We start from the raw sequence: 49,860 nt of genomic DNA, 5'->3' as shown, positions 1-49,860 counted from the left end.
AACGGAGATCACCTTCATTTGACTTAGGAGTGTTCACAAAGAGTCCCTTGACCATTTAGTTTTTCAACACTATGAAGGAGCTATTCTCATTTGAGAGTAGCTCCTTTTTAAATTTAGAATTTAAATTATTTTGACATAAAAATCCTTACCATTAATTAGTTCGCTAAGTTCAAAGGCATAATTGGTTTTATAGTAATCGTATATATTGCGTGCTAACCCGGAGTGACCATTTAAATATGTTCCCTTGATAATTTCCTTACGTGGATTATGGAAATCAAAATATAAGCGTGAATCGTGGCACATTGTATCCAAAATAGCTTTAAACTCTTGTTCTTCAATATGAATCCCGCGCGTATATTTGCATTCTCTGCGATACGTATCATGGGAAACATTGACCGGAGAAGGCTCAAGAATCATTTCGATTTTTTTATTCAAATGTCAACAGCTCCTTTTAGGATATTAGCAACATGACTAGTTGAAATTCAAAGATGGTTTTTAATGAGTTAACCTTATAATTAAGTATATAATTGTCAGAAAATTATATCAATATTTTTCTACCAATTTTGCTGCTGTATATCCTCAGCTATTACTTGTAAATCGTAGGCATCAATCATTAAAAGTGTGTAATCGTGAGTGACCATATACTTTTCAGCTAGACGCTTCATATATTTTGGAGAGCCCTCGTTTTCTTCGTCGTAAACTAGTAGCAGACCATCTGTGTTTTGGATGATAAATTTATCCTTCTCGATAAATTGCCATGGAGCCTCATATGGCTTTTTCGTAACACTCGTCACAAAATCTGCTTGAGCTACTAAGGATTGATATGCTTCCTTTTTATGGTCCTGCCAATTTTTCTCCTGCTCAAAGAAGGGTGTAATGATAGCGTATTTTAAATGAGGAAATTCCTTTTTCAATATCAAGACAATTTCTGCTCCCCAAGTTTCTACACCTGGCTGTCCACTTATGATAATCCATTCTAAACCTTCATCGATTAGTATACGTAGACGGTTTTCGAGCGCTTTTTTGATAATGGCTATACCTGGATGCTTGTCATTGAAAATTCCGAGTTCATGAGGCTTATAACCAGTGATAATGAGTCGTTGTAACAATATAATGCCCCCTAATCTGTATAGTAGTAATAGTATACAGTAGGGGGCAACCGAAAACGAATTCCTTTGTTCTTTACAGTTGTTTAAAATGCAAATAGTGTTAGGACTGCAGCTACAGCGGCACAGATGCCTAAAAACCACCATGTGTCTGTGAAGTCCTCTTTGGTGTCACTATTCATGTGTTATCTGTCCTTTCTTCTTAATCTGTCCATTCCATGACCAATTTGTCCATGCTCGCAGTATTGCTTCGAATGGTCCGCGTTTAAATTTCTTTAAATAGGCAATGCTAAACGCACATTGCAAGCTATAAACTACAATTCCGAATACAATGCCGCCAAAAACGCCCAGTTTGCTATATAAGCCTAGTCCATATCCGTAAAAGATTGTTGTACAAATAATGGTTTGCATTAGATAATTGGTAAGTGATAATTTACCAACACTTTCAAAGGCAGGAGAGAGCAATTGAACAGGACGAGATTTAAATAATAGTGCTGCTAGGCAGACATAGCCAATTGCTAAAAGCTGTGAGCCTCCCATTAACAAGAGATTCGAAAAATTATTCTCTATAAAACTAAAGCTTTTACAAGCGATCCCTATCGGAACGAGTAATGAACCTAGCTTATACCATTTCTTCTCATCCTCCATATTCACAAATGCTTGCTTTTTAGCAAGTCCCATACCAAGTAGGAACAATGGGGCATAGAAGATAGGTGCAAATATAAGGATGATAAAAATAAATGCAGGATCATCCATTCCAGGAGGTAAAGCATTTGCTCGAAAATCAAAAATTTCTAAATAGCTTCCATGTGCATACACATCATTGGCTTGCTCGATGTAAGTTGCTAACTCTTTTTGTTCTTTTTTATTTGGATCCATATAACCGAATGTTAAAGCAGTTGTCAGTACAAAAAGAATTCCTGCCCAAATAAAAAGTGTTTTCGGCTTACGGTTAATAAAAGGGAGTAAAAATAGAGTCATGCAGCCATAGGATAGAAGAATATCTCCCTCCCATAGTAGTGTTGAATGAAGCCAGCCAAGTACAATAAGCCCAGTGGCACGACGTAAAATGGACCAGCGACTTTTATTTTTTCTTTTTCGAATGGATTCAATCATTTTAATAAGAGAGAAGCCAAATAAAATTGTAAAAATAGGCATGAATGATCCTTCGATAAAGATTTTAACAAAATATAAAGCACCATTATCGATGGTTGAAAGATGCTGAAGCTCATCTTTACCATACATACCAAATTGGAAAATCAGTAAATTCGCCATTAAGATGCCAAATAAACTAAATCCACGCATTGTATCAATGAAGGTTACACGGTTTGTTGTCATTGCGTTTTATCTCCTTAATTGGTTATCTTATACATAGTGTACTTGGTGAAGCTTATGGTGAAATAATGACAGCCTTAAAGTAATCTTAAAAGTAGGTGATAGAATGCAAGATGCGTCAATTTTAGTGTTAGAGGATGAACGTGCTATTGCGGAGATGATTGAAATTATCTTAAGAAAAGATGGATTTTTAAACATCACATTATGTAGCACAGTGCAAGAAGCGAGAAAGAACTTAGAGATGAAAAGCTTTGATTTTTACTTATTAGATATAATGCTGCCAGATGGAAATGGGATAGATATGGCGAATCTTATTCGTGAACGTAGTGATGCACCTGTATTCTTTTTAACTGCCAAGGGTAGTGATGCAGATAAGCTTAGGGGGTTTATGAACGGTGCAGATGATTATATTACGAAGCCATTTAATCCACTTGAGCTGGTAGCAAGGGTGAAGGTACAGCTTGGACGCTATCTAAAAAAGAAGGATGTACGACAAAGCAATCTTTTTGCATGTGGTCGATTTACATTTGATATTGATGCGGCAGAGATAACAGTGGATGGGATAAAGGAAATTATAAGTGGGCGATTGTTTCATCTATTAAAATATTTATGCGAAAATGCTGGACAGGTATTATCAAAGGAGCAAATTTATGAGCGTGTATGGGGAGATTGCTTATTCGATGATAATACTGTTATGGTGCATATTCGAAAACTACGAGAAAAAATAGAAAAAAATCCAGGTAAGCCAACGTGCATTATAACTGTAAGAGGTATTGGTTATAAACTTGTTGGAGATGCCCTTTCATGAAGCCTGCCAGAAAATTAACACTTCGCTTTGTGTCTTATTTCATTGTATTTTATTTGCTAATTATCTCGGGTTTTGTCATTAGTTTGGTGTCCTTCGGAATCTTTATCAATAAACGAGTGGGCGACAATATTCATGTAATGAGCTCCTATGAAATTAAAGATGATGCTATCGTAGAAAAGGGAGCATCCATTCAAATTGCTGATTATTTAGTAAAGAGAGCGAAGGAGAATGCAGGGCAATTATATTTATTCGATCAGTCCATGAACATTGTTGATTATACAGGAGACTTGTGTGAGCTATGCGGAATGTCCGATAGTGAGATCATGAATCTTAAGAAACCAGGTATGCATACGTGGGAGATTCCTAATTATTATTTATTATTTCTGCCAGTATCACCTGTTCAGCCACTTTTTGAGAGCGCACTTCTAAGCTGGAAAGAAGAAGGTGAGATATCCACAGAACTACTCCAACGTATTCAGAATAAAAAGGCAGCTATTGAAATCTATAATGAGCAATGGGACCGTGTAGAAGTTATTGGAGAGCATTATAAAAAGCTCCATAAGCCGCAGTTACTAGAAGAAAAATATGATATTTTTGAGCATGCAGAGTTAACACAGAGTGCAGCTTTAGAGAACAGCTCAACGCTGATTGTACGGATGCCCAATCCATCGTATAAGCCATTTGAGGAGCCCTTTAATAAAGCAATGCTGTTATTTATCTCCATCTTTTTTGGTGGACATATTATTTTGTTAATTGGTGTTATTTTTTTATCTATAAGCATTTCTCGTCAATTTATACGACCACTTGTTTATGTATTATCTCGAATCGATCGACTTACTCAGTTTGATTATAGTGAGGTAAGTGACAAGAATATTCATCATCGGAAGACAGGGAAGCTAAAGAGGAAATTTAAATTATTTCAACCTGTGGATGAATCTCTCAACCATTTATCAGAACGACTTACTTTTAACGAAAGGCAAATTAAACAGGCAGAGCAATTACGTGAAGAGTGGATTACGGGGCTATCACATGATTTAAAAACACCTCTTAGCTCAATTTATGGTTACTCCACTATGCTTGCTTCAGAAGACTATCATTGGTCAATGGAGGAAATGCGTATTTTTGCAAGTACAATGCAGGAAAAGGCAACGTATATGGACGCACTTATTCAGGATTTGACCTATACGTATCAATTGAAAAATAAAGCGATTCAACTTGAAAAAGTGCTGTTACCGCTTGCCTCGTGGCTGCCGAAGTTCGTAGATGAGCAAGTATCTGTAAATGTCTATGGAGATGTTATGCTAGAAGCAGATGAGCTTTTATTAAAACGTATTTTAGATAATTTGATTACCAATGCTAAGAAATATACACCTAAAGGCACCAAAGTAATGGTGGAGGCACAGCAAATCAATAAATCTATAGTAATGACAATCACGGACCAAGGACCTGGTATACCGCAGGAAGAGCTAGATAATTTATTTGAACGATATTATCGAGGTACAAATACGACAGATGATACTACTGGTACAGGGTTAGGATTAGCTATTACTAAGCAATTAATTGATCTGCATAACGGATCAATCAATGTTCGATCAGACTCAGATGGCACAGTTTTTGTTTTAACATTTCAATGTAAATCGCAATAAAAAATAGGGGTAGTACAAGTGATGATTCACTATGTACTACCCTTTGTTGTCATTCTAGCTGAAATTTTAGCATGAAAGTGTAATTTTTTAGGGGATTCCCCCTATATGAAGTCTATTTTCTAACAATTAGTATAAAGATACAAAAGGCATATTCGAAAAAATGGCAATAATCAGGGGGGATACATATGAAAACTTCTTTCAAAGTAGTCATTGTTGGAGGAGGAGCGGCTGGTATTTCTGTGGCAGCACGTTTACTCCGGAAATCTCATGCTCTTCAAGGGGAGATTGCTATTATTGACCCAGCCGAAAATCATTATTATCAACCGCTCTGGACCTTGGTTGGTGGTGGTGCAGCGAACAAAAGTGACTCTGAACGTAAAATGGCTTCGGTTATTCCTCAAGGAGCAATTTGGTTAAAGGAGGCTGTTAATGGCTTTAAACCAGCAGAAAATCGGGTGTTTACGCATAGTGGTACAACCTATACATACGATTTTTTAGTGGTTGCAGGAGGTATTGAAATTAACTGGAATGCTATCAAAGGGCTGAAGGAGTCGCTTGGCAGCAATAGTGTATGTAGTAATTATTCATTTGAACATGTGGATTATACATGGGAAACGATTCGTAATTTTAAATCTGGTACTGCTGTCTTTACACATCCTAACTCTCCAGTTAAATGTGGTGGTGCACCTCAAAAAATTATGCATATCGCAGAGGATTATTTTAATAGGGTAGATGTTCGAGACAATATTAGCATTATTTTTGGTTCAGCAAATCCAGCGATTTTTGACGTACTGAAATATCGTGAGGCACTTGAAAAAGTTATAGAACGGAAAAAAATAGATGCACGATTCCGACTAAATTTAATTGAATTAAAGGCTGATGCAAAAGTTGCTGTTTTTGAAAATTTAGATACAGGTATATTAGAGGAAATTAAATACGATATGATCCATGTTACGCCATATATGTGTTCCCCTGAATTTATCAGGACAAGTCCTTTAGCGGATGAAAATGGCTGGGTAGATGTTAACCCATTTACATTACAACACACAAGATTCCAAAATGTTTTTGGTTTGGGGGATAACGCAAATCTACCGACATCAAAAACAGGAGCTGCTATCCGTAAGCAAGCACCAGTTGTAACAGATAATTTAATGGCTTTAATGCGACAACAGCCGATGACACAAAAGTATAATGGCTATTCCTCCTGTCCAATCGTAACAGGTTATAACAAATTGATTTTAGCTGAATTTGATTATAGTAAGGAACCTGTTGAATCCATGCCTTTTAATCAAGCTGTGGAAAGGGCAAGTATGTATTTTATGAAGAAAGAGTTACTCCCTGTTTTGTATTGGGATGGCATGCTAAAAGGCACTATGTAAGTACGAATGAAGGGAGGCGATATGAATGGCTAATGCAACAACAAGCATGAACGAGGAAATACATCAATTAATGGAAGTGCTTGAGAAACCAGAAATTCGACACTCTTTACAACAATTATTAGAGAAATTACCAGAAATACAAGAAACGATAGAATCTGTTGGCGAAGTAATGGAATTTGGGAAATCTGTATTAAAAGATGATAAAACGATAAGTCGATATGAGGATTTAGTTTCTACCTATAATATAAGCCTTGATACACTTTCTGCCATTGTACAGATCATTGAGAAAATGCCAAAGCTAGTTCATATTTTACAGCAGTTAGAGGATGTAATGGATTTTATTACAGCGGTTCTTCAAGATAAGCAGACAACAACATATGCCATTAATAATGCTAAGGAATATATAGATCCATTGATTGAGAATGGGAAAAAAGGTATGGGCTTTATAAAGATAGTGCAGCAAAGGGCAGAGGAAAAACCTCAAAACCTTACCGTTTTTTCAATTATTAAATGGATGAAGGATCCTTCTGTTCAAAGGCTTCTAAATTATGTGCAGGCTACATTAGACATTTTAAAAGAAAAAAATAGAACGTAAAGGGGAGTAGAACAAATGTTATTACGCTATTTTTATGATGAAAAATTAGCTCACGCTTCATATGTAGTAGGTTGTCAGGCAAAAGGGGAAATGGTCATTATTGACCCGATGCGTAATATTGAGCCTTATCTTGCGCTAGCAGAGAAAGAGAAAATGGAAATTATAGGATCTTTAGAAACACATATACATGCTGATTTTGTTGCAGGTTCTCGTGAGCTAGCAGATCGTACAGGAGCGATAATGTATATTTCTGATGAAGGTGATGAGGATTGGAAATATAAGAATCTTGAAGGAATTCCACATCAGCTATTAAAAGATGGAGACGAGTTTGTTATTGGTAATCTGATTTTTAAAGTTATGCATACACCAGGACATACGCCTGAAAGTATCTCCTTTTTACTCACTGATCGAGGTGGTGCAGCTGATAAACCAATGGGGATTTTTACAGGTGACTTTGTATTTGTAGGAGATATTGGACGTCCTGATTTATTAGAAAAGGCTGCTGGAATGAAGGGAACCTCATTAGTAGGAGCAAAGGCAATGTTTAAATCATTAGATCGCTTTAAGGATTTACCTGATTATATGCAGATTTGGCCAGCACATGGTGCAGGTAGTGCATGTGGTAAAGCGTTAGGTGCTGTTCCATCATCGACAGTTGGATACGAAAAGCAATTTAATTGGGCTTTGCAATTTGATGATGAACAGAAATTTATAAATGCATTGCTAGATGGACAGCCAGAGCCCCCGTACTATTTCGCTATAATGAAGCAGGTCAATAAAGTGGGAATTGAGCTTGTTAAAAATTTACCTATAGTACAAGTAGTATCTAGTTATGCAGAGCTTTCTCAACTTATATCTGAAGGAAAGCAAGTCATTGATACGCGATCAGCAGCTGATTTTTCAAAAGGGCATATCGCAGGTACATTGAATATTCCTTATAATAATTCTTTTACAAATTGGGCTGGTTGGCTGGTTGATTATTCAAAGCCATTATATATGCTTATAGCACCTGACCAACTAGATGATATATTAATAGCATTACGCTCAATTGGTATTGATAATGTTGAGGGCTATGCAGATATAGAGAAAATTATACAAGAGGCAACATCCAAGGAAACCTATGAGAATATAACACCCTTGGAAGCGAAGCCACTGATAGAGGATGGAAGCGTCTATATACTAGATGTTCGTAATCAAACAGAATATATGGCTGGACACATTGAAAATGCCCAACATATTATGGTAGGCACACTAAAAAACCGTTTAAATGAGGTACAAACAGATAAAAAAATTATTGTACAGTGCCAGGCAGGTGCTCGTTCAGCTATTGCTTGTAGTGTACTAAAAGCCAATGGAATTCATGATATTACTAATTTAACAGGCGGTTATACAGCCTGGGTACAAGAAGTTATGAATAAATAGATTTTTATAAGCCGCTAGAAGCAAATGCTTTATAGCGGTTTTTTTCTAAACAAGTAAGTAAAATATGGTTATCATGCCCCTTTGAGATTTTTCAGAAAGTAAAGAAGTTCAACATGAAAAGGGTTTAGGAGGAATGCTTGTCTTGGAGGAAGAACAGCTTAAAAATAAATATTTAAAGCAAATTTTTCAATATATTCAAGATGGAATCATTATTATGAATCACGATAGAGAAATTTTAATGATGAATCCTTCAGCTAAGCGATTAACTGGTTGGAAAATGGGGAATCGAGTACCCTATTGTTCATTTTGTGAAAATCGAAAAAAATCTCCAGGAGAACAGACATGTTATTTAATAGAACGCAATGAGGTTCCCTATTTTTTGTCAAAGATGCCAACGTATCATGGTAGTAAGATCGACGTTGAGATGAGTACGGCATTAATCTATACAGATAGTAAAACAAAGGAGCAGGAATTTCTTCTAGTTCTACGAGATCAAACACTTCAATTAAGGGAAGAAGAGGCAAGAGTTTCTAAGTTTATTATTAAAAAATTAATTGAAGCAAAGGAAGAGGAGCATAAAAGACTAGCACAGGAATTACATGATGGTGTCGGGCAATCATTATTTACTATTTCAGTTGCTCTGCAAGCGGTTGAAGCCTATGTAAAAGAGCATGAAAAACTACATATTTATATTGAAGAGGTTCGGAATGAACTTGAGAAAGTGATGAATGATATTAAATCATACTCCTATCAACTCCGTCCACATAGTCTCGATCAATTAGGGATTACACCTACACTAAGTACACTTGTAGACTCTGTGCAAAAGGTCCATTCAGAAATTTCTATCTTGTTAGATGCAGATTTTCGAGAGCGTTGTCATCCATCTGTAGAAATCAATATTTATCGTGTAGTACAAGAGGCACTGCATAATATTGTGAAATACGCCAAGGCTTCAAAGGTGATTGTTCGATTAGAAAAGAAGGCAGAATACTTAACACTTTATATAGAAGATAATGGTATAGGTTTTAATCTGCAAGAGGTAAAAAAAGAAGGACTTGGTTTAAAGCATATGGAGGAACGAATAACATTGTTAGGTGGAAGCTTTAATATAATTTCTGCCCATAACCAAGGGACAAAAATTAAGATTTCAGTGCCTAACTGGAAGGATGACTATCAATGATTCGTGTACTAGTGGTAGATGATCATGTTTTAATCCGTAAGGGTATTGTTCTTTTATTAGAAAATTATAAAGATGTTGAGGTAGTTGGTGAGGCGGGTGATGGGGCGGAAGCTATTACTCAAGCAATCGCTTTAGAGCCGGATGTTATGCTAATGGATGTTTCCATACCAAATGGTCTAGATGGATTTACTGCTACAGAGGAAATTTTAAAGCAAATGGATAATGTCAAAATTATTATGCTAACAATGCATAATGAAATCGCTTATATTCAAAAGGCAATTTCTTTGGATGCACATGGCTATATTTTAAAAAATAGTCAGGGTGGAGTACTTTATGAGGCGATTCATGCCGTCTATAACGGGCGTACTTTTTATCATGTTGGTATTCCACAGGAATTAATCAATAAATTATTTAAGTATAAGGGACAAGAGGGAAAGTGTATATTAACCGTTCGGGAGAAGGAAATAGTAAGACTAACAGTGCTTGGTTTTACAAATGTTCAAATTGCTGAACAACTTTTTATAAGTAGTAAAACAGTTGAAAATCATAAGTCAAATATTATGCAAAAACTGCATTTGAAAAGCAAGGCAGAGCTTATTCAGTATGGATTGGCGAATAGCTATTTATAAGAATGAGGAACCTAATTTAGTTTGAAGTTCTCTGTCACAATGATAAAGGCGATTAGTGGAAAACCCCTATATGTCTAAAAAAACGGAGGGATTATACTGTAAGCACATATAAAGCGTGAAGGAGATGTAAAAATAATGGATATAGAATTTATAATCGTTATTTTCCTCATTGGTTTCATTGGCTCTTTTGTGTCTGGAATGCTAGGAATTGGCGGTTCAATTATTAAGTATCCAATGCTTTTATATATTCCACCGCTTTTTGGTATAACTGCATTTTCAGCACATGAAGTTTCAGGAATTAGTGCTGTTCAGGTATTTTTTGCAGCCATTGCAGGAGTTTGGGCATATCGTAAAGATGGCTATCTAAATAAAACCCTCATTCTTTATATGGGTGGAGCAATATTAGCTGGTAGTTTCATAGGGAGCTATGGATCGAAATTTTTATCCGAAAACGGTGTTAATATTGTATATGGTATTCTAGCCTTGATTGCAGCGATAATGATGTTTATGCCAAAGAAAAAAAACGATGATAAGCCGATGAATGAAATAATTTTTAACAAGCCATTAGCAGTAACCCTAGCCTTTATTGTTGGAGTAGGCTCAGGGATTGTAGGGGCTGCAGGAGGTTTTTTACTTGTTCCAATTATGCTTGTCGTTCTTGATATACCAACGCGAATGACCATTGCCACAAGTCTTGCTATTACATTTATTTCATCAATTGGGGGTACAATTGGTAAAATCATGACTGGACAGGTAGAGTACTATTCAGCAATCATCATGATTATTTCTAGTATAATAGCAGCTCCATTAGGGGCAAAAGTAGGCAAAAATATAAATACAAAAATACTACAAGGTATTTTAGCTGTACTAATATTAGCGACAGCCATTAAGATTTGGATTGATTTATTATGAAAGGATGCCTGTGTTAAATAAAGATAAGCACTGTTAATGTAATGGATTTCTAAATGCTAGGACAAAAAAACAAGGCATGGCTATATGGAAAGCTACATATTCAAGCTTCCTATATAGCCCTTTCTTGACTTTATTTTTTGCATCTCTCAGAGGGTTGCTCAATTTTTACATATCGCCAAAGGCTATTGGCAATATCACGTGCTTCTGCGACGTGCCCCGTTCCAACGAAAGTTTTACGGAAAGGTGTAAGAAGTGATTCTATGATAAAAAGCTTTGGTTTTTCACGCTGTAGTTCCTCTAATAAAAAATCCACGTACTCTAAGCCTTCCACTGTCTCATTCTTAGTTAAACCCTTTTTAAAGCCTCTTAATTGCTCAATAACTGTGTCTTTATTAACTGTTTTATAATTCACAACATTTTGGATGGTGTTAATCATTTCAACACTAACAATGATTTCTTTTGATTCAAGCATAGCAGGTATAATTACGCTAATATTGCGTAATGCTACACGTACAATTGCTTCGCGATTTATATATTTATAATCGGCAATTAAAACAGCTCGCAATGTCAGATTAATCATACCAAGTGTCTGTACAGCACATTCATAGCTTATTGGACTAATTTCTTCTCCAAATACTTGAACAAGTCGATTTGCAAGCCATTCTAGCTCTTGTAAGTGATAGTTTATAATGATTTTTTTAAGTTCATTATCCCGAGAATGGAATATAGACTCGAAAATTTGAATTAAATTATGCTCACGATTGACATACATAAGTACTGCGACTTGCTGTGTTAAGACTTCCAGGTCGGTAGGATCTTTCCCATATAGAAGTTCGTGGCGACGATTACTTGCCTCCTCACGCCCCTCATCCAATATGGCGATTAAGCATTCATTTTTAGAAGAGAAATGATTATAAAATGTGCCCTTTGAAATTTTAGCTGCACCGATGATGTCATTAATGGATGTATCAACGAATCCTTTTTCAATAAATAAGTCCCTTGCAGCAGAAATGATTTGTCTTTTTCTTTTATTCATAACCTCACCTTTTTATCAATATTATACTCTTATTCTATATCTAAAACGCTTATATATCAACGTTTAAAATTTTTATAGACTTAATTCTTGAAAAAAGTAGACTGCGAGTATAAAATAAGTTTTATCGAAAAACAAGAAAGAATTGAGGGATATATATGGAAAGTGAGCAAACAATGAAAAAGCCCCCATATGGCATGATTTCAATATTATTTGTGGGTGCTTTTGTTGCTTTTCTAAACAACACATTGTTAAATGTTGCGTTACCAACAATCATGAAAGATTTTGGTATAACGTATTCAAAGGTACAATGGCTCGCAACAGGTTATATGCTGGTAAGTGGTATTCTAGTGCCAGCTTCAGCGTTCTTTGTTACACGCTTTAAAAATAGACATTTGTTTATTGCAGCAATGTCAGTCTTTACAATCGGTACAATTATGGCTGGATTTGCACCTAACTTCGAAGTATTACTAGCAGGTCGTATGGTGCAAGCAGCAGGGGCTTCTAGTATGTCGCCGCTTTTAATGAATGTAATGCTGTTTAGTTTTCCAAAAGAAAAACGCGGTGCAGCAATGGGGATTTTTGGTTTAGTAATGATTTCTGCGCCAGCGATAGGTCCTACATTATCAGGATATATTGTTGAGCACCATGATTGGCGTATGTTATTCCAAATGATTATTCCGTTTGCTGTCATTAGTTTGTTGTTTGGTATTTGGAAATTAGAAAACGTGATGGAGACACGTAAGGTTCATTTAGATCTACTTTCAGTACTATTATCAACAGTTGCGTTCGGTGGTATTCTATATGGTTTCAGTACTGCAGGGGATAAAGGCTGGTCAAGTCCTTGGGTATATGGCCCAATTTCAATTGGTTTTATTGCTTTACTGATATTCATCTATAAACAGTTACGCATGGACCAACCTTTGTTAAATTTACGTATTTATAAATATCCGATGTTTGCATTAGGTTCTGCTATCTCTATTATCGTGTCAATGGCTATGTTCTCTGGTATGATTTTAACTCCTGCTTATGTACAATCGATTCGTGGAATTGATCCGTTTACAGCGGGTTTAATGATGCTTCCAGGCGCACTTGTAATGGGGATTATGTCGCCGATTACAGGGAAACTTTTTGATAAGTTTGGACCGCGTATCTTAGCCATTATCGGGTTAGCTATTACAACGGTTGCAACATTCGGTTTAACAAAATTAGAATTAGATTCAAGCTATACATTTATCGTATCTATGTACTCAATTCGTATGTTTGGTATATCAATGGTAATGATGCCAATTATGACAAATGGTTTAAACCAATTACCACAAATGATGAACCCGCATGGTACAGCTATTAATAATACTGTACAGCAAGTGGCAGGAGCCATTGGTAGTGCTGTAATGGTTACGTTCATGAATAACCGTACAAAAGCTACAGCCCAGGATTTAATTGCAGAGGCAAAAGCAAATGCAGCGCAATCAGGAGCAGCTCCAACACCTGAGCAAATGCAGCAAATGCAGGATCAAATCATGCAAAATGCCTTATTAGATGGGATTACACACTCATTCTTTATAGCAGCTTGTGTTACAGTAATTGCCTTTGTACTTGCGTTCTTCTTAAAACGTGTAAAAATTGAAAGTGCAGCTGCACATATGGATTTGAAAAAACCAACTAAATAATTTATAACCTGCCAGAAGTAATTCTACTGGCAGGTTTTTCCTTTTAGTAGAAAAAAATAACCCGTTTATGTAATCACAGCGATTACAAAACGGGTTATTGCTTTGCGTGATGATATTAAATGTCCTTTTTAAATAATGCCCCTGGCCAAAAAGCAAATTTACCCAAAACGGTAGTGATTGCTGGGACAAGTAAAGGACGCACAATGAATGTATCTAGAAGTACCCCAATTGCTGTAACGACACCGAACTGCACTAATACTTGAATTGGCAGTGTTGCAAGAACTGCAAATGTCCCTGCCAAGATAAGCCCAGCAGATGTAATAACACTCCCTGTTCGTACAACACCTTCCTCTACTGCAGTTAAATGATCGGTAGTCTTTCGTTTTTTCCAAATCTCTGAAATCATAAAGATATTATAATCTTCTCCAAGTGCTACTAAGAAGACAAAGGCATAGAGCGGAATTGCTCCTGAAATGGCCTCAGCTCCCATAACATGATGTAAAATAAGCCATCCAGCCCCAAGTGCACCGAAATAGGAAATAATAACAGTGGCTAATAAATAAACTGTCGCTGTAAGGGAGCGAAGATAGATAAATAATAATAGAGCGATCAAGGCAATCATCGTTGGCATAATGACCGTTTCATCCCTTACCGTAATTTGCTGTGTATCATATTGACTAGCTGTCTCTCCACCAATCCATATATGCTGGTCTGCCTCTTTAATGCCTTTAGATTCAAGCATTTTTACTACTTCTGCTTTTAGCCCTGGAATATGTGCTAATGATTCCTTAGCATAAGGATTTATATTTAAAGTTAGTTCATACAATTGTATATGATTATTCTTTTCTCCAATCTGAACATCTGTGACATTGTCAATATAAGAGATAGATGCTAATTGCTGTTGTAAATTAATATCTGTTCCCTTAGTGTCAATGACGAGCTGTATAGGTGCTAATTCACCAGGAGAGAAGTTTTCTTCTATTAAAGTAAAGCCTTCACGTGACGGCATATCCTCAGGGAAGGATGATAATAAATCAAAAGTATATTGAATACGTGGCACAAATACGCTTAAACCACCTAATAATAATAAAGTTACTACTATCACAATCCATGGTTTATGTGTCACAAAATACCCGATTTTATGACTTGTTTTATGGGAAGGCTTGTGTTGCTTTTTACCTTTCCTTTGAGCCATGTCCTCTGTTCTAGGTACAAATGGGAAAAAGGCTACGCGACCTATTAAAACAAGAATTGCTGGTAGTACAACGAGTGCTGCAACTCCCATTACAAGTACGCCAAAGCTAAATGGAACTGCAAAGCGTTGAAATGCACCATAATGGGCAAGGCTAAGAGTAGCTAGACCGATCACAACAGTTAAGGCACTCATCAAAATTGCTCCACCAGATTCCCTTACTGCAAGCTTCATGGCTGTTGTTTTATCCTCAACCTCAAATAGAATTTCGCGGTACTTTGAGATTAAAAATAGACAATAGTCTGTACCTGCACCAAAGAGTAGCACGGTCATAATAGAAACAGCCTGTGAATCCTTAGCAATCCATCCATGATCAGCGAAGAAGCCAAGGGTTGGACTGATGATACCATAAGCAAGGCCCACAACGAGTAAAGGAATGATAGCCAACAATGGTGAACGATAAATAATAATTAATAGCACCAAAACAAGGAGTACAGTTGCCATTAATAATTTTGTATCAGCTTTTGAAAATAGACTGACGGCATCTGTTGCAATGCCGACTGGTCCAGAATAACGAACATGAAGTGCGTCACTGGCTAAGTCCTTCTTTGATTGAACATTATTTTCATCCATTGTTTTCGTTAATGCATTTAAACTTTCTTGCAAAATATCAGTTGCAAGCCCTTTTTCAAAGAAGACAGGAGTGACAATGGTTGTACTGTTTTCAGATGCGGAGGCGGCAATGGCCTGTGTAGGCATTTGATCGTACGGTGGAATGAGCATTTGATGAGCTAAAGGTTTATCTTTTAGCTTTCCATAAATCTTTTGGATAACACCAAAATCATCAGTAGTTAGACCACTTTCTCGATGCCAAACAAGTAATAAGGGTGTGCCTGCATCATTAGGGAATTGCTCTGCAATGATAGCAGCGGCTTGTTCTGACATTTCTGTACTAGGTAAATTTTTACCTGATTCACTTTCAATGCTATTGATTTGTGGCCAAGCAAAGGATAGAACAACAACAAGTAAAACCCAAAAAACAAGGGTTAGGACCCGACCCTTTTTACTTGCTACTATTGAGCCCCATTGCTCAAGCGGATGTTTTTTCACAAGAAGACCTCCATTCGGTATAAGTATTATTAATTATATATACTAGTAGGTTAATTAATCAATTGTGAAATACTAATATGTTATACTATGTTTAACTTCTTTCAGCAATGTTTTTTGTATCGAATGCGTAGCTGCAGATGTTTTATGCGCGTAAGCGTAGCGGCAGATACAGAAGTCTCCCACCTCTATAGGTGGTGAGATGAATGCGAATTTAATTTTCAGAGGGTGTTCAAACTTCCGCTGAAAGAAGTTAAAGTCTCCGGCAGATGTCACAGAATCGAAAAGGAGTTCTTTGTGTAAGCACAAAGCCGATTCCGGACGCAATTATGCCGAGGCATAATTGATAAACAATGCTTTATAAGGAGGCGAATATGATGAAACAATCGCCGCGTGTTCTCGGAAGGCCTCGCCATAATGAAAATGCAAAACCGACAAAAAATATTGTCCTTGAAACGGCCACAAGACTTTTTATTAAAGAGGGCTACAAAAATATTTCGATGGATGATGTAGCAAAGGCTTGTAACGTGACAAAGGCAACCGTCTATTATTACTACCCAACAAAAGGTGATCTATATACATCTGCATTAATTGCAATGATGGATAGAATTCGACTAGCTATTCTGCAAATTTTAGAGCAGCCAAAACCCTTTAAAGAACGTCTAGAGCAACTTGTTGAAGTTCACTTATCAGCTACAGTAGATATTGACATGAAAAACTTTATGAGAGAGGCGACAATTAATTTATCGGAATCTCAGTTAAAAGAAGTACATGTTTCAGAAAATAAAATCTATCAAACAATTGAGCAGACAATGCAGCTAGAGATGGAGAAGGGTACAATTCGTAAAGGAAATGCTACCTTTTTTGCGCATACATTTATGGCGATGATGTCCATTGGATATTTCAAAGATGGGGAAGGAAAGCGATTGTTTAACACAGTACAAGAAACAGCCAAAGAAGTGACTACTTTCTTTTGGCAATCTGTTCATAATAATGAATAAGCACCTTTAAAACTTTTAAAAGAAGTTATCTCAAATTTTGAGGTAACTTCTTTTTTGTGATGCAGGTCACATTAATTGATAATAGTTCTCATTTATAGTGATGAATATAACGAAAAGAGGAGGAACTGGAATGGCAATATCAGAACAACGTCTACCAACACATTTATTTTTAGCGAAATTAGGGAAAACGGTTTTACGCCCGGGTGGGAAAGAAGCAACGAATCGAATACTTAAGGCTTGCCAATTACATAAAGGAAGTCAAGTTCTAGAGGTTGCAACAAATATGGGCACTACCGCGATACACATAGCTAAAACATATGAGGCAAAAGTAATTGGCATAGATATCAACAAGGATGCTGTTCAAAAAGCAAACGACAATATTATTCGTGAAAATGTTCAACATCTAGTTCAAATCCAACAAGGTAATGCAACACAACTACCCTTTGAGGATGCATCATTTGATGTAGTTATCAATGAAGCCATGCTCACAATGCTTCCTCAAGAAATGAAGGAACAGGCATTGTCTGAATATATGCGTGTTTTAAAGCCAGGTGGTATTTTAGCAACACATGATTTAGTTATAAAGGCTGTGAACGAGGAAAATGTGTTAGAAGAAATACAGGCATTACGTGATGTCATCATCGTAAAGGCACAGCCATTAACTAAACAGCATTGGCAGACATTGTTTGAAAATGTAGGCTTTCAACAGATTGATTCACAGACAGGTGAGCTCCATCTAGTATCCTTAGTAGGGCTTGTTCGTGATGAAGGCTTGGATGGTTTAGCTCATATGATTGAGAATGCTCGAAAAAAACCAGAGGATGAAAAATATTTCCTTGAAATTATTGAACATTTCGATATTGCTCGTCAGCATTTTGGACACATCATTGTCGTAGCAAAAAAGCAAGGATAACGTATGGAAACAATCATCCAATTTCAACAGGTATCAAAATCCTTTGGTGCTAAACAAATAATTAAAAATTGCAATTTGAGCTTACAGGAAGGTGAGATTGCTGCGATTATCGGACCTTCAGGGTGTGGGAAAACGACTTTTTTACATTTAGCCACAAAAGTATTGCAGCCAACATCAGGACAAGTCACATGCTTTGCAGATCGATTAGGTTACGTATTCCAGGAGCCAAGGCTATTACCGTGGTGTACATTATACGAAAATGTTGCATTTAGCTGTAATGGTGTTGTAGACAAAGCACAGATTATCAATCTACTGAGTCGAGTCAAACTTGAGAATGAGCTAGCTGCGTTTCCAAAGCAATTATCTGGCGGTATGAAGCAACGGGCATCCATTGCTAGAGCATTTGCTTGTAAACCAAAGCTTATTATGATGGATGAGCCTTTTTCAGCGTTAGATTATTGGATAAAAAAAGAGCTTATAGAGGATGTTATTGATTTAATCGACAACGAGCATGTGAGTATGCTTTATGTGACACATGACTACGAGGAGGCAGCGACAGTTGCAGACCGTATTATTAATATCACGCAAGCGAAAGAGGGCATTTACAAGGAATATATATTAAATGTACCACGTAAACAACGTAGCTTTGACTACATTAAAAATATGGAATATCAATTATTACAAAAATTGTAAGGGAGAAAATAGGATGAAAAAATGGTCTTTTAATAGTTTTTTAATCATATGCCTAGTATTTATATTAGTAGCTTGTGGAAAAACGGACAATGCACAAAAAGAACAAGCATCGAAAGAAAATGAGCAGCCTTCTACTGAGCAATCAGCAACTACTGAGGTAGAAAAGGCTGAAAAAATTACGATTCAAGCACCTGCAGGTATTTCGATTGCAGCTCCACTCTATAAAATCATGAAGGATAATTCCTTATTGGAGGGTGCAGAGGAGGTTGAATTTTTGACGTGGAATACACCTGATGAGCTACGAGCACGCATAAGCGGTAAGCAAGTGCAAATATCTGCTGTTCCCACATATGTAGGAGCAAATCTTTATAATAAAGGTGTAGACATTCAATTAGTCAATACATTAATTTGGGGAATTTTATATTTTATTGGACCTGAAGGGGAAACGATTTCATGGGAGAGTTTGAAGGGAAAAACAGTACATGTTCCTTTTAAAGGTGACATGCCAGCTTTAGTATTCCAGTATTTATTGCAAAAAAATGGTCTGGATATTGAAAAGGATTTAAAGGTGGAATATTCCTCTACACCACAAGAGGTCGTGCAGCTATTAGCAGCAGGCAAGGCACAGTATGCAGTGTTACCAGAGCATACAGCATCATTAGTTATGGCAAAGGCAAAGAAAGAGGGAGTTGCGTTACAGAAATCAATGAGTTTGCAAGAGGAGTGGGCAAAGGCAACAGGGAAGGAACCACGAATTCCACAAGCAGGAATTATTGTTGATCGAGCATTAATCCAAGAGCATCCTGAGTTTGTGGAGTTATTGCAAAAACAAATAGAGACATCCATTCAATTTTTAAAAAATGAACCTGTGGCTGCAGGCGAACTATTAGCGAGCTATCAAGAGGGACTAGAACCTGCGTTTATTACTAAATTGCTTCCGTATTTAAATATTGAATTCGTAACAGCTCAAGAAGCAAAAGAGGAGCTTGAGTTTTTCTTTGAACAGCTAGCCTCGTTATCACCAGAAATAATTGGTGGACAGTTACCAGATGAAAAATTCTATTATGAGCCGTAAAAATAGCTTTATCATTCAAGTAAGTACGTGCATTGGGATATTGCTCATTTGGATAGTGCTATCATTTAACTTTTCTAGTATTCTCATTCCATCACCATATGAAACACTAGTAGCTTTATGGAAAATTACAATTACTGGCGAGTTACTACAGCAATTTTATTTAACGATGATTAGAATGAGTATAGGATTGCTGATAGGTATGACCTTTGCAACTATTTGTGGACTGTTAGCAGGGAGGTTTGCTGTTATTTATGAAATATTTCGCCCTATTATTTCATTTTTATTAGGTATCCCGCCAATTATTTTAGTAGTCGTTGCAATGGTTTGGTTTGGCACAAATTCTATTATTCCGGTATTTGTAGTAAGTATATTGGTGTTTCCAACCTTTTACGTTAATATTGCCAATGGCTATCGACAAATTGATAGTCAGTTATTACAGATGGCAACTGTTTATCAAAAATCAAATTGGCAGAAAATGCGCTTTATTATTTTGCCGAGTCTAATGATTCCTTTTTTGACTGCGTGTTCATTAGCAGCTGGAGGTGCAGTAAGAATTACAATCATGGCAGAGTTATTAGGAACAAGTAATGGAGTTGGTGCAGCGCTAACAATGGCTCGTATTAATATCAATACAGATAAAGTATTTGCTTGGACATTTATCAGTGTATTAACCATCATAGCAATTGATGTATTTATATTAAATCCGTTAAAAGTAAAAATGATGAAATGGAATATGGAGGAATAACGATGACAATTATTCATGTACAGACTGTGCTAGCAGAAAAGGCAAAGCATGTAGGAAAGCTAGGAAGTGTTGATGGTGCAGAGGTATTAAATATTCAATTACGTGCAGGTGAAAAAATTCCAGCACATCATACAGATAATGAAGTATTAATTATCGTTCAATTTGGCGAAGTTCGCTTTATCATTGAAGGAAAAGAAGAAATTTTAACGGCGGATACGATATTAGCTATAAAACCACTGGAGAGTCATAGCTTAGAGGCAATAACAGATGTTCGTATCATCGTCATTAAATTAAAATAACGAAAAAGCTCCTATTATGGAGCTTTTTCTATGTGTAGATGGTGCTGTTATTTAGGTAACCGTGCTACGATGGATATGGCTTGTAAATATTGATTATATGTCATAAATGATTCCGCATCAACAGCACACGCTTCCGAGCTTTGGCGTTTGTTAACACATTTTTGGCGATTTTCATAACTCCTAAAAATCCCTCATCTTCAATTAAACGTTTCGGATAAAGTAGGTGTATAGGCGCCGTATCCACATGCTCGATTATAAAGCCATGCTGTTGTAAAATTTCCTGCCACTCTTCAGCTGTTAATGGTAATGCATTTACTTTAACTTCTTTCAGCGAATGTCTTTTGTACCGATTTAGCGGCTTCCTCGTCTCGCTCAATAGCTGTATAAGTTGGTTTATTTTCAAGTGTCATTTTGGCCGTAATGCCAAGCCCTGGTGCAAACTCTACAACATGATCTTGTTCAGTAATGGCTAAATGTTCAAGCATTTGCCTAGTCATTTCAATGCCACCAGGACGCAATACGATTTTTCCTAAGCTTGCTAACAACCAATGGCCAGGCACTTTTTCATAGTCTACAATATGGGTGTTCAAAATCGATAGCCTCCTTTATATTGAAAATGATTATTATTCTCACTATTATATAGGTAGAAGAACGATTCATTCTGTGATATAAGTCAAATTTGGAGGGATACATGTGAGCTATCAAAAAGAATATTGTTTTTCAAAGGTACAGATATTTCAACATTTAAAAACACATGAGATGGAGCAAATTTCACATATTATTACACATCAACATTTTGATAAAGGGAATATTATCTTATTGGCTGGTGATCTTAAGAAAAAACTATTTATCGTAAGGCATGGTCGAGCAAAGGTTTCACATATATCTACGGACGGGCGTGAATATGTTGTAAGAGTATTAGAAAAAGGTGATTTTTTTGGAGATGTAACATTGTTCAATGATGAGCCACAAAAATCTACAGTAGAAGCACTAGAGAAAACAGAAGTTTGCTCTCTTGATGGTGAGGAGCTAATGAAAATATTGGCGGGAACACCTATTACTTTATTTCAAATGCTTGCCCAGCTTTCTACGCGTTTAGAGGAAACAGAAAATCATCTAAGTGAAGCGATTTATAAAGAGGTCAGCGAAAGACTAGCTGCTTTTATTCTAAAATCAGGGGCAACTGCTAAGAGTGACTCATTTTTATTAACAATGAGTAAAAAAGATTTGGCATCTTATCTCAATACAACCCGTGAAACATTAAGTCGCCGTTTATCTGCATTCCAAAAAGAGGGGTACATAAGGATGACGGGCAAAAAAATTACAATTCTTAATTTTGCTGCTTTGGAAAATTTATTATAGTCAGACAGTTAATAGTTGACTAAAACAATGAATTTTGAAAAGATTGTCGAAATTGTGATTTAGCTCATTGAAATAATGGACAAACAGTTTTATAATGAAGGTTGTAATGTCACCAAGACAAGATAAGGATGGAATTATGATGCGCTTTTTGCGGATTAAAGTTAACATTGTAATAACAAGTCATACGAATCGCTATCCGGCCCTTGTGACTGGTGAATGTGGAAGATATACGCTGTAACGACTGTTAAGTTTTACCTTAATGGTCTTTTTTACATGTAAGTAATAAAAAATAGTATTAGTGATGGCAAAGGAGAGTTCAACATGTCAGAAACGAATAACCAAACACAGGCTGAGCAAGTAACTGTGAGTAAAGAACAATTAGATGTCCTAGATCAATTATTAAAGCCTGAAGTTCAAGAATCTCTTACAACTTTAGTTGAGCAATTACCGAAGTTAACTGAAATGATGACATTATTAACGAAATCATACGAGTTTGCTCAAGCTGTTGCAACAGACGAAGTGCTTAAAAACGATACAGTTGGAGCAGTAACAGAAATGGCTGGTCCTGTAGTAGGCTCTGCAAAAAACCTTGCAGCAACTGCAATTGAAGCAAAAGACCGTGCATCTGAAAGCCATGAAGTAATTGGTTTATTCGGTCTTGTGAAAATGTTAAAAGACCCTCAAGTTCAAAATGTTTTCCGTTTTGTTAATGCTTTCTTACAAGTAAGCTCAGAACGCAAAGCTAAATAAGACTCAAGGTAAATTCAATTCGTAAGGACGGAGGATTAATTAATCATGTCAAAAGAAATCGTCATCTTAGGTGCTGGTTACGCTGGCGTTTTAACTGCATTAACAGCACGTAAGTATCTATCAGCTGATGAAGCTAAAATTACTGTAGTAAACCAATTCCCAACACACCAAATCATCACTGAGCTTCACCGTTTAGCTGGTGGTACAATTGCAGAAGGTGCTGTTGCTTTACCACTTAAAAAAATCTTTAAAGGTTTAGATATTGATTTACAAATTGCGAAAGTAACAAAATTCAATGTAGACACTAAAAAAGTAGACCTAGATACTGGTTATACATTAACTTACGATACACTTGTAGTATCTTTAGGCAGCCAAACTGGATTCTTCGGTATCCCTGGATTAGAAGAAAATTCAATGGTACTAAAATCAGTAAATGATGCCAATAAAATTAACAGACATATTGAAGACCGCATTAAAGCATATGCACAATCTAAAGATGAAGCAGATGCAACAATCGTTATCGGTGGTGGCGGTTTAACGGGTGTTGAGCTTGTTGGTGAAATTGTGGACAACTTCCCGAAAATCGCTGCAAAACACGGTGTTAACTTTGCTGACCTAAAAATTAAACTTGTTGAAGCTGGTCCAAAAATCTTACCAGTACTTCCAGATGCACTTATCCAACGTGCTACTGAAAGCTTAACAAAACGCGGAGTAGAATTTATTACGGGTACGCCTGTTACTGGTGTGGATGGTAATGTTATTTCTCTTAAAGACCGTGAACCAATCGTTGCAAACACGCTTGTTTGGACAGGTGGGGTAGCTCCACTACCAATCGTAGGCGAATCAGGTCTTGCAGCAGATCGTGGTAAAGCAACAATCAACGAATTCTTACAATCTACATCTCACGAAGATGTATTTGTTATTGGTGACGCATCTGTAGCATTACCAGCTGATGGTGGTCGTCCACTGTATGCTCCAACTGCTCAAGTTGCGTGGCAAATGGGTGAATTCGCTGGCTACAATGTATTTGCACAATACAAAAACCAAGAGATGAAATCATTCTCAGCTGTGAACTCTGGTACACTTGCAAGCTTAGGCCGCAAAGACGCAGTTGCTACGATTGGCGCTAGCAACACAGAGCTTAAAGGTCTTCCAGCAACACTTATGAAAGAAGCGTCTAACATTCGTTATCTAACACATATTAAAGCACTATTCGGCTTAGCATATTAATATTTTAAGGGCATGAATCAATAATTTTATTGAATTCATGCCTTTTTAATGTTGATTAGGGTTACTTGGGCATTCTTTGAGATGGGGGAGCAGAGCAGTTTTAGGGCATACCCGATCACTTTTCGAGTCACCCGAGCGGCTTTAGGGCATACCCGATTACTTTTTCGAGTCACCCGAGCGGCTTTAGGGAATACCCGATCACTTTTTCGAGTCACCCGAGCGGCTTTAGGGCATACCCGATCACTTTTCTGGGTGACCCGAGCAGTTATAGGGAACACCCGATCACTTTTTCGGGTGACCTGAACGGCTTTAGAGCATACCCGATCACTTTTCCGGGTGACCCGAGCAGTTATAGGGAATATCCGATCACTTTTTCGGGTGACCCGAGCAATTTTAGGGCATACCCGATCACCTTTCCGGGTGACCCGAGCAATTTTAGGGAATACCCGATCACTTTTTCGAGTCACCCGAGCGGCTTTAGGGAATACCCGATCACTTTTCCAGGTGACCCTAGCAATTTAGGGCATACCCGATCACTTTTCCGGGTGACCCGAGCAATTTTAGGGCATACCTGATCACTTTTTCGGGTGACCCGAGCGGCTTTAGGGCATACCCGATCACTTTTTCGGATGACCCGAGCGGCTTTAGGGCATACCCGATCACTTTTTCGAGTCACCCGAGCGGCTTTAGGGAATACCCGATCACTTTTTCGAGTCACCCGAGCAGTTATAGTGAATACCCGATCACTTTTTCGAATCACCTGATCAATTTTAGGGCAATTTTGATCTATGGATGCTTCAGATGTGATTGTAGATTGATTGTAAAGGATAGGAAAGCGATAGTAGCGGATAGAAAAGGCAAAGCAATGGATAGGAAGGCCAAAGTGGCGGATAGAAAAGCTGAGGTGGGAAACTTATAGCACAAAAAACACCTCCTGTAATAGGAGGCGCATTGCATTAATCTCGATGAACTTTAAATAGCTCTCTTGTTGTTTTGCGGATTAACCCTGGCAGAATACCAAAGGAGTATGGTTTATAAACTCTTTCTGTCCATTTATGGCCGTCTTTCCCATATACACCCATCGTTACAGAGGGAATGTTTAAAGCTTTTATTTTCTCGAAAGGTAGGGGATAAAGCCTTTCCCATTCTGGAAAATTATGAAGCAACTCATTTAGCTCTTCTTGTGTAGCATGGATAGAGAGGAAGCTTCCATCTGCTAAATATGGAAAAAATCTTTTTACTTGAAATTGTTCACCGGTTTCGCTTGCTACCTCATCTACGGCCTTTGTCACTATTTGCTTTAAGAGTTGATCTCTTGCCATATCTTCCTTCAAGTAGTTATGAGGTAAAAAGGGAGGTGCAAAAAATAAAATGACACGCGGCCTGTGCTCCGGGTCTGCTTTTTGCAATGCATTCACGATTGCAAATGATTGATGGCGCGATTCCTGACCACTGCTCTTTTCTAAGGCTTCCCTCACAATTAAATTTGTATCTATACCCCTTTGATTTAAATACGAGATATATTCTTGGTAAGTTACAATCTCAATATGCCATGAAAGAAGATGCTTTGGAACATTAGAGAATTCAACGTATTTCTCGTATTGTTGCTGCAAGTATGTCTCTGCTTCTAAACAAGCCTGCTGTGCGACAGCCTTGAGTTTATCGACTACTTTATCAGGTGTTTCCTCATATAAAAAGTAATTAAAATAAATATGACTTGTAGAAGCGGTTTGAACAGTATAAGTTTCCTTTGTATCACGTTGATATAGGCAAGTAGGAGGGAGAATTGTTTCTCCTTTAATTTGCTCAGTCAATTCAAAATTATTGTGAATACGCTCCGTTATTTTAGCTGCAATAAAGTTCGGATCGAGGCCACTTAAAGTATCGCCTACATGAACTTCACGACCGTAAATATGGAAGGAGGGGAGAAGCTTTCCTGCTACACCTGTATATACATAACGATGTGGATCATTATTATATAAAGGTGTTGTAAAATCAGTATTTATTGCCATTAGAAAATCTAATCTATGTGCTATTTTTAAACGATTTAGTTCATCCAAGGCATCAATAATCCCATTATGCTCAGATTCCTCACCACCATTTAAAATCAGTAATAAGTTCCCTTGTAATTCTTCAAGATGATTGGAGAAATAATGAATGTTCGCAATATGCACCGCTGCACCACTCTTCATATCAACCGCACCTCGGCCGAATAGCCAATCACCACTTAATGCATCCTGTTGTACATCGACATTGCCCTCATAAGTTTTAAAAAATGCTTCTAACTGCTGCGGTGAAAAAGCATGTTCTTTTAAATTCCCATAGTCTTCTATATCAACTGTATCGAGATGCGAGTGGAAAATAATTGTTTTATGAGTTTCTTTTGGACTTTTAACAAATGCAAAAAGATTTTTACGACCAATCGGATCTTTTTTTACATTATTTGTCCAAAGAAAAGATGGATTTTCTTGATAGTAAGGGAAAGCTCGCATCATATCATAAATAAAATCAATAATTTTCCCTTCACCGGATGTTCCATTAATGCTATTAATATTTATTAGCTCCATCGTCAGCTTTTCGATTTGCATTTCCATTGGTAATTGCCCCTGTTGTCGATTCATGATTATTGCCCCTTTGTTCTACCATTGTAATTTTTTATCATAGTATCGCAAATCTAATATTCCACTATGTGAAATAGAATCCGTAATACGGAATATAGATTCATCATATAAAATATTTTTCAAATCGTCAATTTTCATTTTTAAAAATATTCGATCTTTTTTATAGATTAATATCTATTTAAATAGATAAAAATTCGTTAAAATAAGTGGAAGGAGGAATTGCAATGATTCAGTCGATTGAAAGAGCAATGGTAATAATAAATGTGCTAGCCAAGCATCCTAAACGTTTCTTTTCTGTACAAGAGATTTATAATGAAACAAATTTACCTAGTAGTACTATTTACAGGTTATTATATACATTGGAGAATTTTGATTTAGTCGAAAGAAACGAAGAAAAAAAGGAGTTTCGATTAGGCTATACGTGGCTACAGCTTGGAATGAAAATGTATCATGATACCAATATAAGGGAACAGGCGCACTCATTATTAGAAGAGCTTGCTATTAATGTTCGGGAAACAACCTATTTAAACATTCCAAAACACTTTACTTCGATTATCATTGATCGCGTAGATAGCCCTAAGAATGTTCGCATTATAGATATGATTGGCGAAAAAATCGCTTTTCCTATTGGAGCAGCAAATAAAGTACTTCTTGCATTTATGAAGAAGGAAATACAACATCAATTTTTTGAAACATTAGAAGTGCAAGTGAGAGAAGAGCTTATGGAGCAGCTTCTTAAGATTAAAGAAGAAGGATATTCGATAAGCTATGGGGAAAAAACAAAAGGAACCGTTTCAGTCGCAGCACCAGTGTTAAATTTAGATGGTGAGCCGATTGCAGCGATTAGTGCAGAGTGTTTTGAATATGATACAGATAATGAATCGTTAGAAAGTATTGCGAAACAAGTAACAAAAACGGCACATCAGCTTTCGCATAAATTAGGGCATTCATAAATAGGTCTTTCCAGCTTAGGGAAAGACCTATTTTTGTTTATACAGTTTTATCAATATAAAATCTAGTCTTTGAAGGTAAAATATTGACTAGTAAAAGTATGCTGGCTATAAACAGCATGAGTAGAGCGGCAGATACTACAACAATGCGAATTGAGAAGAATTCTGCAGTAATACCGAATAGTGCTGTAGCTATAATGATGAAAAGAGCTTCGATGAAGCCGTAAATACTCCCGATTCTCCCCATGCTATCAATTGGAATATTATTTTGATAAAAAGTATAAAAGCCAGTATTCGCAAAGGCCGTTGCGAAGGACAAAATAAAACAACCAAAGGAGGCTATAAGAAAAGTATGAGAGGATGTGAAAGCTAAATAACCAACTGCGGTAATAAGTGATCCCATACCAATCAACCAAGCAGTAGGTACTTTTTCAACGATAGCTGTATTCATTATTGAGCCGGCTAAAACTCCAGCACCTGCAATACTTACTAAAATTCCATATTGCCCTTCGGATAACGAAAGTACTTGCTTAGCAAAGGCAGCCTCTAATGAATCCGTTGCTGTCATCATGACAATCATTGCACTGAATAATAAATAGATTGTCATAATATAGCGATGCTGAAGGCTAAATTTGATGACCAAATGCCAATCATTAAATAATAATTTAAAAGAAGATTCATTTTCAATTTTTCTAGCAAGCTGTTTATTGGTATCAACATTCGGCATTCTAATAGTAATACAGGCTGATAAAAATAAAGCTATTGCATTAACATAAATAGCCATATTCGATGATCCGAGTGTAAATAGTAAGCCTGCGATAGCTGGGCCCGTTAAAAATGCCCCTGAATCAAGCAGGCTTCGAAGGGAGTTAAAACGTTTCCTTTGTGCCATGGGTATCAGCTTAGTAATATAAGTCATAGCAGTCGGATGATACATAGAACTCGCTATTGTAATCACAAAGACGAGGAAATATATCCAGATAACAGTAGTAAAGAAGGGCAGCATAACAATAAATATAGATTGAAAAATATTAAGGAAGATCATGAGATATTTTTTATTCATACGATCAATTAAGCTTCCAGCCCAGATGTTTGTAAAGAGTGTGGACAAAGCTCTAATAATATATAAACCAGATACAGCAATTGCTGAATCTGTGAGGTTTAAGACAATGAGATTTAAAGCAATAAAATAAATCCAATTGCCGACGCTAGAAACGCCAATACTACATAATAATATAACTGGATAGCGCCACGATTTTAAATTAGTGTTTATTTTCATAAAAATTCCCCCTAAAAGTTTTTCGCCCGCTCAATCAAGATAAAGTGTCCAAATCTGAACGCAATTACCTAACTGATAAGTAACTAAAAAAATCTCACCCCCAAGACGATTTGTCTTAGGGACGAGATTGTGGAATTTATATTCACGTGGTGCCACCCTAGTTCACTATTATGTCACCATAATAGCCTTTTCAGTACGGCATAACGATTTATGCTTATACTGTTCCTCTGTAACGGGAGCTCCCGTCGCACCATCATCCATGCAGAAATCCAATGCGCTACTCCGAGACTTGTTTCAATAATTCGCTCTTACTCGTTTTCAGCACCCCGAGCTCTCTGGGAAGAACAGCCTTATTTACTCTTCTCTTCATTGTATTTTGCATATTGTAGCATAAATTTATAATTCTGGTAAAGCACAAGTTTTCTGTAGGTATTTCTTAAGCTCTGCTAATATTCCATGGCATGTAATTATGGATTCTACTGTGTCACTTGTTATTTCAAGAGAATGATTCGCATTTTCTATAATAGAAAGATGATGGGGAGAAAGTTGCTCGATTCAAATACCTTAAATGATTTTTTAATGATGAATCCCTTTTAAAGAATGTATATAAATGTTTATGTATGATGTTTTTTATATGTTGTCTTTTAGTTTTAGTTGAACAAATCTCGGTATTTTTATTTAATATGATTGCACAAATCCCATTTTGGATATTCATTTTTTATGATGAATAGAAGTTGAGAAATTTGTTTGAAAAAATGAATTTAATGATTTTGGCAGTAGGTTCAATTCCACTGTTTGTAATTAAGCCTGCATGCCAAAAGCATCATTCACTTGATTGGGTTGAAGGTTATAAATAGGGTGATAGATTGGCACTATCAATTGTTCATTATATAGGATATTATTTGCAATATATTGTTGATATAGTTGCTTTAAGTTAATGATTAGAGAATCTGTTATATGAGGGAATGCAAATAACTCTCAAATTATTCCCTTTTATAATGTTACCATAACAAGGAGGCGAACATTTATGAAGGCTGTGATTATGAATGAGTTTGGTTCTGCTAATGTTTTGCAATATGTAGAATGTCCAATACCCGTTATAAGTTCCGGAGAGGTATTAATACGTACAACCTATACAAGTGTAAATTTTGCTGATATTAAAAACAGAACAGGGAATAAGGGCAAAGCAAATTTCCCAATGATTTTAGGCTTAGATGTAGCAGGGGTTGTTGAAAAGGTTTTTGATGAGAATAGTACGTTTAAAAAAGGAGATCTTGTTATTGCATTTCCGAAAAATGGAGCCTACGCGGAATATGTAGTAGCAAAGGAGCAGCTTGTATTTCGTATCCCTAATGGTGTGCCAGTGGAGAAAGCGGCTGCAGCCCCAACAGTTTTATTTTTATCCTATATGCTGACTCATCAAATTGCACCCATTCAAAAAAATGATGATGTATTAATTCATGCTGCTTCTGGTGGAGTAGGGACAATGCTTATTCAAATGGCCAAAAGCCTTGGAGCAAGAAAGATTATTGGAACGGTTAGCAATATAGAGAAAGCAAGTATTGTTTATGAGCTTGGTGCACATCAGGTGATAACCTATGAGAATTTTAGTGCGCAAGTCAATGACTATACAGATGGACATGGTGTAAATATCATTTTTGATTCCATTGCGGGTAATATAACGGAAGAAAGCTTAAACTGTTTAGCTCCATATGGTACCCTTGTGCAATTTGGGAATAGCGGTGGTAAAGCGGGGCAAATCATGACCTCAGATTTACATAGTAGCTGCCGTAATATCAAGGGCTTTAGTCTAGGAACAACTCGAAATCTAAAGCCAGAGTTATTACAGCAGGTTGCCCAGAATATTTTTACTATATTAAAGAATGAGAGCTTTCAAGTACCAGTTGCTAAAGTTTTCTCATTAGAGGATATGCAAAAAGCGCACAAGTTAATGGAAAGTCGTCAGCATCAGGGAAAAATTTTAATAAAAATATAAAACAATCACCCTCTGTAAGATGAATATACAGGGGGTTGATTGTTATTATTTTCCGTCAGTAACGGTCAAGATGCCACGTTGAAGCATACCAGCAAATCCAGCCATAGCTCTATGTGCTGCTGCCTCACCTACGCGAGCATACGCGACAATTACGGATGAGCCGTCATTTTCTTCATTTGCTAAAAACACAGTTTCACCAGTTGTTCTAACAGCCTTGTCCAAAGCTAATAGAAAAACTGGATCGCCATTCCAAGCGAGGGTATATAAATAACCTGTAGAGCTATCAAGATGACCTGAGCGTAATTGATCGATCTCTGTTCTAGTATAACCTTGCTCCACAACTGCAAGAATGGTATCCTCTTTTATTTGCTCCCCTGAAAAATCTGCCGGCTCACTTATTTCATAAGCCTTCATGTCAGGCTGAGAATCAAAAGTATTTCTATAAAAATTATTTATTTTCTGCGAGTCATTGATTAAGCGACAATTGGGCATGACTCCTGTAGAGCCAGTATAGGTAATCCCATGAGCTAGCCATGCTAAGCCCATACCAACATATGCATTATATCCTGATGAAGGGAAAAACTTACGACCTGAATTTATAGTTACTAAGCCACCTATAGCTACAGAGGCCATTGTTTCGGAGGAGTCTAAGGTTGACCATCTGTCCATCACATATGTTCCGTATTTATATAAAACGTCATATTTTGAATAATCGGTTGCGGAAGCATGGCTTGACATAATATCTAAATATAATCCTAGACCCCCAACATGCAAAATAGGACCATTGACAGCGAAATTAGCAAATTTTTGATTTCTCCAGCAATCAACAGTATCCTCTAAAGCATTGAAACTTGGATTTGCTGTGCTATCCATCCAAGAGGCGATTTGATTGGCCAAAGATTCTGTTGCGAGCAGTAGACGGTTTTGATCAATTGTATCCAAATCATTGTAAACTCGCTCGTAAGCGATCACTAAGCCTGCTAACGCAATACCGCCAGATGGCGAGCCTCCTAAAGTAGCATTGGTGAATAAAAGCGATTGGCCGGAGTTATTCTGTAATCCTTCCATAGCAGTTAAGGTAGCTAAAATTGCTATTTTCACCTGTTCCTTTATGGGAGGAGAAGGGACTTTATCATATAAGCTTGCTAAAAATTGTAATTGATTGCCTAAACGCTGAAAGCGAAGATTAACTTCTTGACCATTGCTTCCAGATCGAATGGCGGCTACTTGTGAATAATTTTCATTATAGGAACAGCCTTCAGGGAAATGCTCATTAAAAAATCGGATAGCTTCATCTAATGTCAATTTTGTGGTCATGATTTCACTCCTTATTTCACTCCTTGATCGTATTTTGAAGGAAAAAGAACTTTCATATATCATTCAACGTATTAAGTTTTTCAACGATTCTTCGTTTACGATAGAGCATGATTCCTGTTTCAGATACATCTTGCATCATCCCCTTATTAGCATAGGCACCGAAAATCATTCCAGCAATAGGAATCATCTGAAAAAGCTTTTTCCAGCCTAGCTGATCTCGATACGTAAAGAATACTTCCTGCCAGCCCTGAAGCTGTGAAACCATGTTTTCCGATGCATGATTAGTATCATGCATAGAAGTAAGCTCCTTTAAAATAGCCTCCTTGCCCACGATATCAGCGGAAGTAAATTGAAGACATTTAACAATAAAAATACGCTCCATTTTATCATTTGGATCATAGCCATGAATAATGGCGATTTCTTGTAAGGTTTTTAAAGCCATTCCTAAAATAAATGGGATATCAATGGCTAATGTAAAGATACCACCAAAGCCAGTAGAAGCACCTTGCACAGTTGCTAATTTCACACGTTCTTCCTGTAGTTTGTCACTAAGAGCAATCATATCCTCTAAAGGCATTTGTCCAATATCGGAAATATCAAAAATATGCTGAAACGAAGAAGTGCTACGAACTTTTTGCATCATGGTCTGTTCATTAATTAAATATTTACCGCCAGATTGAACATAGCTTCCTAACTCATCAACAAGTAAAGCTATCTTATTTTGAAGAAAAGAAGGAGTCATCTTGTCTAAAATTTTAAATGGAATACGTCCTAATTTCTCCCAAAACCATAAATCCTTTTGATCCTTTTCCCAAGCTTGAATTTCTTGCAGATGTTTTTCTAATTGCTCTCGATTCTCCATTATGACGATTCCCCTTTAATAGCATTATCCTGCGTAAAACGGACAGTAAAACTCTCACTTCAAAAATTAAGAGATACACTGTCAGTGATAGCTCGATTTGTTTAACTGCCATTCAGTAGGGATGAGGGAAATTCTTACTGAATGAAGTCTTCTTTATTTACAATACGAGGAAATTTGGTAAAAGGTTTCGATAGTTTAGTGAAATTTTAAAATTAACTAAAATCTATTGATACAGAAGTTTGCCAGACAGAAGCTAGCAAAACAATACCTTCAGTGATCTGATTAAGTGTTAACCCACCATAGCCTATAATGACCATTGCATCTTGAGAAACCTGTTGATAAGAGGCAGAGCATGGATAGACAGCAATACCTACTTGCATGGCTAGCTGTATGGCATTTTGCTCAGTAAGCCATGATGGTAATTTGACAACAATATGAAGCCCTGATTTTTCACCAATTACCTTAAATTCCTCTGAAAAATGCGCATGTATAGCTTCAAGTAAAACCTGTTGCTTTTTACGATAAATTGTACGCATTTTAGCTAAATGCTTATCGAATAATCCCTGTGCAATAAACTCGGCTAAAGCAAGCTGGTCAATTTTTGACACAACTGATTTTTGATTTTGATGAAAAAGCATATAATCATCCACTAATGAATGAGGTAAAATCATATAACTTATACGCAGTGATGGAATAAGTGTTTTAGAAAACGTGCCAAAATAAATAACACGCTGAAGCTGATCCATTTTCGCTAAAGAGGGGATAGGAAGTCCCTTAAAGCGAAATTCCGAATCATAATCATCCTCAATAATAAAGGCCCCATTAGATGTAGCCCATTGCAAAATAGCAGCGCGGCGCTCAATAGGCATAACCATTCCAAGTGGGAACTGATGTGCAGGTGTTGTGTATATCAAATGTAAAGATTCGTTGGGGATTGTAATACCTGATTTATCAACAGGAATAGCATGGGCGAACAATCCACATTGCTGTACTGTTGAACATACCCGTTTAAAGCCAGGGTCTTCAATGCCTACATGTGCGTTCAAGCCAAAGAAATGGCATAATGCCTGAAGCTGATTTTGTGTACCACTATAAACAAACACCTGCGATGCCTCACATTGTACGCCTCTTGAACGTGCCACATAACGTGCAATCTCTTCACGCAATGTCCATTCACCTTGCCAGGGACTAATTATTAAATTTTCCATATTCAAGTGTTTTTTCAACAACTTATACCAGCTAGTAAAAGGGAAAGCACCTTTATCCACATGTCCGTTGTGAAAGTCATAGTTAATCGTATGTGAGGTAGCTGTTGATGCTGAGAAGGAGTGTTCCTGTAAATGCTGGTCCCATTCAAATTCAAAGGGAGCAATAAAATAGCCTAAGCGCTCCTTACTATAAATATATCCTTCAGCTAGTAATTGCTCATAGGCCTCCTGTGCCGTATGTATACTAACATTCAATGTTTTAGCAAGAGCTCGCTTGGAAGGAAGTTTATCCTGCGCACAAAGCTTTTTGTTGATGATAGCTATTTTGATTTCTTCATAGATTTGAATATATTTTGCTGTATCTTTAGTAAATGAAATGGAAAGCTCCATCATGCACCTCGTCTGGTATGGTGTATTTTTTGATATTTGGTTCTATCTATCATATCAAAATTGCCGTTTAATAGTTAAAAAAGGAGTGAAGCCACATGAATTTTATTGTATTAGAAAATGAAGTAGTCTTACTAAGACCACTGGAAAAAGGGGATGTACAGGGTATTTTAGAGGCTGCTAGTTTTCCGGAAATATGGCTACACATGTCTACAGTTATTGAAAATATAGAGGATGTGAATGGCTTTGTGGATAGTGCCTTAGCGACTAAAAATGAGAAAACAGAATTTCCATTTGTCATTGTAGATAAGGTATCTGGACAGATTATCGGTTCAACTAGATTTATGGATATAGATGATAAACATAAACGGCTCGAAATAGGTACGACATGGCTGATTCCAGCTTATTGGAGGACTGCTATTAATACAAGCTGTAAATATTTGTTATTGCAATATTGTTTTGAAATCTTAAGATTGCAACGTGTGCAAATTAAAACAGACCATGAAAATTACCGTTCTCAAAAGGCAATTGAGCGCATTGGAGCAATAAAAGAGGGGGTTTTACGTAATCATATGATTCGTAAAGATGGTACGATTCGTCATACAGTTATGTACAGTATAACAAAGGAGGATTGGCCAGAGGTTAAAATGAAATTACAGCAATTATTAGATTAATCTCCTATTAATTAGGTAAAATATAGTATTTAATTACGCTATATATCTATCTTTATCTAAAAAAGTGTTGAAAATAAAATGGAAGGGTAGAATACCTAAAACTTGAAAGAGGGTAATCTACTTGAAACCAAAATTGACACTAAGGCAAATTTACGGTAATCATGCTGTGTATACACCAAGAACGCCGTACAGTGATAATCCCTGGATGATGGATGATCCACATAAACTAGACGCCTTAACATCTAGGGAAGTGGCAATAGCAGATATACCTGTGTTAGTACATCGTGCCACGCAAACAGTAAAAGCACAAGAGCTTCATGAATTAGCAGGGATACCATGGGTGGAACAGCCTTATAGTTATGATACGCAAGAGGAATATATTGCACAGATTCAAGCTTGGTGTGAAGAGGGGAAAACTATTGTCTGCCAATATATTCATGATACAGAGCATATGAATCGGGATTGCTATTGGATGGACGCGGAGAAATTTAATGAGCTAAATACAAAAGCATATATTGATCATTTAATTGATAGCAAATTTGTTCCTAGTCGCTTAAATGTGGAAACATATAGACTTTCAGATGCTATTAAAAATTGGCAGCCACCTGTCGTTTTGAAGCCGGGTGATGATTCCCCTACATCAGGAGGATATGGGGTCATTATTTGCCAGAATAAAAATGAGCTCACAGATGGGTTGCGACAGTTTCGTATGACTGATACAGAGAGCGTTATTATTGAGGAGCTATTACAGACAAAGGATAACTATAGCTGTCAGTTTGTTTATTCTGATGAACTAGGTATTCAGTTTTTAGGAGCTTCTCAGCAAATAACAGATGATAATGGTATCTATGAAGGAAATATTATCATTGATAAAGTACCGAAAAAGGTTATTGAGGCGGGACGACATATTATGGAAAGAGGAGTAGCGGAAGGCTTTGTAGGAGTGGCAGGATTTGATTTAATTGTTACCGAGGCTGGAGACGTTCAGGCAATAGATTTAAATTTCCGGCAGAACGGCTCAACCTCTATGCTAATGTTTCATGATGCACTAGGTAAGCCCATAAATAAATTTACCTCCTATGTAGCACAAAATCCACGACAAAATGAACCCTTTTATCAAACGATAAAAAAATTCATAGCACAAGGAGTCCTTTTCCCATTATCCTTCTATGATGGTGACTATTTTTCTGAGCCTGTTGAATCGAGATTTGTGGGAATCTGGTATGCTGATACTTTAGAGAAAATTGAAATATATGAACAAGGATTATTATATTAGAAAAAGAATGGTCATTAGTCGACCATTCTTTTTTTATAGATAAATGCTGTGATAATCCAAGCGAAAATTGACCAAACAATGATTGTAACAATCGGGATAATCACATCTGTTGTTGAATAGCTTCCCTCTAAAGCCTCTGCTAATAGTACCAACTGGGAGCTTGGTAACCACTCCATAAATTTCAAAGCTGGGTAAATTGTTGATAATGGTGAAGCATAAGAGCCTAATGGGAAAATTAGAATAACAGGTAGGATGATTATAGATCCTTCCATAATAGACTTCGCAAATAATCCACACAATGTTCCAAGTGCAATATAGAACACAGATGAAAGCATTAAAGCAATAGCTATGATGAATATGTTGGCAGGATTATAGCCCACAAGAAAAATAGTGATTCCCACTACTATCATTGTAACAATAAAGACAAACAAGCTTTTACCAATTAAAATATCTCCAAGTGAAGCAGGGGAAAGCATTAAATTACGAAGTGTATTTTTTTCTTTCTCCTCAGCAATTAAACAGCATTGTACATAGGCAGTCACCATAGAAAAGCCTATATTAATTGGTAGAAAATACTCGCTGATAGAAGAGATTCCAGTTTTGTTATAAAAAAATGCTAAAACAAATGGTACAAATATCATAAGAGATACTGCATAGTTCCGTGAAAACTCCTTATAATCCTTCATAAAAATAGCCTGAATACGTGTCATTGAAATGTTCATACTAAATCACTCCCTGTTATTTGCATAAAAATATCACCCAGTGTAGGTTCGTTTGTATAAATACGAGAAACTTCGTTAGATTGCATCCATTCATACAATTTTGATGCATCTTCTGAGCCATTTTGAATAACGGCAACCTCACCATTTTTTAATTCGACTGTGATGGATTCATCGCCAAATTTCTTTTTCAATTCTTTTGGTGAGCCCATTGCCCGAATTTTTCCTTTGTGTAAAAAGGCTACACGATCACAAAGTATTTCTGCTTCACTCATATCATGAGTTGTTAAAAAGATGGTAGTTCCCATTTCATTTAATTTACGTAAACCATTATAAATATGCTGTGTATTAACAGGGTCGAGTGCGGAAGTTGGTTCATCTAAAAATAATAAATCGGGTTTATGCATGATTGCTCGTGCAAGTGTTACTCGTTGAATCATGCCTTTAGAAAGCTGACTAACCTTCTTTTTACGCTCAGTATATAAGTTAACAAAATCCAAAGCCTCTTTTACAGCTGTTTTAGATAATTGGTATAAATCACTATATAGAAATAAGTTTTCCTCGATTGATAATCTAGTATACAAACCGCTATTATCTGTTAAAATGCCAAAGCGTTTACGATTTTGGCTTTTTTTCATTTCATTTGCTGGACGACCAAATAATAATACATCACCATCTGTTTTGTCTGTTTGTGCAGTTAGTATTTTAATAGTAGTTGTTTTTCCAGAACCACTCGGTCCCAAGAAACCAAAGATTTCTCCTTTTTGAATCTTAAAGGAAACATCCTGTAAAGCTGTTTCCTTATGAAATATCTTTTTTAAATGTTGAACTTCAATCACTGTGTTCATGTGTTAACCTCCTGTGTGTTGTTGATGTCTACACTATAAATGACAATCAAGAACACAACAGTAAATTAAAGGTGAAAGGCGGAAAAATGATCTTTAATGGAGAGATATTTCATCTGACAGGAGTCGTTTATTTCCTGGGAAATCTCCTAAATTCCGAGTATTTCCTTTAAATCTGCTAGCTTATTTTTCGACAGTGGTACTATTGTTTTTTCAGTGCTGTTAAGGGAAAGACTGTAGCTATTACGAGTCCATGTGATGATTTCACGTACCTTTTGTAAATTGACAATATATGAGCGATGACTTCTAAAGAAGCCAAATGGTGTCAATTTTTGCTCAAGCTCATTTAAAGATAATGTACATGGATAAGCTTCACCTGCAACATATACAGAAACAGATCCTTCAACACTTTCAATGTAATCAATTTCTGGAGGATTAAATAAAATGATTTTGTCATTCCTTTTTGTTGGGATTTTATCAAGTCGAATTGGAGCATTTTCAATTGAAGGAATAATCATTTCTGATTCATCATCTTTTACATCTAATGCATGTAAGCCATTTGTATCTAATCTATATATTTCTGTACTCGAAATAATTAAATTTTCCATGTTATTTGATAGCAAAATAATTTTTTTCTTCTGTTTTTGAAGAGCATCCAATAATTGCTGAACATTTTGCTTTGAAAATTCATCAAGATTTTGAAATGGCTCTTCTAACACTTGTATTGGTGCTGGATGTAGATAGGTATGAATGAGCTTTAAGCGCTGCTTTTCACCATTTGAAAGCTTGTCAATTCTTCTATCTTTTTGCTCCACTAAAGCAAATAATCCTAATAAATCTTCCGTTTTTTCAGAATGAGCATTAAAAAGCTTTATGCAAAATCGGATGTATTCTCGAACTGTTAGTCGCTCATACAAGGCACTTTCACGAAAATGTGTAAAAGCTTCATGGTGTTTCACAAACCAATTCATTAAAGTATGTATTTTAGAAACATCCGTATAAATACCTATAATACTATCTGATTGCAAGGATAGCCTTAAACTTGGATAAATAACATTGCCCCCTTCAATATAAGGGTCAATAATTATTTCCTCATTTTGCTTCATTTTGTTGTCCCCCTTGATCTTGCTGGTTTTCTATAAATTTGATGATATCGAAATGTGCTTGCAAATAGCTTTCATAACAATAGTTCGGATTATAACAGTCCATAAAACCATGTAGACCAATAAATTGTTTTGTTTCAACTGTTGGTAATTGATTAAGCGTTTCCTTTATTTCATGAACATTAAAGCTACTCTCAGTACTAGGGAAAATAACAAATGTTGGACATGCTGGTATGACATCAAGGTATTGACGAATACGTGATCCATACACGCAAATTACCCTATGTAATGGGAGAGAGGATAGCCTCCAAGCTAATGTTGCACCCACACTATATCCTATTAACACGACCTCATCATATTTCTTCTTCGCTTCTAGCAATCTGTGAGTAAGTAGTTTAAGAGGCGCATCAAACCCAACATTATTGTTGAAATATAAATATGCCTCTTGTTCTTGTTTGTAGGTAAATGTTTTATTTTCTGGATATAAAGATATGCATTCAACCTTAGTGTTAGTATTTTCATATGCTGTAGCTTGCATTTTTATAAAATCATTAATGCCATATATTTCATGTAGAATAAATACTTTTCTCTTCATTTTGACCTCAATTTGACTTTTTATAATAGTGTACCAAAAAGAAAATATAGTGTATATTTTTAGAAAATTTTAGGATTGTATTTATTATTGTAGAAAAATTATTCAGGAGTAAAAATGCAATTTGCAAAATCTAAATAAAGAAAAAATTTTTTGACTTTTTTTATTTTGGGTGGTAAAACTAGCTTTATCTTTTACAAGGAGGATGAGTGGAGTGAAATATCAATCAATCAATGTGAATGGTAGCGAGTTACATTTCGCTGATTACCCAGGAGAGAAAGGTACAATTATCGCGGTACATGGTCTCACAGGTAATCACATGCAAATGCATTATTACGCGGAGTTGCTAAAGGGTGAATATCGTTTTATATCTGTAGATTTAAAGGGGCGTGGCAAAAGTGCTTCAGCCGCGGTAAATACAGGAATCGAATTACATACACAGGATATTTTAGCTTTAATAAATGCATTGAACATTGAACAACCAATTCTAATGGGTTATTCAATGGGAGCATTTATCATGGCGAATGTTGCTAGTAAACGTAACGATGTCAAAGGGGTAGTTTTACTTGATGGGGCAGCAACCTGCACGGATCATCAGCGTAAAATTGTTGAACCTTCACTTGGTCGTATTAGCAAGCAATATGAAAATGCCGATGCATATATTCAAGAAATTAAAGAAATCTATGGTCGACTTGGAGTTGAGTGGACTGATCATTTGGAAAATGTAGGTCGCTATGAGATTGCAGAAAAAGATGGACATTGGGAAAATAAATCTGATGAAGAGAAAATACGTCAAGATTTCCAAAGTTTTTATGCCTATAAACCAGAGGAAGTTTTCAAAAATATAGCGTGCCCAGTTCTTTTAATTCATTCTACAGGGGAAATTGGCGCTATGCCTGCGTTATTTTTAGCAGAATCCTATGCTGAAACATTGATAAATGCTAAAAATATTTGGAAATACACATCTAGCAGCAATCATTACACATTAGTCTTTGAAGAAAGAAAAGATGTAAATCCAGTAATTCAATGTTTTTTAGAGAATTTATAAAAAAACTATTGCAGATTTTTAAATTTTGTGTAAATAATTAAATAACTAAAATAAATGCCTATCGAGCAGCCATAGAAAAATAACCTTTTTCTATTTTCCCTGCTTGACTGTTGGCTACACTTTTTCTAAATGTACGGGTAAGTCCGTGCTTTAGGCGAAGTGTGGCCTTTTTTTATTCAACTTTAATGGAAAAGGGGAGTTACTAAATGACAACAGGCTTAGCGTATTTCAAAAAGGTTTATGGTGTTGTACCTGGCTGGGTACAAAAAATGCACGATTATAATCCTGCAATGCTTGATCATTATACTGCGCTTCGAGGTGCAGCGATGGCACCAGGGGCTCTTTCAGTGAAAGAGAAGGATATTCTGTTAGTTGGTATAAATGCCGCAAGATATTATGCGCGTAGCATGGTGTATCACACAAAGGGGGCAGTAGATGGTGGCGCTACATTAGATGAGCTAATTGAGTATTTACTTGTAGCCTTTAACTTTGGCGGAGAAAGAGCATTACAACTAGGCTTGCAATCCTTTGAATATGCCCTAGAGCTAACAAATACGGATGCAGATAAGCTTCCACATGAAGCATCAACCATTGATATTGTACGTTACTACAGTACATTCGCCTCAACAGAGAAAAGTGAAGCATATTTTGAAAAATTACTGTCTTATTTGACAGCAAATGATGAAAACGCTTTAAAGCAAGAACTTCTTAACGGTAATGTGGTATCAACACAAATGAAACACATCTTAATGACAGGGATATACACAACTATTTTAAAAAATAAAGAAACAGATGATTGGGCTAAAAAATCGAGGGATGTAGGTGTAGTGGAAGCTGAATTAGCAGAGCTAGGCTATATTTGCCTACTGACAGCGGGCATACCTTCTTGGTTTGAACTAAGTGATGCCCTTATTCAAAAATAACGGAGTGAGTACAATGAAAATTTATGATTCTGTAGAGCAAGCATTAACATGCGTGAAGAGTGGGCAAACAATTATGGTTGGTGGATTTGGTTTAGTGGGAGGTCCCCTAACTTTAATTGATGCTCTTGTGGAACTAGATGTAAACAATTTAACTATTATTAGCAATAATCTGGGGGAAAAAGGAAAGGGTCTTGGTAAATTATTAGAGCAAAAGAAGGTAAGAAAGGCTATTGGCTCTTATTTTACTGGGAATCGAGATGTCGGTGAGGCATTCCAACGAGGTGAAATTGAAATTGATTTACTCCCTCAGGGTACTTTAGCTGAATCAATCCGAGCTGGTGGTGCAGGGATTGGTGGTTACTATACCAAAACTTCCGTAGGAACTGACTTAGCAAAGGGCAAGGAAACAAAAATGATCGACGGTGAGGAGTATGTGTTTGAAAGAGCACTGAAGGCAGATGTAGCTATTATTCGTGCTCATAAGGCAGATAAGTTAGGAAACTTAATATACTACAAAACTGCACGAAACTTTAACCCTTTAATGGCGACGGCAGCTAGCACTGTAATTGTTGAAGTAGATGAATTAGTAGAGCCTGGTGAATTAAATAGCGATGAAATTATAACTCCGCATTTATTTATAGATCGCATTATTTTAGCGAAAAAGGTTTTAACGAGGGAGGGTGTAGTAGAAAATGATTAATCCAATTCAAGAGCAAATAGCACAAAGAGCGGCAAAGGAAGTGCAGGATGGACAAATTATCAATCTAGGGATTGGCATTCCTACATTAGTGGCTAAATACGTTGACAATAACAATGTCTTCTTCCATACAGAAAATGGAATGCTTGGCGTAGTTGGTGTGGATGAGAAGGATATTGATCCCAATATCGTAAATGCAGGAAAAATGCCAGTTGGGGAGGCAATTGGTTCTTCCTTTTTCGATAGTGCAGAATCATTTGGCATGATTCGTGGAGGCCATGTTGATGTCGCAATATTAGGAGTGCTTCAGGTAGATGAACAGGCACGAATCGCAAACTGGGCAGTTCCAGGGAAAAATATTATTGGTGTTGGTGGTGCAATGGATTTATTAATAGGAGCTAAAAAGGTCATTGTCACGATGTCTCATACTTCAAAGGATGGGAAAAGTAAAATTTTAAAGAATTGTACATTCCCAATCACATCCACAAGAAGCGTAGATACGATTATTACTGAGCTAGCTGTCTTTAAATATATTAAAGGGCAATTACATTTAGTTGAATTAATGCCAGGAGTTACATTAGAACAAGTACAGAAAAGTACAGAAGCAAGTTTTGTGAATGCTTTGATATAGGGGGAGGAAACATGAGAGAAGTTGTTATTATAGATGGCGTTCGTACAGCTATTGGTAAACTGGGTGGTTCATTAGTCAATGAAACAGCAGATCATCTTGCTGAAAAAGTAATTCGTGGTCTACTAGAACGAACAAAATTAGATTCAGCCATTATTGATGAGGTAATTTTGGGACAAGCCAAGCAAAGTGCTGATCAATCGAATGTGGCACGTGTGGCTTCATTAAGAGCAGATTTACCAATTACTGTATCAGGGTATACAGTACATCGTCAATGTGGATCTGGGTTACAGTCCATTAATAATGCTGCCCAACAGATTGCTCTTGGCTACAGCGACATCATTATTGCTGGAGGGACAGAATCAATGAGTACGGCGCCATATTATTTGCGTAATGCTCGCTATGGATATGGTGTAGGAAATGCTTCGATTTTAGATCCGAATACAGAAAGTCAGCCAGGGTCACAGCCCTTTGAGGTATATGGTATTACAACAATGGGTGAAACAGCAGAGAATTTAGCTGAGAAATATGCTATTACCCGTAAGGAACAAGATGCCTTTGCTCATCGAAGTCAGGAGCGAGCAGCTTATGCTCAGAAAGAAGGGTATTTTACAGAACAAATTGTTCCGTATGAAGTGAAAAAACGAAAATTAGTGGAGATTTTTAACGTTGACGAACATCCCTTTTTAACAAGTGAAGAGAAGTTAAATACACTAAAGCCTGTTTTCCGTAAAGAGGGGTCTGTGACTGCTGGAAATAGTAGTGGGCGTAATGACGGTGCATCTGCATTGCTATTAATGTCCAAAGAGAAAGCATTAGAGCTAGGATATCGACCAAAGGTAAAAATCCTTGCCCAGGCTGCTGCGGGTGTAGACCCAGCAATCATGGGAATTGGTCCAGTCCCATCAACAATCAAAGCTTTAAAGCAGGCGAACTTAACCATTCAGGATATTGATGTAATTGAATTAAATGAAGCATTTGCCGCCCAATCAATCGCAGTAATCACGGAACTTGGATTAGATATCAATCGTGTTAATCCCAATGGTGGTGCTATTGCAATGGGACACCCAATCGGTGCAACAGGTGCCATTCTAATGACAAAGCTTATTCATGAGCTAGAACGAACAGGTAAGCGATATGGGCTAGTCACTTTATGTATAGCTGGGGGACTTGGCATAACAACAGTCGTTGAAAATTGTCAGCTATAAATAAACACCGAGTATTTTGACTCGGTGCTAGATATTTAGTGATCCTTTTGAATTTTTTCTAGGTATCGTTTTTGTGCAGATTTTAGTGCCACTACAACAGAGCCGCTTGAAGGAGCATAATAGTGTTCATCTACACGAGCAATTAACTCGTCAATATTGGCTGTAAGATCAAAGCCAATTAACATACGTTTAAAGAAATCTTGGGCAAGTCCGGTGATAAATGTAAATTCTGCATCAATAATTTGATGAGTTTCTTTATCAATTTCTAACACAATGCCAGCATGTTTGTACATTTCATACATGGATGTGCCTTGGGGAGCTTTTGCATAAGCAGTCACTAAAATACTAGTTAGTTTTTGCAAGGAAATGACCTCCAAAATGGATAGATTGTGATTATAGTTTATCATCTTTTATCGTTTAAGAGCCACTTCCCAAAAATTACTTAGTCATACACAACAAGGGGGAGAATAGTATGGAAAAGTTAACGAATTTTTTCACAAACATCATGAAGAAATATTTGCCAGATCCTTTTGTATTTGCAATTGGGTTAACATTGGTAACATTTGTTTTAGCATTAGTTATTGAAGATATTAGCTTTGTAGATTTAACGACTGCCTGGGGTGGCGGATTTTGGGATTTACTAGCATTCACAACACAAATGGCCGTTATTCTAGCAATGGGTTATGTGCTAGCTACAGCCCCCATCACTGATAAATTTTTAAATAAAATTGCCAGTATGGTTCATACACCTAAGACTGCAATTATAGTAGCAACACTCGTAGGTGGTATCGGTAGTTATTTAAACTGGGGTTTTGGTTTAGTCATTGGTGGGATTATTGCGAAAAAATTAGCATTACAAGTTAAGGGAGTTCACTATCCATTAATTATTGCTGCAGCATACTCTGGCTTTACTTTTTATGGATTAGGTTTATCAGCCTCTATTCCAATACTCATTTCAACACCAGGTCATTTTTTAGAGGATTCAATGGGCCTAGTTACACTTTCTGAGACAATTTTCAGTGTACCGATTATTTTAACTACAATTGTTCTTTTAATTACATTACCTTTATTTAATGCGATGCTACACCCTAAAGATCCAAGTAATGTGATTGAAATTGATCCTGCATTGTATGCGGATCAGCCTAAGGCAAAGTTAAATCTATTAGAAGAGAATACGCTAGCTAATAAATTAAATAATAGCCGTATTTTAGCATATGCAATAGGTATTCTTGGACTCATTTACATTGTTATTTATTTTACAAATGGCAGTTCGCTAAATTTAAATATATTAAACTTCATTATTTTATTCGTAGGAATTATTTTACTAGGGACACCTGCACAATATGCGGAGCATTTAGCAGATGGTATTAAAACGATTTCAGGGATTGTACTTCAATTCCCATTCTACGCAGGTATCATGGCTATTATGGCTGCTTCTGGTTTGGTAGATACGATTGCCAAGGTATTTGTGGATTTATCAAATGAACAAACATTACCGTTTTGGGGCTTAATTAGTTCCTTCTTTATAAATTTCTTTGCACCATCTGCGGGCGGGCACTGGGCGGTTCAAGGACCATTCATGATTGATGCAGCAAAAGAATTAGGAACATCATTAGCAGAGACCTCCATGTCTGTCATGCTAGGGAATGCATGGAACGATCTAGTACAGCCATTCTGGATATTACCAGCACTAGCACTTTCTCGTTTAAAGCTAAAAGATATTATGGGCTTCCTTGTAATGATTATGTTCTTTGTTGGACTCATCTATATTATTGCAACTTTAGCTTGGTCATACTTATTCTAGTAGACAGAGAGCCTTTATCTTCATTCAGCAAATGTTTTTTGTATCGAAAGCATAGCGGCAGATACAATTATGCTAAGGCGAAATTGATTTGAAGGCTCTTCAAACAAGGAGGAGTACGAATGTCTATCATGTATCAAGCCCTTTTAGTAGATGGGGCTTTAACAAAAAAGGATAAAGCACTAATAATGGTCGGGTTATTTGCAGCTAGACGTGAAGAAAAAGAAATGATGTATTGTGTAGAGCTAGCAGTTGAAGCTGGCAATAGCGTTGTTGAAATTTCGGAGCTTATTGCATCAGCTATTATTTCAAGAGGTATTCCAACTTGGTTGTCTGGTATAGAGGCGATTGCATATGCAATTAGTCTTTCAGATGAAAGTAAAATCCATCTAGTAAGTAAAGATGATGTGGCTACATTTTCTTCACAACAGGAATGTATAAACTACTATCAATCAGAGTTTGAGGTTGTGCCGAATTGGATTCAATATTTAATTGAATATGCACCAGATATATTGTTGAAGTATAGCAATCTTCGTACGATTTCTCTACGTGATGGGGCAGTATCACGTTTGTTAAAGGAATTATTATTATATGCCATTAATGTCTGTGATGCATATGACAAGGGGATTTCTATCCATAAATCAAATGCCTTAGTACTTGGGGCAAATGCTGTTATGTTTGATGAGATCAAAGCTTTGTGTATTTATGCAGTTGGTTTAAAAGCCATTTGGAATGATACTGATAGAAAGGCTTAAAAAGGGGATTTAACCATGAAACGAGTTCTAATCATCGGTGGGGGCTTTATGGGCTCTGCATTAGCAAAATATTTAGAGCAAAATAATGTAAGCGTATTCCTATATGAGCCAGATGTAGAAAGATTGCAACAGTTAAAGGAACAGCCTGAATTGCAAAACATTACTTTACTGCATCAACTTGAAAAAATAGATGGTTTAAATTATGTCATAGAAGCCATTATAGAAAATTTACAGGTCAAACAAACCTTATTCGAACAATTAGATTCATTCTTTTCAAATGATATAACGTTTTGTACCAATACATCGAGTTACCTTATTAGTGATGTTGCTGAAAAAATGGTGCATAAAGAGCGTTTGATAGGAACACATTTCTTTTCACCGGCTCATATTACGCCTTTAGTAGAGGTCATTCCTAGCCCTTATACAGCAATGGAAATAGCAAATGATATAATGCTGTTTTTACAAGGTACTAAGAAAAAACCTGTACTACTAAAACGAGAAATTGAAGGCTTTGTAGCGAATCGTTTACAAAGTGCACTTGCACGAGAGGCAATGTCATTAGTTGAGAGGGGAATCGTTTCTGCGGAGGAGTTAGATTTTATCGCTAAAATGAGCTTAGGTGTTCGCCTAGCAGATACGGGACCACTCGAGCAACGAGATATTAACGGACTAGATACACATTATGCAATTGCCAATTATGTTTATCCAACGTTGGAGAACGGGACAGAACCTCTGATAATCCATCAAGACAAAATCAATGCTAGACAATTAGGTATGAAAACAGAGCAGGGTTTTTATAATTGGTCATCCATTGATAAACAACAATACTTAGCAAAAAAGGAAAAGACATTGAGGGATATTATTAAGATAATTCAGTAGTAGCCGCTGTGACGATGTTAAAAGTTGAATAGGAGTTGACCTGAAAGTATGGAATACCAAGCATTAGTAAAATGTACATCAAAGAAAAAGGATGTTCAATTTAAAACATATAAAGTTCCTGAATTAAAACACAATGAGTGTTTACTAAAGGTAAATGCAGTTGGAGTATGCGGTAGTGATCTTCATATGTACGATGGCCATGGTGGATATGACTGGGTCAGTTATCCATTAGTACTAGGACATGAAGTCACAGGTGTGATTATGAAAATAGGTGATGATGTTAATCCATCTCTCTTAAATAGACGAGTAGTTGTTAATCCTTATAAGAGCTGTGGTGTTTGTGATTTTTGTAAGAGCGGTGACACGAATTGTTGCGATTTTAATGACTATAAATTTGTAAAAACACCTTCTGAGGCATTGCGTTATGGATTCCGTGAAGATGGCGGTATGGCAGAATATATGGTAGTAGATAGCAATAACATTATTGTTATAGATGATGCAGTATCCGATCAGGTGGCAGCAATCTCAGAAGCATTAGCGGTAAGTTATACCGCAGTGCTAAAGATTCCAGAGTTTGAGAAGAAATCAATACTGGTAGTTGGACCAGGACCGATAGGATTAGGTGTAGCAGCTATATTAGTTGGTTCAGGAAATAAAGCAGTTCATATGCTAGGCGTACTAGCGGATCAAAGCCGTCTACAATTAGCGAAACATATAGGGGTGCAAAAAACGTTTACCTCTTCAAATGATTTAATTCATGATATGTTTTCTGGTTATGATGCGATTATTGATTGTTCGGGTCATCCAACTATCCCGACTGAGGCAATTCGTGTACTCAAGCGAGGTGGACAACTTGTACTAGTAGGTATTAATTCAGTTGAGTTTTCTGTGCCGATGGATCAAATTGTACGTGGTGAGATTATGATTAAAGGAAGCTATGGCATTACACAGGAGAATTACGAAGCTATATTGCAGATGGCAGCAAATCCAAACTTCCCTTTTCAACAACTGGTCACTTGTACAGTGCCATTTAAAGACAGCATACAGGGCTTTGAAAGTGCGTTAAATAAAGTAAGCGGCAAAGTCGTTATTGATTTTAAGGAGGAAAAATAGATGAAAATTGTTGATTTAACTTTAGAAATTTATGACGGCTTAGTTTCATACACATCCCACCCTCCAATTGCTATTCAAGAGGAATCTACATTTGAAAACTCTGGTCATCGTTATATTGAACCATGTGAGGGTTTCGAATCACGCTTTTTACGTATGTCAGACCATAGTGGAACACATATTGATGCACCGATACACTTTATTAGAAACGGTGAGTCGACCGCTGAAATGGACTTAACTAAGACATTCGGCGAAGCTGTCTTATTAGATGTATCATCTATTAAAAAACCATATGAGCCAGTAACGGCAGAATTGTTAAAACATGCAGAAAAAACACAGGGGATTGCTGTAAATCCCGGTGATATTGTCATTGTGCGTACACGAACGGAAAAATGGGGAGAGGGAGACTTTTTTGCAGAGCATGCATTCGCAACCTGTGCAGGTGATTGGTTGCTGGAGAGGCAAGTGAAATGTATTGGTCTAGATTTAGCCAATATTGATGTACATGACAATATGAAACGTGAGGTACATTTAAAGCTGTTAAGTGCACCTATATATATAGTAGAAAACCTAGTAAATCTTGAACAACTACCTTTGCATGAACATTTTACTTTTATGGCGTTACCACTTAAATTAAAAAATGCAACAGCCTCACCAGTAAGAGCTGTTGCATTTCTTAAATAACTAGCATTTTAAAGTCTAGTGAAATAAGAACAATTTCAAAAGATAAATAAAAAGTTCAAAATGAGGCTGGGACAAAACCCTTCTCTAAACTAAAAAGCCGGTGAAATTTTACAATCAGTAAAATTTCACCGGTTTTAAATTTTTTTCATAAAAAAAATAAGGACCACTTCTGATAAAATTAAGTCACCACAACAAAATTATACAGAAAGAAGG

Annotated in this window: 48 protein-coding genes and 1 other annotated feature; of the genes, 32 read left to right on the top strand and 16 right to left on the bottom strand. The window is 36.6% G+C overall.

Annotated elements, in window-relative coordinates; all coding sequences use genetic code 11:
• Positions 1-120: 120 nt before the first annotated feature.
• The 3 genes from AC3WOM_RS16875 to AC3WOM_RS16865 form a co-directional block, all read right to left on the bottom strand.
• Positions 121-435: a hypothetical protein gene (locus AC3WOM_RS16875; protein WP_492447680.1), complete on the bottom strand. Its 315-nt coding sequence runs from the start codon at positions 433-435 to the stop codon at positions 121-123.
• 119 nt (positions 436-554) lie between these two features.
• Positions 555-1,109 (bottom strand): SLOG family protein, encoded by a 555-nt coding sequence (locus tag AC3WOM_RS16870; protein ID WP_492447679.1) that lies wholly within the window; start codon positions 1,107-1,109, stop codon positions 555-557.
• 171 nt (positions 1,110-1,280) lie between these two features.
• On the bottom strand, positions 1,281-2,444 hold the full coding sequence (locus AC3WOM_RS16865) for a DUF418 domain-containing protein (RefSeq protein WP_492447678.1): 1,164 nt from the start codon (positions 2,442-2,444) through the stop codon (positions 1,281-1,283).
• Between the two features lie 103 nt (positions 2,445-2,547).
• On the opposite strand from AC3WOM_RS16865, the gene AC3WOM_RS16860 reads away from it, so the two are divergent.
• From AC3WOM_RS16860 to AC3WOM_RS16825, 8 genes are all read left to right on the top strand, one after another.
• Entirely contained in the window at positions 2,548-3,249 is a 702-nt protein-coding gene (locus tag AC3WOM_RS16860) for a response regulator transcription factor (protein WP_492447677.1), read from the top strand.
• On the top strand, positions 3,246-4,895 hold the full coding sequence (locus tag AC3WOM_RS16855) for a sensor histidine kinase (RefSeq protein WP_492447676.1): 1,650 nt from the start codon (positions 3,246-3,248) through the stop codon (positions 4,893-4,895). Before AC3WOM_RS16860 ends, AC3WOM_RS16855 begins: the two co-directional genes overlap by 4 nt.
• Before the next feature lie 185 nt (positions 4,896-5,080).
• Entirely contained in the window at positions 5,081-6,274 is a 1,194-nt protein-coding gene (locus AC3WOM_RS16850) for an NAD(P)/FAD-dependent oxidoreductase (RefSeq protein WP_492447675.1), read from the top strand.
• Positions 6,275-6,299: 25 nt separating this feature from the next.
• Positions 6,300-6,869 carry a helical membrane plugin domain-containing protein gene (locus tag AC3WOM_RS16845; RefSeq protein ID WP_427543144.1) on the top strand — a complete coding sequence of 190 codons (570 nt, stop codon included), beginning with the start codon at positions 6,300-6,302 and terminating at the stop codon, positions 6,867-6,869.
• A 15-nt stretch (positions 6,870-6,884) separates the two neighbouring features.
• Positions 6,885-8,291 (top strand): MBL fold metallo-hydrolase, encoded by a 1,407-nt coding sequence (locus AC3WOM_RS16840; RefSeq protein WP_492447673.1) that lies wholly within the window; start codon positions 6,885-6,887, stop codon positions 8,289-8,291.
• Between the two features lie 142 nt (positions 8,292-8,433).
• Positions 8,434-9,471 carry a PAS domain-containing sensor histidine kinase gene (locus tag AC3WOM_RS16835; protein ID WP_492447672.1) on the top strand — a complete coding sequence of 346 codons (1,038 nt, stop codon included), beginning with the start codon at positions 8,434-8,436 and terminating at the stop codon, positions 9,469-9,471.
• Entirely contained in the window at positions 9,468-10,100 is a 633-nt protein-coding gene (locus AC3WOM_RS16830) for a response regulator transcription factor (protein ID WP_427543153.1), read from the top strand. Before AC3WOM_RS16835 ends, AC3WOM_RS16830 begins: the two co-directional genes overlap by 4 nt.
• A gap of 135 nt (positions 10,101-10,235) precedes the next feature.
• Positions 10,236-11,012: a sulfite exporter TauE/SafE family protein gene (locus tag AC3WOM_RS16825; protein ID WP_492447671.1), complete on the top strand. Its 777-nt coding sequence runs from the start codon at positions 10,236-10,238 to the stop codon at positions 11,010-11,012.
• Positions 11,013-11,142: 130 nt separating this feature from the next.
• Here AC3WOM_RS16825 and AC3WOM_RS16820 read toward each other — a convergent pair whose 3' ends face one another.
• Positions 11,143-12,048 carry a TetR/AcrR family transcriptional regulator gene (locus AC3WOM_RS16820; protein WP_492447669.1) on the bottom strand — a complete coding sequence of 302 codons (906 nt, stop codon included), beginning with the start codon at positions 12,046-12,048 and terminating at the stop codon, positions 11,143-11,145.
• Positions 12,049-12,203: 155 nt separating this feature from the next.
• Between AC3WOM_RS16820 and AC3WOM_RS16815 the strand changes: the two genes are divergently transcribed.
• A complete protein-coding gene (locus AC3WOM_RS16815) occupies positions 12,204-13,718 on the top strand; it encodes a DHA2 family efflux MFS transporter permease subunit (protein WP_427543161.1) in 1,515 nt (504 codons plus the stop codon).
• A 115-nt stretch (positions 13,719-13,833) separates the two neighbouring features.
• Here the strand turns inward: AC3WOM_RS16815 and AC3WOM_RS16810 are convergent, their stop codons facing one another.
• On the bottom strand, positions 13,834-16,020 hold the full coding sequence (locus AC3WOM_RS16810) for an MMPL family transporter (protein WP_427543164.1): 2,187 nt from the start codon (positions 16,018-16,020) through the stop codon (positions 13,834-13,836).
• Between the two features lie 371 nt (positions 16,021-16,391).
• Between AC3WOM_RS16810 and AC3WOM_RS16805 the strand changes: the two genes are divergently transcribed.
• From AC3WOM_RS16805 to AC3WOM_RS16780, 6 genes are all read left to right on the top strand, one after another.
• On the top strand, positions 16,392-17,018 hold the full coding sequence (locus AC3WOM_RS16805; RefSeq protein ID WP_427543167.1) for a TetR/AcrR family transcriptional regulator: 627 nt from the start codon (positions 16,392-16,394) through the stop codon (positions 17,016-17,018).
• A 130-nt stretch (positions 17,019-17,148) separates the two neighbouring features.
• Positions 17,149-17,931, top strand: coding sequence for a class I SAM-dependent methyltransferase (locus AC3WOM_RS16800; protein WP_492447668.1), 783 nt, complete (start codon positions 17,149-17,151; stop codon positions 17,929-17,931).
• Positions 17,932-17,934: 3 nt separating this feature from the next.
• The gene (locus AC3WOM_RS16795) at positions 17,935-18,624 is read left to right on the top strand and encodes an ATP-binding cassette domain-containing protein (protein WP_492447667.1); all 690 of its coding nucleotides are present in this window, start codon (positions 17,935-17,937) and stop codon (positions 18,622-18,624) included.
• Between the two features lie 13 nt (positions 18,625-18,637).
• The gene (locus AC3WOM_RS16790; RefSeq protein WP_492447666.1) at positions 18,638-19,699 is read left to right on the top strand and encodes an ABC transporter substrate-binding protein; all 1,062 of its coding nucleotides are present in this window, start codon (positions 18,638-18,640) and stop codon (positions 19,697-19,699) included.
• On the top strand, positions 19,674-20,444 hold the full coding sequence (locus tag AC3WOM_RS16785) for an ABC transporter permease (RefSeq protein WP_492447665.1): 771 nt from the start codon (positions 19,674-19,676) through the stop codon (positions 20,442-20,444). Before AC3WOM_RS16790 ends, AC3WOM_RS16785 begins: the two co-directional genes overlap by 26 nt.
• Positions 20,445-20,446: 2 nt before the next feature.
• Positions 20,447-20,743: a cupin domain-containing protein gene (locus tag AC3WOM_RS16780; RefSeq protein ID WP_492447664.1), complete on the top strand. Its 297-nt coding sequence runs from the start codon at positions 20,447-20,449 to the stop codon at positions 20,741-20,743.
• A gap of 317 nt (positions 20,744-21,060) precedes the next feature.
• Here the strand turns inward: AC3WOM_RS16780 and AC3WOM_RS16775 are convergent, their stop codons facing one another.
• On the bottom strand, positions 21,061-21,333 hold the full coding sequence (locus AC3WOM_RS16775) for an rRNA adenine N-6-methyltransferase family protein (protein ID WP_492447663.1): 273 nt from the start codon (positions 21,331-21,333) through the stop codon (positions 21,061-21,063).
• A gap of 103 nt (positions 21,334-21,436) precedes the next feature.
• Between AC3WOM_RS16775 and AC3WOM_RS16770 the strand changes: the two genes are divergently transcribed.
• The 3 genes from AC3WOM_RS16770 (at position 21,437) to AC3WOM_RS16760 (ending at position 24,085) form a co-directional block, all read left to right on the top strand.
• Positions 21,437-22,105 (top strand): Crp/Fnr family transcriptional regulator, encoded by a 669-nt coding sequence (locus tag AC3WOM_RS16770; RefSeq protein ID WP_492447662.1) that lies wholly within the window; start codon positions 21,437-21,439, stop codon positions 22,103-22,105.
• 321 nt (positions 22,106-22,426) lie between these two features.
• Entirely contained in the window at positions 22,427-22,855 is a 429-nt protein-coding gene (locus tag AC3WOM_RS16765; RefSeq protein ID WP_205446557.1) for a helical membrane plugin domain-containing protein, read from the top strand.
• 45 nt (positions 22,856-22,900) lie between these two features.
• Positions 22,901-24,085: an NAD(P)/FAD-dependent oxidoreductase gene (locus tag AC3WOM_RS16760; protein ID WP_427543194.1), complete on the top strand. Its 1,185-nt coding sequence runs from the start codon at positions 22,901-22,903 to the stop codon at positions 24,083-24,085.
• 956 nt (positions 24,086-25,041) lie between these two features.
• On the opposite strand, the gene AC3WOM_RS16755 is transcribed toward AC3WOM_RS16760, so the two are convergent.
• The gene (locus AC3WOM_RS16755; protein WP_492447661.1) at positions 25,042-26,706 is read right to left on the bottom strand and encodes a M20/M25/M40 family metallo-hydrolase; all 1,665 of its coding nucleotides are present in this window, start codon (positions 26,704-26,706) and stop codon (positions 25,042-25,044) included.
• A 224-nt stretch (positions 26,707-26,930) separates the two neighbouring features.
• On the opposite strand from AC3WOM_RS16755, the gene AC3WOM_RS16750 reads away from it, so the two are divergent.
• Entirely contained in the window at positions 26,931-27,659 is a 729-nt protein-coding gene (locus tag AC3WOM_RS16750) for an IclR family transcriptional regulator (RefSeq protein ID WP_492447660.1), read from the top strand.
• Between the two features lie 37 nt (positions 27,660-27,696).
• Here the strand turns inward: AC3WOM_RS16750 and AC3WOM_RS16745 are convergent, their stop codons facing one another.
• A complete protein-coding gene (locus tag AC3WOM_RS16745) occupies positions 27,697-28,935 on the bottom strand; it encodes an MFS transporter (RefSeq protein WP_427543203.1) in 1,239 nt (412 codons plus the stop codon).
• A 114-nt stretch (positions 28,936-29,049) separates the two neighbouring features.
• Positions 29,050-29,314 (bottom strand) — a binding site (T-box leader).
• 648 nt (positions 29,315-29,962) lie between these two features.
• Here AC3WOM_RS16745 and AC3WOM_RS16740 point away from each other — a divergent pair.
• The gene (locus AC3WOM_RS16740; RefSeq protein ID WP_492447659.1) at positions 29,963-30,931 is read left to right on the top strand and encodes a quinone oxidoreductase family protein; all 969 of its coding nucleotides are present in this window, start codon (positions 29,963-29,965) and stop codon (positions 30,929-30,931) included.
• 45 nt (positions 30,932-30,976) lie between these two features.
• Here the strand turns inward: AC3WOM_RS16740 and AC3WOM_RS16735 are convergent, their stop codons facing one another.
• The 3 genes from AC3WOM_RS16735 to pdxR all read right to left on the bottom strand — a co-directional run bounded on the left by AC3WOM_RS16735 (position 30,977) and on the right by pdxR (position 34,708).
• The gene (locus AC3WOM_RS16735) at positions 30,977-32,248 is read right to left on the bottom strand and encodes a hypothetical protein (RefSeq protein WP_427543209.1); all 1,272 of its coding nucleotides are present in this window, start codon (positions 32,246-32,248) and stop codon (positions 30,977-30,979) included.
• A 52-nt stretch (positions 32,249-32,300) separates the two neighbouring features.
• On the bottom strand, positions 32,301-33,110 hold the full coding sequence (locus AC3WOM_RS16730) for an EcsC family protein (RefSeq protein WP_427543212.1): 810 nt from the start codon (positions 33,108-33,110) through the stop codon (positions 32,301-32,303).
• 212 nt (positions 33,111-33,322) lie between these two features.
• Positions 33,323-34,708, bottom strand: coding sequence for a MocR-like pyridoxine biosynthesis transcription factor PdxR (pdxR, locus tag AC3WOM_RS16725; RefSeq protein WP_427543215.1), 1,386 nt, complete (start codon positions 34,706-34,708; stop codon positions 33,323-33,325).
• A gap of 95 nt (positions 34,709-34,803) precedes the next feature.
• On the opposite strand from pdxR, the gene AC3WOM_RS16720 reads away from it, so the two are divergent.
• Together AC3WOM_RS16720 and ldmS are read left to right on the top strand one after the other, a co-directional pair.
• Positions 34,804-35,379: a GNAT family N-acetyltransferase gene (locus tag AC3WOM_RS16720; RefSeq protein WP_427543218.1), complete on the top strand. Its 576-nt coding sequence runs from the start codon at positions 34,804-34,806 to the stop codon at positions 35,377-35,379.
• A 121-nt stretch (positions 35,380-35,500) separates the two neighbouring features.
• Positions 35,501-36,655 (top strand): L-aspartate--L-methionine ligase LdmS, encoded by a 1,155-nt coding sequence (gene ldmS, locus AC3WOM_RS16715; protein ID WP_427543221.1) that lies wholly within the window; start codon positions 35,501-35,503, stop codon positions 36,653-36,655.
• A gap of 14 nt (positions 36,656-36,669) precedes the next feature.
• On the opposite strand, the gene AC3WOM_RS16710 is transcribed toward ldmS, so the two are convergent.
• The 4 genes from AC3WOM_RS16710 to AC3WOM_RS16695 form a co-directional block, all read right to left on the bottom strand.
• Complete coding sequence (locus tag AC3WOM_RS16710) at positions 36,670-37,377, bottom strand: ABC transporter permease (RefSeq protein WP_427543224.1); 708 nt, start codon at positions 37,375-37,377, stop codon at positions 36,670-36,672.
• A complete protein-coding gene (locus AC3WOM_RS16705) occupies positions 37,374-38,222 on the bottom strand; it encodes an ABC transporter ATP-binding protein (protein ID WP_427543227.1) in 849 nt (282 codons plus the stop codon). The genes AC3WOM_RS16710 and AC3WOM_RS16705 overlap by 4 nt, the downstream gene beginning before the upstream one ends.
• Positions 38,223-38,368: 146 nt before the next feature.
• Positions 38,369-39,325 (bottom strand): LytTR family transcriptional regulator DNA-binding domain-containing protein, encoded by a 957-nt coding sequence (locus AC3WOM_RS16700; protein ID WP_427543230.1) that lies wholly within the window; start codon positions 39,323-39,325, stop codon positions 38,369-38,371.
• Positions 39,312-39,917, bottom strand: a complete 606-nt coding sequence (locus AC3WOM_RS16695) for a dienelactone hydrolase family protein (protein ID WP_427543233.1) — start codon at positions 39,915-39,917, stop codon at positions 39,312-39,314. The genes AC3WOM_RS16700 and AC3WOM_RS16695 overlap by 14 nt, the downstream gene beginning before the upstream one ends.
• Before the next feature lie 202 nt (positions 39,918-40,119).
• On the opposite strand from AC3WOM_RS16695, the gene AC3WOM_RS16690 reads away from it, so the two are divergent.
• From AC3WOM_RS16690 to AC3WOM_RS16670, 5 genes are all read left to right on the top strand, one after another.
• Positions 40,120-40,962 (top strand): alpha/beta fold hydrolase, encoded by an 843-nt coding sequence (locus AC3WOM_RS16690; RefSeq protein WP_427543235.1) that lies wholly within the window; start codon positions 40,120-40,122, stop codon positions 40,960-40,962.
• Between the two features lie 206 nt (positions 40,963-41,168).
• The gene (locus AC3WOM_RS16685; RefSeq protein WP_427543238.1) at positions 41,169-41,885 is read left to right on the top strand and encodes a carboxymuconolactone decarboxylase family protein; all 717 of its coding nucleotides are present in this window, start codon (positions 41,169-41,171) and stop codon (positions 41,883-41,885) included.
• A 13-nt stretch (positions 41,886-41,898) separates the two neighbouring features.
• A complete protein-coding gene (locus AC3WOM_RS16680; RefSeq protein ID WP_427543241.1) occupies positions 41,899-42,585 on the top strand; it encodes a CoA transferase subunit A in 687 nt (228 codons plus the stop codon).
• Positions 42,578-43,213 carry a 3-oxoacid CoA-transferase subunit B gene (locus AC3WOM_RS16675; protein ID WP_492447658.1) on the top strand — a complete coding sequence of 212 codons (636 nt, stop codon included), beginning with the start codon at positions 42,578-42,580 and terminating at the stop codon, positions 43,211-43,213. The genes AC3WOM_RS16680 and AC3WOM_RS16675 overlap by 8 nt, the downstream gene beginning before the upstream one ends.
• Before the next feature lie 11 nt (positions 43,214-43,224).
• Positions 43,225-44,418 (top strand): thiolase family protein, encoded by a 1,194-nt coding sequence (locus AC3WOM_RS16670; protein ID WP_427543247.1) that lies wholly within the window; start codon positions 43,225-43,227, stop codon positions 44,416-44,418.
• 35 nt (positions 44,419-44,453) lie between these two features.
• On the opposite strand, the gene AC3WOM_RS16665 is transcribed toward AC3WOM_RS16670, so the two are convergent.
• Positions 44,454-44,780: a DUF3870 domain-containing protein gene (locus AC3WOM_RS16665; protein ID WP_427543250.1), complete on the bottom strand. Its 327-nt coding sequence runs from the start codon at positions 44,778-44,780 to the stop codon at positions 44,454-44,456.
• Positions 44,781-44,890: 110 nt separating this feature from the next.
• Between AC3WOM_RS16665 and AC3WOM_RS16660 the strand changes: the two genes are divergently transcribed.
• The 5 genes from AC3WOM_RS16660 to AC3WOM_RS16640 all read left to right on the top strand — a co-directional run bounded on the left by AC3WOM_RS16660 (position 44,891) and on the right by AC3WOM_RS16640 (position 49,647).
• On the top strand, positions 44,891-46,222 hold the full coding sequence (locus tag AC3WOM_RS16660) for a short-chain fatty acid transporter (RefSeq protein WP_427543253.1): 1,332 nt from the start codon (positions 44,891-44,893) through the stop codon (positions 46,220-46,222).
• Positions 46,223-46,341: 119 nt separating this feature from the next.
• On the top strand, positions 46,342-46,974 hold the full coding sequence (locus tag AC3WOM_RS16655) for a carboxymuconolactone decarboxylase family protein (protein ID WP_492447657.1): 633 nt from the start codon (positions 46,342-46,344) through the stop codon (positions 46,972-46,974).
• 15 nt (positions 46,975-46,989) lie between these two features.
• A complete protein-coding gene (locus tag AC3WOM_RS16650) occupies positions 46,990-47,853 on the top strand; it encodes a 3-hydroxyacyl-CoA dehydrogenase NAD-binding domain-containing protein (RefSeq protein WP_492447656.1) in 864 nt (287 codons plus the stop codon).
• Positions 47,854-47,901: 48 nt separating this feature from the next.
• The gene (locus tag AC3WOM_RS16645) at positions 47,902-48,966 is read left to right on the top strand and encodes a zinc-dependent alcohol dehydrogenase (protein ID WP_427543262.1); all 1,065 of its coding nucleotides are present in this window, start codon (positions 47,902-47,904) and stop codon (positions 48,964-48,966) included.
• The gene (locus AC3WOM_RS16640) at positions 48,967-49,647 is read left to right on the top strand and encodes a cyclase family protein (protein WP_427543265.1); all 681 of its coding nucleotides are present in this window, start codon (positions 48,967-48,969) and stop codon (positions 49,645-49,647) included.
• Positions 49,648-49,860: the final 213 nt, after the last annotated feature.

The sequence above is a fragment of the Lysinibacillus sp. FW301-JW8 genome, from assembly GCF_058788755.1.
This window is presented reverse-complemented; position numbering and strand designations above follow the sequence as displayed.

What these genes read in the sequence shown, in the direction of transcription:
- AC3WOM_RS16785 (WP_492447665.1), top strand. Translation starts at nt 19,674, where the DNA reads ATGAAAAATTCTATTATGAGCCGTAAAAATAGCTTTATCATTCAAGTA.
- AC3WOM_RS16645 (WP_427543262.1), top strand. Translation starts at nt 47,902, where the DNA reads ATGGAATACCAAGCATTAGTAAAATGTACATCAAAGAAAAAGGATGTT.
- AC3WOM_RS16860 (WP_492447677.1), top strand. Translation starts at nt 2,548, where the DNA reads ATGCAAGATGCGTCAATTTTAGTGTTAGAGGATGAACGTGCTATTGCG.
- AC3WOM_RS16840 (WP_492447673.1), top strand. Translation starts at nt 6,885, where the DNA reads ATGTTATTACGCTATTTTTATGATGAAAAATTAGCTCACGCTTCATAT.
- AC3WOM_RS16795 (WP_492447667.1), top strand. Translation starts at nt 17,935, where the DNA reads ATGGAAACAATCATCCAATTTCAACAGGTATCAAAATCCTTTGGTGCT.
- AC3WOM_RS16650 (WP_492447656.1), top strand. Translation starts at nt 46,990, where the DNA reads ATGAAACGAGTTCTAATCATCGGTGGGGGCTTTATGGGCTCTGCATTA.
- AC3WOM_RS16750 (WP_492447660.1), top strand. Translation starts at nt 26,931, where the DNA reads ATGATTCAGTCGATTGAAAGAGCAATGGTAATAATAAATGTGCTAGCC.
- AC3WOM_RS16640 (WP_427543265.1), top strand. Translation starts at nt 48,967, where the DNA reads ATGAAAATTGTTGATTTAACTTTAGAAATTTATGACGGCTTAGTTTCA.
- AC3WOM_RS16675 (WP_492447658.1), top strand. Translation starts at nt 42,578, where the DNA reads ATGATTAATCCAATTCAAGAGCAAATAGCACAAAGAGCGGCAAAGGAA.
- AC3WOM_RS16685 (WP_427543238.1), top strand. Translation starts at nt 41,169, where the DNA reads ATGACAACAGGCTTAGCGTATTTCAAAAAGGTTTATGGTGTTGTACCT.
- AC3WOM_RS16670 (WP_427543247.1), top strand. Translation starts at nt 43,225, where the DNA reads ATGAGAGAAGTTGTTATTATAGATGGCGTTCGTACAGCTATTGGTAAA.
- AC3WOM_RS16740 (WP_492447659.1), top strand. Translation starts at nt 29,963, where the DNA reads ATGAAGGCTGTGATTATGAATGAGTTTGGTTCTGCTAATGTTTTGCAA.
- AC3WOM_RS16660 (WP_427543253.1), top strand. Translation starts at nt 44,891, where the DNA reads ATGGAAAAGTTAACGAATTTTTTCACAAACATCATGAAGAAATATTTG.
- AC3WOM_RS16710 (WP_427543224.1), bottom strand. Translation starts at nt 37,377, where the DNA reads ATGAACATTTCAATGACACGTATTCAGGCTATTTTTATGAAGGATTAT.
- AC3WOM_RS16765 (WP_205446557.1), top strand. Translation starts at nt 22,427, where the DNA reads ATGTCAGAAACGAATAACCAAACACAGGCTGAGCAAGTAACTGTGAGT.
- AC3WOM_RS16655 (WP_492447657.1), top strand. Translation starts at nt 46,342, where the DNA reads ATGTCTATCATGTATCAAGCCCTTTTAGTAGATGGGGCTTTAACAAAA.
- AC3WOM_RS16805 (WP_427543167.1), top strand. Translation starts at nt 16,392, where the DNA reads ATGATGAAACAATCGCCGCGTGTTCTCGGAAGGCCTCGCCATAATGAA.
- AC3WOM_RS16695 (WP_427543233.1), bottom strand. Translation starts at nt 39,917, where the DNA reads ATGAAGAGAAAAGTATTTATTCTACATGAAATATATGGCATTAATGAT.
- AC3WOM_RS16680 (WP_427543241.1), top strand. Translation starts at nt 41,899, where the DNA reads ATGAAAATTTATGATTCTGTAGAGCAAGCATTAACATGCGTGAAGAGT.
- AC3WOM_RS16820 (WP_492447669.1), bottom strand. Translation starts at nt 12,048, where the DNA reads ATGAATAAAAGAAAAAGACAAATCATTTCTGCTGCAAGGGACTTATTT.
- AC3WOM_RS16865 (WP_492447678.1), bottom strand. Translation starts at nt 2,444, where the DNA reads ATGACAACAAACCGTGTAACCTTCATTGATACAATGCGTGGATTTAGT.
- AC3WOM_RS16850 (WP_492447675.1), top strand. Translation starts at nt 5,081, where the DNA reads ATGAAAACTTCTTTCAAAGTAGTCATTGTTGGAGGAGGAGCGGCTGGT.
- AC3WOM_RS16735 (WP_427543209.1), bottom strand. Translation starts at nt 32,248, where the DNA reads ATGACCACAAAATTGACATTAGATGAAGCTATCCGATTTTTTAATGAG.
- pdxR (WP_427543215.1), bottom strand. Translation starts at nt 34,708, where the DNA reads ATGGAGCTTTCCATTTCATTTACTAAAGATACAGCAAAATATATTCAA.
- AC3WOM_RS16855 (WP_492447676.1), top strand. Translation starts at nt 3,246, where the DNA reads ATGAAGCCTGCCAGAAAATTAACACTTCGCTTTGTGTCTTATTTCATT.
- AC3WOM_RS16780 (WP_492447664.1), top strand. Translation starts at nt 20,447, where the DNA reads ATGACAATTATTCATGTACAGACTGTGCTAGCAGAAAAGGCAAAGCAT.
- AC3WOM_RS16800 (WP_492447668.1), top strand. Translation starts at nt 17,149, where the DNA reads ATGGCAATATCAGAACAACGTCTACCAACACATTTATTTTTAGCGAAA.
- AC3WOM_RS16815 (WP_427543161.1), top strand. Translation starts at nt 12,204, where the DNA reads ATGGAAAGTGAGCAAACAATGAAAAAGCCCCCATATGGCATGATTTCA.
- AC3WOM_RS16830 (WP_427543153.1), top strand. Translation starts at nt 9,468, where the DNA reads ATGATTCGTGTACTAGTGGTAGATGATCATGTTTTAATCCGTAAGGGT.
- AC3WOM_RS16690 (WP_427543235.1), top strand. Translation starts at nt 40,120, where the DNA reads ATGAGTGGAGTGAAATATCAATCAATCAATGTGAATGGTAGCGAGTTA.
- AC3WOM_RS16720 (WP_427543218.1), top strand. Translation starts at nt 34,804, where the DNA reads ATGAATTTTATTGTATTAGAAAATGAAGTAGTCTTACTAAGACCACTG.
- AC3WOM_RS16825 (WP_492447671.1), top strand. Translation starts at nt 10,236, where the DNA reads ATGGATATAGAATTTATAATCGTTATTTTCCTCATTGGTTTCATTGGC.
- AC3WOM_RS16760 (WP_427543194.1), top strand. Translation starts at nt 22,901, where the DNA reads ATGTCAAAAGAAATCGTCATCTTAGGTGCTGGTTACGCTGGCGTTTTA.
- AC3WOM_RS16730 (WP_427543212.1), bottom strand. Translation starts at nt 33,110, where the DNA reads ATGGAGAATCGAGAGCAATTAGAAAAACATCTGCAAGAAATTCAAGCT.
- AC3WOM_RS16845 (WP_427543144.1), top strand. Translation starts at nt 6,300, where the DNA reads ATGGCTAATGCAACAACAAGCATGAACGAGGAAATACATCAATTAATG.
- AC3WOM_RS16790 (WP_492447666.1), top strand. Translation starts at nt 18,638, where the DNA reads ATGAAAAAATGGTCTTTTAATAGTTTTTTAATCATATGCCTAGTATTT.
- AC3WOM_RS16745 (WP_427543203.1), bottom strand. Translation starts at nt 28,935, where the DNA reads ATGAAAATAAACACTAATTTAAAATCGTGGCGCTATCCAGTTATATTA.
- AC3WOM_RS16705 (WP_427543227.1), bottom strand. Translation starts at nt 38,222, where the DNA reads ATGAACACAGTGATTGAAGTTCAACATTTAAAAAAGATATTTCATAAG.
- AC3WOM_RS16755 (WP_492447661.1), bottom strand. Translation starts at nt 26,706, where the DNA reads ATGAATCGACAACAGGGGCAATTACCAATGGAAATGCAAATCGAAAAG.
- AC3WOM_RS16700 (WP_427543230.1), bottom strand. Translation starts at nt 39,325, where the DNA reads ATGAAGCAAAATGAGGAAATAATTATTGACCCTTATATTGAAGGGGGC.